57 protein-coding genes and 1 pseudogene (1 of these 58 cut by a window edge) are annotated in these 55613 nt (G+C 61.1%); 35 read left to right on the plus strand and 23 right to left on the minus strand.

Annotated elements, in window-relative coordinates; all coding sequences use genetic code 11:
• A partial coding sequence (gene antB, locus AACV02_RS04510) for an anthranilate 1,2-dioxygenase small subunit (RefSeq protein ID WP_119736678.1) occupies positions 1 to 479 on the minus strand: 479 nt, incomplete at its 3' end.
• Positions 479 to 1870 carry an anthranilate 1,2-dioxygenase large subunit gene (gene antA / locus AACV02_RS04515; RefSeq protein WP_119736681.1) on the minus strand — a complete coding sequence of 464 codons (1392 nt, stop codon included), beginning with the start codon at positions 1868 to 1870 and terminating at the stop codon, positions 479 to 481. The genes antB and antA, both read right to left, overlap by 1 nt.
• 352 nt (positions 1871 to 2222) lie before the next feature.
• On the opposite strand from antA, the gene AACV02_RS04520 reads away from it, so the two are divergent.
• Positions 2223 to 3215 carry an AraC family transcriptional regulator gene (locus AACV02_RS04520; RefSeq protein WP_106578182.1) on the plus strand — a complete coding sequence of 331 codons (993 nt, stop codon included), beginning with the start codon at positions 2223 to 2225 and terminating at the stop codon, positions 3213 to 3215.
• A 115-nt stretch (positions 3216 to 3330) separates the two neighbouring features.
• On the opposite strand, the gene AACV02_RS04525 is transcribed toward AACV02_RS04520, so the two are convergent.
• On the minus strand, positions 3331 to 4206 hold the full coding sequence (locus AACV02_RS04525) for a LysR family transcriptional regulator (protein WP_119736683.1): 876 nt from the start codon (positions 4204 to 4206) through the stop codon (positions 3331 to 3333).
• Between the two features lie 114 nt (positions 4207 to 4320).
• Between AACV02_RS04525 and AACV02_RS04530 the strand changes: the two genes are divergently transcribed.
• From AACV02_RS04530 to catA, 3 genes are read left to right on the plus strand one after another with little or no spacing between them, the layout of a single operon-like run.
• Positions 4321 to 5448: a muconate cycloisomerase family protein gene (locus AACV02_RS04530; protein WP_119736685.1), complete on the plus strand. Its 1128-nt coding sequence runs from the start codon at positions 4321 to 4323 to the stop codon at positions 5446 to 5448.
• A gap of 12 nt (positions 5449 to 5460) precedes the next feature.
• Complete coding sequence (gene catC / locus AACV02_RS04535; RefSeq protein ID WP_119736687.1) at positions 5461 to 5751, plus strand: muconolactone Delta-isomerase; 291 nt, start codon at positions 5461 to 5463, stop codon at positions 5749 to 5751.
• Between the two features lie 41 nt (positions 5752 to 5792).
• Positions 5793 to 6722 carry a catechol 1,2-dioxygenase gene (gene catA, locus AACV02_RS04540; protein WP_119736689.1) on the plus strand — a complete coding sequence of 310 codons (930 nt, stop codon included), beginning with the start codon at positions 5793 to 5795 and terminating at the stop codon, positions 6720 to 6722.
• 121 nt (positions 6723 to 6843) lie between these two features.
• On the opposite strand, the gene AACV02_RS04545 is transcribed toward catA, so the two are convergent.
• Positions 6844 to 7317 (minus strand): Lrp/AsnC family transcriptional regulator, encoded by a 474-nt coding sequence (locus AACV02_RS04545; protein ID WP_003194103.1) that lies wholly within the window; start codon positions 7315 to 7317, stop codon positions 6844 to 6846.
• A gap of 144 nt (positions 7318 to 7461) precedes the next feature.
• On the opposite strand from AACV02_RS04545, the gene kynU reads away from it, so the two are divergent.
• Together kynU and AACV02_RS04555 are read left to right on the plus strand one after the other, a co-directional pair.
• Complete coding sequence (kynU, locus tag AACV02_RS04550; RefSeq protein ID WP_119736691.1) at positions 7462 to 8712, plus strand: kynureninase; 1251 nt, start codon at positions 7462 to 7464, stop codon at positions 8710 to 8712.
• Between the two features lie 163 nt (positions 8713 to 8875).
• Entirely contained in the window at positions 8876 to 10282 is a 1407-nt protein-coding gene (locus AACV02_RS04555; RefSeq protein ID WP_119736693.1) for an amino acid permease, read from the plus strand.
• Here AACV02_RS04555 and AACV02_RS04560 read toward each other — a convergent pair.
• Complete coding sequence (locus tag AACV02_RS04560; protein ID WP_106578189.1) at positions 10228 to 11118, minus strand: LysR substrate-binding domain-containing protein; 891 nt, start codon at positions 11116 to 11118, stop codon at positions 10228 to 10230. The genes AACV02_RS04555 and AACV02_RS04560 overlap by 55 nt on opposite strands.
• 121 nt (positions 11119 to 11239) lie before the next feature.
• Here AACV02_RS04560 and AACV02_RS04565 point away from each other — a divergent pair, with 121 nt between their 5' ends.
• The 5 genes from AACV02_RS04565 to AACV02_RS04585 all read left to right on the plus strand — a co-directional run bounded on the left by AACV02_RS04565 (position 11240) and on the right by AACV02_RS04585 (position 16295).
• A complete protein-coding gene (locus AACV02_RS04565; protein WP_119736695.1) occupies positions 11240 to 12004 on the plus strand; it encodes a sulfite exporter TauE/SafE family protein in 765 nt (254 codons plus the stop codon).
• A gap of 123 nt (positions 12005 to 12127) precedes the next feature.
• Positions 12128 to 12718 (plus strand): NAD(P)H-dependent oxidoreductase, encoded by a 591-nt coding sequence (locus AACV02_RS04570; protein ID WP_106578191.1) that lies wholly within the window; start codon positions 12128 to 12130, stop codon positions 12716 to 12718.
• A 31-nt stretch (positions 12719 to 12749) separates the two neighbouring features.
• On the plus strand, positions 12750 to 13646 hold the full coding sequence (locus AACV02_RS04575) for a LysR family transcriptional regulator (RefSeq protein WP_119736697.1): 897 nt from the start codon (positions 12750 to 12752) through the stop codon (positions 13644 to 13646).
• 103 nt (positions 13647 to 13749) lie between these two features.
• Positions 13750 to 14643: an NAD-dependent epimerase/dehydratase family protein gene (locus AACV02_RS04580; RefSeq protein ID WP_119736699.1), complete on the plus strand. Its 894-nt coding sequence runs from the start codon at positions 13750 to 13752 to the stop codon at positions 14641 to 14643.
• A 206-nt stretch (positions 14644 to 14849) separates the two neighbouring features.
• On the plus strand, positions 14850 to 16295 hold the full coding sequence (locus AACV02_RS04585) for a SulP family inorganic anion transporter (protein ID WP_119736701.1): 1446 nt from the start codon (positions 14850 to 14852) through the stop codon (positions 16293 to 16295).
• 4 nt (positions 16296 to 16299) lie between these two features.
• Here the strand turns inward: AACV02_RS04585 and AACV02_RS04590 are convergent, their stop codons facing one another.
• A complete protein-coding gene (locus AACV02_RS04590; protein WP_106578196.1) occupies positions 16300 to 16692 on the minus strand; it encodes a lysozyme inhibitor LprI family protein in 393 nt (130 codons plus the stop codon).
• 247 nt (positions 16693 to 16939) lie between these two features.
• Here AACV02_RS04590 and AACV02_RS04595 point away from each other — a divergent pair, with 247 nt between their 5' ends.
• Genes AACV02_RS04595 through AACV02_RS04610 form a run of 4 tightly spaced genes read left to right on the plus strand, consistent with a single transcriptional unit; the run spans position 16940 to position 21039 of the window.
• Complete coding sequence (locus AACV02_RS04595) at positions 16940 to 18289, plus strand: GntT/GntP/DsdX family permease (RefSeq protein ID WP_242201127.1); 1350 nt, start codon at positions 16940 to 16942, stop codon at positions 18287 to 18289.
• Positions 18290 to 18315: 26 nt separating this feature from the next.
• On the plus strand, positions 18316 to 19176 hold the full coding sequence (locus tag AACV02_RS04600; protein ID WP_119736703.1) for a MurR/RpiR family transcriptional regulator: 861 nt from the start codon (positions 18316 to 18318) through the stop codon (positions 19174 to 19176).
• Position 19177: 1 nt separating this feature from the next.
• Complete coding sequence (locus AACV02_RS04605; RefSeq protein WP_119736705.1) at positions 19178 to 20641, plus strand: N-acyl-D-amino-acid deacylase family protein; 1464 nt, start codon at positions 19178 to 19180, stop codon at positions 20639 to 20641.
• A 29-nt stretch (positions 20642 to 20670) separates the two neighbouring features.
• Positions 20671 to 21039 (plus strand): glyoxalase superfamily protein, encoded by a 369-nt coding sequence (locus AACV02_RS04610; RefSeq protein WP_106578200.1) that lies wholly within the window; start codon positions 20671 to 20673, stop codon positions 21037 to 21039.
• A gap of 643 nt (positions 21040 to 21682) precedes the next feature.
• Here AACV02_RS04610 and AACV02_RS30850 read toward each other — a convergent pair.
• Positions 21683 to 22546 (minus strand): methyl-accepting chemotaxis protein, encoded by an 864-nt coding sequence (locus AACV02_RS30850; protein WP_371317720.1) that lies wholly within the window; start codon positions 22544 to 22546, stop codon positions 21683 to 21685.
• Positions 22547 to 22585: 39 nt separating this feature from the next.
• Positions 22586 to 23602, minus strand: a pseudogene (locus AACV02_RS30855) (methyl-accepting chemotaxis protein); the annotation flags it as partial.
• A gap of 291 nt (positions 23603 to 23893) precedes the next feature.
• Between AACV02_RS30855 and AACV02_RS04620 the strand changes: the two are divergent.
• Positions 23894 to 24511: an FKBP-type peptidyl-prolyl cis-trans isomerase gene (locus tag AACV02_RS04620; RefSeq protein ID WP_106578202.1), complete on the plus strand. Its 618-nt coding sequence runs from the start codon at positions 23894 to 23896 to the stop codon at positions 24509 to 24511.
• 135 nt (positions 24512 to 24646) lie between these two features.
• Here AACV02_RS04620 and AACV02_RS04625 read toward each other — a convergent pair whose 3' ends face one another.
• The 3 genes from AACV02_RS04625 to AACV02_RS04635 all read right to left on the minus strand — a co-directional run bounded on the left by AACV02_RS04625 (position 24647) and on the right by AACV02_RS04635 (position 26579).
• Positions 24647 to 24904, minus strand: coding sequence for a PA4570 family protein (locus AACV02_RS04625; RefSeq protein WP_003194088.1), 258 nt, complete (start codon positions 24902 to 24904; stop codon positions 24647 to 24649).
• Between the two features lie 160 nt (positions 24905 to 25064).
• Positions 25065 to 25406 (minus strand): zinc ribbon domain-containing protein YjdM, encoded by a 342-nt coding sequence (locus AACV02_RS04630; protein ID WP_017254008.1) that lies wholly within the window; start codon positions 25404 to 25406, stop codon positions 25065 to 25067.
• A 204-nt stretch (positions 25407 to 25610) separates the two neighbouring features.
• Complete coding sequence (locus AACV02_RS04635; RefSeq protein WP_119736712.1) at positions 25611 to 26579, minus strand: polyprenyl synthetase family protein; 969 nt, start codon at positions 26577 to 26579, stop codon at positions 25611 to 25613.
• A gap of 239 nt (positions 26580 to 26818) precedes the next feature.
• Here AACV02_RS04635 and rplU point away from each other — a divergent pair, with 239 nt between their 5' ends.
• From rplU to AACV02_RS04670, 7 genes are all read left to right on the plus strand, one after another.
• Positions 26819 to 27133: a 50S ribosomal protein L21 gene (gene rplU / locus AACV02_RS04640; RefSeq protein WP_007950961.1), complete on the plus strand. Its 315-nt coding sequence runs from the start codon at positions 26819 to 26821 to the stop codon at positions 27131 to 27133.
• Between the two features lie 34 nt (positions 27134 to 27167).
• Positions 27168 to 27425, plus strand: a complete 258-nt coding sequence (rpmA, locus tag AACV02_RS04645) for a 50S ribosomal protein L27 (protein ID WP_003176049.1) — start codon at positions 27168 to 27170, stop codon at positions 27423 to 27425.
• Between the two features lie 193 nt (positions 27426 to 27618).
• Complete coding sequence (gene cgtA / locus AACV02_RS04650) at positions 27619 to 28842, plus strand: Obg family GTPase CgtA (RefSeq protein ID WP_016976186.1); 1224 nt, start codon at positions 27619 to 27621, stop codon at positions 28840 to 28842.
• Positions 28843 to 28979: 137 nt separating this feature from the next.
• Positions 28980 to 30098, plus strand: a complete 1119-nt coding sequence (proB, locus tag AACV02_RS04655) for a glutamate 5-kinase (protein ID WP_026013771.1) — start codon at positions 28980 to 28982, stop codon at positions 30096 to 30098.
• Between the two features lie 16 nt (positions 30099 to 30114).
• Complete coding sequence (locus tag AACV02_RS04660) at positions 30115 to 30579, plus strand: CreA family protein (protein WP_106578204.1); 465 nt, start codon at positions 30115 to 30117, stop codon at positions 30577 to 30579.
• 101 nt (positions 30580 to 30680) lie between these two features.
• On the plus strand, positions 30681 to 31163 hold the full coding sequence (locus tag AACV02_RS04665; protein WP_106578205.1) for a glutathione peroxidase: 483 nt from the start codon (positions 30681 to 30683) through the stop codon (positions 31161 to 31163).
• A gap of 307 nt (positions 31164 to 31470) precedes the next feature.
• The gene (locus AACV02_RS04670) at positions 31471 to 32574 is read left to right on the plus strand and encodes an NADH:flavin oxidoreductase (protein ID WP_119736714.1); all 1104 of its coding nucleotides are present in this window, start codon (positions 31471 to 31473) and stop codon (positions 32572 to 32574) included.
• Here AACV02_RS04670 and AACV02_RS04675 read toward each other — a convergent pair.
• Both AACV02_RS04675 and cysZ read right to left on the minus strand, forming a co-directional pair.
• Positions 32543 to 33745, minus strand: coding sequence for a glycosyltransferase family 4 protein (locus AACV02_RS04675; protein ID WP_119736716.1), 1203 nt, complete (start codon positions 33743 to 33745; stop codon positions 32543 to 32545). The genes AACV02_RS04670 and AACV02_RS04675 overlap by 32 nt on opposite strands.
• A 54-nt stretch (positions 33746 to 33799) precedes the next feature.
• A complete protein-coding gene (gene cysZ / locus AACV02_RS04680; RefSeq protein ID WP_106578208.1) occupies positions 33800 to 34564 on the minus strand; it encodes a sulfate transporter CysZ in 765 nt (254 codons plus the stop codon).
• Between the two features lie 292 nt (positions 34565 to 34856).
• Between cysZ and trxB the strand changes: the two genes are divergently transcribed.
• The gene (gene trxB / locus AACV02_RS04685) at positions 34857 to 35819 is read left to right on the plus strand and encodes a thioredoxin-disulfide reductase (protein ID WP_010206474.1); all 963 of its coding nucleotides are present in this window, start codon (positions 34857 to 34859) and stop codon (positions 35817 to 35819) included.
• Between the two features lie 182 nt (positions 35820 to 36001).
• Here the strand turns inward: trxB and AACV02_RS04690 are convergent, their stop codons facing one another.
• The 6 genes from AACV02_RS04690 to AACV02_RS04715 form a co-directional block, all read right to left on the minus strand.
• Positions 36002 to 36343, minus strand: coding sequence for a HopJ type III effector protein (locus AACV02_RS04690; RefSeq protein WP_119736718.1), 342 nt, complete (start codon positions 36341 to 36343; stop codon positions 36002 to 36004).
• The gene (locus AACV02_RS04695) at positions 36336 to 36632 is read right to left on the minus strand and encodes a DUF1244 domain-containing protein (protein WP_119736721.1); all 297 of its coding nucleotides are present in this window, start codon (positions 36630 to 36632) and stop codon (positions 36336 to 36338) included. Before AACV02_RS04695 ends, AACV02_RS04690 begins: the two co-directional genes overlap by 8 nt.
• Positions 36633 to 36716: 84 nt before the next feature.
• On the minus strand, positions 36717 to 37088 hold the full coding sequence (gene folX, locus AACV02_RS04700) for a dihydroneopterin triphosphate 2'-epimerase (RefSeq protein WP_003194073.1): 372 nt from the start codon (positions 37086 to 37088) through the stop codon (positions 36717 to 36719).
• A 2-nt stretch (positions 37089 to 37090) separates the two neighbouring features.
• Positions 37091 to 37651, minus strand: coding sequence for a GTP cyclohydrolase I FolE (gene folE / locus AACV02_RS04705; RefSeq protein ID WP_053257937.1), 561 nt, complete (start codon positions 37649 to 37651; stop codon positions 37091 to 37093).
• Positions 37652 to 37671: 20 nt separating this feature from the next.
• The gene (gene folM / locus AACV02_RS04710) at positions 37672 to 38382 is read right to left on the minus strand and encodes a dihydromonapterin reductase (protein WP_119736723.1); all 711 of its coding nucleotides are present in this window, start codon (positions 38380 to 38382) and stop codon (positions 37672 to 37674) included.
• 57 nt (positions 38383 to 38439) lie between these two features.
• Positions 38440 to 39000 (minus strand): antibiotic biosynthesis monooxygenase, encoded by a 561-nt coding sequence (locus AACV02_RS04715; protein ID WP_106578212.1) that lies wholly within the window; start codon positions 38998 to 39000, stop codon positions 38440 to 38442.
• Positions 39001 to 39212: 212 nt separating this feature from the next.
• Between AACV02_RS04715 and AACV02_RS04720 the strand changes: the two genes are divergently transcribed.
• Positions 39213 to 40163 carry a MerR family transcriptional regulator gene (locus AACV02_RS04720; protein WP_119736725.1) on the plus strand — a complete coding sequence of 317 codons (951 nt, stop codon included), beginning with the start codon at positions 39213 to 39215 and terminating at the stop codon, positions 40161 to 40163.
• Between the two features lie 2 nt (positions 40164 to 40165).
• On the opposite strand, the gene AACV02_RS04725 is transcribed toward AACV02_RS04720, so the two are convergent.
• Both AACV02_RS04725 and AACV02_RS04730 read right to left on the minus strand, forming a co-directional pair.
• Positions 40166 to 40771 (minus strand): hypothetical protein, encoded by a 606-nt coding sequence (locus AACV02_RS04725; protein ID WP_106578214.1) that lies wholly within the window; start codon positions 40769 to 40771, stop codon positions 40166 to 40168.
• Between the two features lie 58 nt (positions 40772 to 40829).
• Positions 40830 to 41297: a PAS domain-containing protein gene (locus tag AACV02_RS04730; protein WP_106578215.1), complete on the minus strand. Its 468-nt coding sequence runs from the start codon at positions 41295 to 41297 to the stop codon at positions 40830 to 40832.
• Positions 41298 to 41426: 129 nt separating this feature from the next.
• Between AACV02_RS04730 and AACV02_RS04735 the strand changes: the two genes are divergently transcribed.
• Positions 41427 to 41882: a flavodoxin gene (locus tag AACV02_RS04735; RefSeq protein WP_119736727.1), complete on the plus strand. Its 456-nt coding sequence runs from the start codon at positions 41427 to 41429 to the stop codon at positions 41880 to 41882.
• Here the strand turns inward: AACV02_RS04735 and AACV02_RS04740 are convergent.
• Complete coding sequence (locus tag AACV02_RS04740; protein WP_119736729.1) at positions 41863 to 42759, minus strand: LysR family transcriptional regulator; 897 nt, start codon at positions 42757 to 42759, stop codon at positions 41863 to 41865. The genes AACV02_RS04735 and AACV02_RS04740 overlap by 20 nt on opposite strands.
• Positions 42760 to 42857: 98 nt before the next feature.
• On the opposite strand from AACV02_RS04740, the gene AACV02_RS04745 reads away from it, so the two are divergent.
• The 8 genes from AACV02_RS04745 (at position 42858) to AACV02_RS04780 (ending at position 53551) form a co-directional block, all read left to right on the plus strand.
• Complete coding sequence (locus AACV02_RS04745) at positions 42858 to 43244, plus strand: CidA/LrgA family protein (RefSeq protein WP_119736732.1); 387 nt, start codon at positions 42858 to 42860, stop codon at positions 43242 to 43244.
• Entirely contained in the window at positions 43234 to 43920 is a 687-nt protein-coding gene (locus AACV02_RS04750) for an LrgB family protein (protein ID WP_119736735.1), read from the plus strand. The genes AACV02_RS04745 and AACV02_RS04750 overlap by 11 nt, the downstream gene beginning before the upstream one ends.
• A 150-nt stretch (positions 43921 to 44070) precedes the next feature.
• Positions 44071 to 44853, plus strand: coding sequence for a class II aldolase/adducin family protein (locus tag AACV02_RS04755; RefSeq protein ID WP_119736737.1), 783 nt, complete (start codon positions 44071 to 44073; stop codon positions 44851 to 44853).
• Positions 44853 to 45755: an alpha/beta fold hydrolase gene (locus AACV02_RS04760; RefSeq protein ID WP_119736739.1), complete on the plus strand. Its 903-nt coding sequence runs from the start codon at positions 44853 to 44855 to the stop codon at positions 45753 to 45755. Before AACV02_RS04755 ends, AACV02_RS04760 begins: the two co-directional genes overlap by 1 nt.
• Positions 45756 to 46224: 469 nt before the next feature.
• A complete protein-coding gene (locus AACV02_RS04765) occupies positions 46225 to 47136 on the plus strand; it encodes an SDR family oxidoreductase (protein ID WP_119736741.1) in 912 nt (303 codons plus the stop codon).
• 483 nt (positions 47137 to 47619) lie between these two features.
• A complete protein-coding gene (locus AACV02_RS04770; protein WP_119736743.1) occupies positions 47620 to 49410 on the plus strand; it encodes a DUF1302 domain-containing protein in 1791 nt (596 codons plus the stop codon).
• A gap of 26 nt (positions 49411 to 49436) precedes the next feature.
• On the plus strand, positions 49437 to 50795 hold the full coding sequence (locus AACV02_RS04775; protein ID WP_119736745.1) for a DUF1329 domain-containing protein: 1359 nt from the start codon (positions 49437 to 49439) through the stop codon (positions 50793 to 50795).
• Positions 50796 to 51055: 260 nt separating this feature from the next.
• Complete coding sequence (locus tag AACV02_RS04780) at positions 51056 to 53551, plus strand: LuxR C-terminal-related transcriptional regulator (RefSeq protein ID WP_119736747.1); 2496 nt, start codon at positions 51056 to 51058, stop codon at positions 53549 to 53551.
• Positions 53552 to 53753: 202 nt separating this feature from the next.
• Here AACV02_RS04780 and AACV02_RS04785 read toward each other — a convergent pair whose 3' ends face one another.
• Positions 53754 to 54629: a helix-turn-helix domain-containing protein gene (locus AACV02_RS04785; RefSeq protein WP_119736750.1), complete on the minus strand. Its 876-nt coding sequence runs from the start codon at positions 54627 to 54629 to the stop codon at positions 53754 to 53756.
• A gap of 137 nt (positions 54630 to 54766) precedes the next feature.
• Here AACV02_RS04785 and AACV02_RS04790 point away from each other — a divergent pair, with 137 nt between their 5' ends.
• Positions 54767 to 55613 carry the 5' portion of a DMT family transporter gene (locus AACV02_RS04790; protein ID WP_119736752.1) on the plus strand. The gene runs 65 nt beyond the window's last position, so 847 of the gene's 912 nt are visible here — the first part of the coding sequence; the start codon lies at positions 54767 to 54769; the stop codon falls past the right edge of the window.

Here is a 55613-nt window from a genome sequence, read left to right on the forward strand (position 1 = left end):
AAATCCAGCACCGAATTGATGGTGTCGTTGAGCAGCAGGGCGTGCTTGCGGGTGATCAGCCAGCTGTCGCCGTGGGCTTTCAGGCTGTAGGTGGCGCTGCCATAGAACTGCTCCGACATGGCCAGCCGATAGAACAGCGTGTGCCAGTTCAACTTCACTTCCAACAGCCCGCCGGGTTGCTCGGCAATCCGCACGTTATTGATCAGGTGCAAGGTGCGCGGCATTGGCGTGGCCGACGCCGCCTTGCCGGTGCGCAGGCGGAACACGCGGTCTTCCAGGCCCGAACGGTTGGCGTAATAGATCAACGACATCTCGCGCTTGGGGTCGCGGGTGTAGATGTGTTCCGAGTCCCATTGCGGCAGGTGAAACTCACTCTGCGGGTCGAACAACTGCACATACGCGTCCCAGTCCTGGGCGTCGCACAGCTCGGATTTACGGTAGAAAAACTGCTCGATCTGGTACTGCAGTTGCGCATTCATCACTTCACCTCCCGCAGCTTCAGCGCGTGTTGGTCCAGGCCGTTGAGCAGGAAGTACTGCCAGTTGCGGTGCTGGTTGACGTACAGGCCTTCGTGGGTGAACTCGGTGCCGGTCATCGCCGGTTGGATGCCGATGGCTTCGCTGTTCGGCGTAGGCCCGGTCTCCCAGCGATGGCTGCCGCGTGAGATATCGCTCCAGCGTTCCAGGCGGCCCTGGAAACCGCGCTGGGCTTCGCGAAATTCCACCAGGTCATCGGGTGTGCCCATGCCCGACACGTTGAAGAAATCCTCGAACTGGCGGATGCGGTTTTCGCGGTCGGCGTCGGACTCGTTTTTCACCCCCAGGCACTGGCTGATGATTTCGGTCTTGTTCCACGCCACCGGGCGAATAATGCGCAGCTGCGAGCTGATCTGGTCGAGGAAGAACAGGCTCGGGTAGATGTTCAGGTTGCGCAGGCGGTGCATCATCCACTCGGCCTTTTGCTGGCCGTGTTCTTTTACCAGGCGCGGCATGATGGTGGCGTAGCCGGAGCGCACACTTGGGTTGGGCATGTCGCTGAACAACAGGCTGTGGCCATTGTTGAAGGCGAACCAACCGTCGTCGGTGTTGGCGTCGCCGGCGCCGAGTTTGCTGTAGTCCAGCGTGCTGGCAGAGCCGCTGCCGTTTTCGGTGTTCACCTGCTGGCGATGCTGCACCGTGGCCACATAGTTGTAGTGCACGGTGCTGACGTGATAACCGTCCAGGCCGTTTTCGTTCTGCAGTTTCCAGTTGCCGTCGTAGGTGTAGGCGGATTTGCCCGGCAGCACTTCCAGCTCACCGGTGGCGGACTGCGCGACCATCATGTCGAAGAACACTTTGGCGTCGCCGAGGAAGTCCTCCAGGCTGTCGCTGCCATTCACGTCCAGGCTGATAAACACAAAGCCCTTGTAGCTTTCGATGCGGGCTTTCTTCAGGCCGCGCGTGGCCTTGTCGAAGCCTTCCGGGTATTCCCCCGGCGCCTTGACCTTCACCAGCCGGCCATCGCTCTTGTAGCACCAGGCATGGAACGGGCAAGTAAAGGTGGATTGGTTGCCTTTGCCGACGCGCGTCAGCGTGGTGCCGCGGTGCTGGCAGGCGTTGATCAGCGCATTCAGTTGGCCCTCGCCATCGCGGGTGATGATCATCGGCTGGCGCCCGGCGCGCATCGTCACGAAGTCGTGGTTATGGGCCAGCTCGCTTTCGTGGCAGGCGTAGATCCAGTTTTTTTCGAAGATCAGTTCCATCTCCAGGTCGAACAGTTCCGGCTCGGTGAACATGTCCCGGGCGATGCGGAACACGGCGTCCGCCGGGCGAAAATCCAGGCAGCTTTCGATAAACGTTTTCCACTGCTCGACGCTTTTTGCACCACTCATGGGAGGCACCTTTTTTGATAGGGGCTAATCGGTGGTTCATTAGAGGCAGCGCGGCAGGGTGCGGGCTATCCGCTTAATGGGCAGAGATGGGCCGCATAGTTGAGCCGCATAGTTGGGCCATATAGTTGGCGCGCGTCATTGGGCAGCAAATACCCAGTTCGGTGCAGCGAGGTGACGCGATGCGCTACTGTCATACCAAGGGAAAGTCGCAAAAACCTGCGGCTTATCCACATAGTCGATCGTTGCTATCCACCCCGTTGCATTACGACGCGCGTGGCGTAGAACTTGCTGTCGATTGTCAACGACGCGCCGCCAGAGCGCGCAACCGCCTAACCGCCGTGGGTGCACCCTGATGAGTAGCCATACACGCGAAATCCATATTCAACGCTTCGACCTCGAAGGCGCCTGCAGCTGGATGTCCGGCATTTGTGGGCCGCACCGCCTGGCGACGTCGACGCCCGAGCGCCTGCGCTTTCACCACAGCGCCAATGTGTTCAAGTCCCGCGCTACCACCTTGGGCGTGATCGAGTACGGCACGGACGTGACCATCGGCATCGAAGACGCCGAGCACTTCAGCAGCTACAGCCTGAGCCTGCCATTGGTGGGCGAGCAGGAATTGAGCAAGAACGGCGAGCGGCTGAGTTCCAATCGCGACCAGGGCGTGATCCTGTCGCCCAACGAGCATCAGGTGCTGGCGATCTCCGGTGATTGCCGCAAGTTGCAGGTGGTGATCACCCGCGCGGCGATGAGTGAATCCCTGGAAGGCTTGCTGCAACGGCCGATTGAGGCGCCGCTGCGCTTTGAGTCGGTGATGGACGCGGTGGAGGGGGCTTCAGCGTCGTGGTGGCGCATGGCCCGGTATTTCATTGCCGAGCTTGAGCGCAGCAGCGAGTTGTATGAGCAGGCGGCCTTTACGCGTGACTTGGAAAGCTCGTTGATCAAAGGCTTGATCCTTGCCCAGCCGAATAACTATTCAGAAGAGCTGCGCGACGTGCTGGGCGTGAAGCTGCCGCATTACCTGATTCGTGCCCGGCAGTACATCCACGACAACGCCCGCGAAGCGGTGCATCTGGAAGACCTGGAAGCGGCTGCGGGCGTGTCGCGGTTCAAGCTGTTTGATGCATTTCGCAAGTACTTTGCGCTGTCGCCCATGGCGTACTTGAAGAAGTACCGGCTGGGCGCGGTGCGCCAGGAAATCCTTGAGCAGGGCTCTACTCGGACCATTTCCGAGATTGCCCTGGGTTGGGGCTTTACCCATTTAGGGCGGTTTTCGGCGGAGTACCGCAAGCTGTTTGATGAATCGCCTAGCCAGACCCTGCAGCGCAAGCGCCTGCGCAGTCTGTAAACCTGATGAAGATCAGAATGTGGGAGCTGGCTTGCCTGCGATAGCGGTGGTGAATGTTCCACCGCCATCGCAGGCAAGCCAGCTCCCACAGGGGATTTGTGGTGTGCGGGCGCTCTCAGATCAGTTCTTCTACCAGTTGCAAACAATGACTGAGCCCCGGCGACTGGTCATTCACCCGCCGGCTGAGAATGATCGGCGAGGTCGCGGTGGTTTCCACAATCGGCGTGTAGCCGATATCCGCGCGGTGCAGCACCTGCACCGAGGCCGGCACCAGCGTCACGCCCATGCCGGCACCGACCAGGCCGATGGCGGTCTGCAATTCGTTGGTCCACTGCGCCACCTTGAGGCTCAGGCCGTGGGCATCGAACAGTGCGATCACATGATCGGCATAGCTGGGGCGCGGGTTGCCGGGGTAAAGCACAAATGGCTCGGCGGCCAATTGGGCGAGGGTCGCGGGCGCACCCAGCAGCGGGTGGCCGGCGGGCAGTACGGCGACCAGTCGATCCTCCACCAGCACACGCTGGACGATGGCCGGGTCGTCGATGCGAATGCGCCCGAAGCCCACGTCAATGCGGCCGGCTTTCAGCGCTTCGACCTGCTGCAACGTGGTCATCTCCGACAAGCCCAATTCCAGCTCCAGCACCGCGTGGTTGCGCAGCCGCCGAATCAACTCAGGCAGCACGCCGTACAAGGTCGACGGCGCAAAGCCGATGCCCAGCCAGGTCTTTTCGCCCTGGCCAATGCGGCGCGTGGTGTCACACACCTTGCCCAGTTGCTCGAGCAGCACATTGGCGTGTTCATAGAAAAACCGCCCGGCTGCGGTCAGCCGCAGCGGTCGACCACGCTCGAGCAGAATTACCCCCAGTTCGTCTTCCAATTGCTGGATCTGCCGACTCAGCGGCGGCTGGGCGATGTGCAGGCGTTCGGCGGCGCGGGTGAAGTTCAGCGTTTCACCCAGCACCTGGAAATAGCGCAGATGACGCAGTTCCATGGCGGCTCCTTTCATACCTTGAGGGTATTGTGCGAGACCCATTCTATATTGGAAGCCACAAAAAATAGGGCACAGAATCGGCTCAAACCTATAAAGAACCCCACGGGTATAGCCATGCCGATTTGCGCCATCGAGTCGATTGAAACGGTCATCGTCGACCTCCCCACCCTGCGCCCGCACAAGCTGGCCATGCACACGATGCAAAACCAGACGCTGGTGATCATCCGCCTGCGCTGCGCCGACGGCATCGAGGGCATCGGTGAGGCCACCACCATCGGCGGCCTGAGCTACGGCAACGAAAGCCCTGACAGCATCAAGGTCAACATCGACCGCCATTTCGCGCCGCTGTTGATTGGCCAGGACGCGAGCAATATCAATGCGGCGATGTTGCGCCTGGAGCGCAGCATTCGTGGCAACACCTTTGCCAAGTCCGGCATCGAAAGCGCGTTGCTCGATGCGCTGGGCAAACGGCTTGACTTGCCCGTCAGCGAGCTGCTCGGTGGGCGGGTGCGGGATGCCTTGCCGGTGGCCTGGACCCTGGCCAGCGGCAACACCAAACAAGACATTGCCGAAGCGGAAAAGATGCTCGACCTGCGCCGTCACCGCATCTTCAAATTGAAGATCGGCGCCGGTGAGGTTGGCCGCGACCTGGCCCACGTGATCGCGATCAAAAAAGCCCTGGGCGAGCGCGCCAGTGTGCGCGTTGACGTCAACCAGGCGTGGGACGAAGCCGTGGCTTTGCGTGCGTGCAAGGTGCTCGGCGACAACGGCATCGACCTGATCGAACAACCGATTTCGCGCAACAACCGCAGCGGCATGGCTCGGCTGAATCTATCGAGCCCGGTGCCGATCATGGCCGACGAGTCCATCGAGTGCGTCGAGGATGCCTTCAACCTGGCCCGCGAAGGCGCAGCCTCGGTGTTCGCGCTGAAGATCGCCAAGAACGGCGGCCCGCGCGCCGTGTTGCGCACCGCCGCCATCGCCGAAGCCGCCGGTATTGGCCTGTACGGCGGCACCATGCTTGAAGGCGGCATCGGTACCCTGGCCTCGGCGCATGCCTTCCTGACCTTGAACAAACTGGCGTGGGACACCGAACTGTTCGGCCCGCTGCTGCTCACCGAAGACATCCTCACCGAGCCGCCGGTGTACCGCGATTTTGCGCTGCATGTTTCCACTGCACCGGGCCTTGGCCTGGCTATCGATGAAGAGCGTCTGGCGTTCTTCCGTCGTGACAACCACTAAGAGGCGCCTGCCATGTTGTTCCACGTAAAAATGACCGTGAACCTGCCCCTGGACATGAACTCTGAGCGCGCGGCTGGCCTGAAAGCCGAAGAAAAAGCCCTGGCGCAGCGCCTGCAGCAAGAGGGCAAATGGCGCCACCTGTGGCGCATCGCCGGGCATTACGCCAACTACAGCGTGTTCGACGTCGGCAGTGTGCAAGAGCTGCACGACCTGCTGATGCAGCTGCCGCTTTTTCCTTACATGGCCATCGAAGTGAATGCCTTGTGCCGCCACCCTTCGTCGATCCATGAGGACGACCGCTGAGCCTGTTTTGCACCCAATAATGACAAGATGAGGATTGCACCATGTCCATCCGACTTTCCCAGACTGCCCACGCCCAAGCGTTTCTCGAAGAAGCCAGCGGCAACCACAATGACGCTGGCAACCCGCGCGCCAAGGCGCTGATTTACCGGATCCTGCGCGACACGGTGAACATCATCGAAGACCTGGAAGTGACCCCGCAAGAGTTCTGGAAGGCGGTCAACTACCTCAACGAGCTGGGCAAACATCAGGAGGCCGGCTTACTCGCTGCCGGCTTGGGCCTGGAGCATTACCTGGATTTGCTGATGGACGCCGCCGACGAAGAAGCCGGCAAATCCGGCGGCACGCCGCGCACCATCGAAGGCCCGCTGTATGTGGCCGGGGCGCCGCTGAGCCAATACGAGGCGCGGCTGGACGATGGCAAGGACGACGCGGTGCCGCTGTTTATGCGCGGGCAAGTGCGCGGCACCGACGGCAAGCCATTGGCGGGTGCCATTGTGGATGTGTGGCAGGCCAATACCGGTGGCACCTATTCGTGGTTTGACCCGACGCAGTCGGAGTTCAACCTGCGCCGGCGCATCGAGACCGATGCCCAGGGCAACTACCGTTTTCGCAGCATCGTGCCATCCGGCTACGGCTGCCCGCCGACCGGGCCGACTCAACAGCTGCTTGACCAACTGGGTCGCCATGGGCAACGGCCGGCGCATATTCACTTCTTTATCTCGGCGCCGGGGCATCGGCATTTGACCACGCAGATCAACCTGTCGGACGACCCGTACCTGCACGATGACTTTGCCTATGCGACACGCGATGAATTGATTGCTGAGATTCGCTTCAGTGACGATCAACAACTGGCACGGGAGTTTGGGGTGGAAGGGCGCTTTGCGCAGATTGATTTTGACTTTGAGCTGCAACGGGCTGATGCGCCGGTAGAGCAAAAACGCATGCAACGCGTGCGCGCCCTCGAAGACTAAACACGGTTAAAAAATGTGGGAGCTGGCTTGCCTGCGATGGCATCAACTCGGTGTAACTGTTGCACCGAGGTGTTTGCATCGCAGGCAAGCCAGCTCCCACATTTGAATGGAGGCGTTGCGGCTATTTGCGCAGGACCAAGTCCAACACCTCATCCCGATCCTTGATCTTCTGCAACACAATCTCCGAGCGAATATCCATCACCCCCGCCGTGCGGTTCAGGTGGTTCACGATAAAGTCCGAAAAGTGCTTTAAATTTCGCGCCTGCACCCGCAGCACATAATTGCTCGCGCCGGTAATCACGTACGCGCTGGCCACCTCCGGCCAGCCTTGCACCTTTTTGATGAACGTCTCGTGCCAATCCTCCACGTCCTGGCGCAAGGACAGGTGCACGATGGCTTCCAGCTCGATTCCCAGCTGCTCGGCATTCAGCACCGCGCGGTAGCCGCTGATGATTCCCTCGCTCTCCAGCAGGCGCAAACGGCGCAGGCAGGCGGAGGGCGACAGGGCGACTTTTTCGGCCAGTTCCTGGTTGCTGATGCGGCCATCCTGTTGCAGAAAATGCAGGAGGCGCAGGTCGGTGGCGTCGAGAATCATGCTTAGAATAAATCCGCGTGTTTTGGGGTTAAATTCGAATTTCCTACAGCTTAATTAGCCTGTTACCCACCACTTTGCACGAAAATTCTCTAAAGCTTCGTTCATTATTTGCTGCATCTTCACTTATAAAAACCAGGACAGCCCATGACCACCCGAAGCCATTGCCAAGCCCTCGACGCTCAGGACCCGTTGGCGCCACTGCGTCGTCAGTTCGCCTTGCCTGAAGGCGTGATCTACCTCGACGGCAACTCCCTCGGTGCGCGCCCGGTGGCGGCGTTGGAGCGGGCGCAGCAGGTGATCGCCCAAGAGTGGGGCAATGGCTTGATTCGCAGCTGGAACAGCGCCGGCTGGGCAGATCTGTCCCAGCGCCTGGGCAACCGCCTGGCGCCCTTGATTGGCGCGCGCGACGGCGAAGTGGTGATCACCGATACCACCTCCATCAACCTGTTCAAGGTCCTCAGCGCCGCGTTGAGCGTGCAGCGCCAACGCCAGCCGGGCCGTAAGGTGATCGTCAGCGAGGCGAGCAACTTTCCCACCGACCTGTACATTGCCGAAGGCCTGGCCGAGTTGCTGCAGCAGGGTTATTCGTTGCGACTGGTGAACAGCCCCGATGAACTGCCGCAGGCTATCGACCAGGACGTGGCGGTGGTGATGCTCACCCACGTCAACTACAAAACCGGCTACATGTACGACATGCAGGCGCTCACCGCCTTGAGCCACGAATGTGGCGCGCTGAGCATTTGGGACCTGGCGCATTCGGCGGGCGCGGTGCCCATCGACCTGCACAAGGCGCGGGCCGATTATGCGATTGGCTGCACCTACAAATACCTCAATGGCGGGCCGGGTTCCCAGGCGTTTGTGTGGGTCAATCCGCTGCTGGTGGACGTGGTGCGCCAGCCGTTGTCGGGCTGGTTCGGGCATACCCGGCAGTTTGCGATGGAAGCTCAATACGCGCCGAGCGCCGGCATTGCGCGCTATCTGTGCGGCACGCAGCCGATCACTTCGCTGGCCATGGTCGAATGCGGCCTGGAGATTTTTGCCCAGACCGACATGGCCAGCCTGAGGACTAAATCCCTGGCGTTGACTGACCTGTTTATCGCGCTGGTCGAAGCCCGCTGCGCCGCCCACGGCCTGGTGTTGATTACCCCGCGCGAGCACGCCAGGCGCGGCAGCCATGTGAGCTTCGAGCACCCTGAAGGTTACGCGGTGATCCAGGCGCTGATCGCCCGAGGGGTGATTGGTGATTACCGCGAGCCGCGCATCATGCGTTTTGGTTTTACGCCGTTGTACACAAGCTTCACCGAGGTATGGGATGCCGTGGAGATACTCGGCGACATTCTCGACACCGGCACCTGGGACCAGCCGCAGTTCAAGGTCCGCAACAGCGTCACCTGATTCACGCCGATTAAGAATGTGGGAGCGGGCTTGCTCGCGAAGGCGGTGGATCAGCCAGCACGTGTAGTGACTGGCACTGCGCATTCGCGAGCAAGCCCGCTCCCACAGTGGATCTGCGTCTATATCCAAACTGTGCAATCACAATAATAAAGGGGCACACCACGTGACCACACCCGACAACGGTTTTGCAGAGATCACCCACCGCGAACTGGGCCTGCGGCGCCAGCTCACTTCCGGCCAGATGAGCATGATCGCCATCGGTGGCGCCATCGGCACCGGGCTGTTCATGGGCAGCGCCTATGCGATCGGCTATGCCGGGCCCAGCGTGCTGGTGAGCTACGCCATCGGCGCGCTGATCACCTTGCTGTTGATGGGCTGCCTGGCGGAAATGACGGTGGCGCATTCCACCTCGGGCTCATTCGGCGCGTACGCTGAGTTTTATATCAGCCCGCTGGCCGGTTTTTTGGTGCGGTACGCCTACTGGGCCGCGATTGTGCTGGCGGTGGGCGCCGAGGTCACGGCGGTGGCGATGTACATGAAGTACTGGTTCGCCAATGTGCCGGAGTGGGTGTGGATCGTGTCGTTTTCCAGTGTGCTGATCCTGCTCAATGCCATCAGCGTGAAGACCTTCGGCAATTTCGAATACTGGTTCTCGACGATCAAGATCAGCGCCATCGTCGGCTTCATCATCCTGGCGGTGTACGTGGTGTTCGGCTCCGGCAACCCGCAGTACGGCGTGCAGAACTACACCGCCCACGACGGCTTTTTCCCGCATGGCTTGAGCGGCATGTGGATCGCGGTGATCGTGTCGATCTTCAGTTACCTGAGCGTGGAGATGATCGCGGTGGCCGCCGGTGAAGCCGCCGACCCGGAACAGGCAGTGAAGAAAGCCTTTCGCGCGACCATCGTGCGGCTGGTGGTGTTCTACCTGCTGACCCTGGCGCTGATGCTGGCCATCGTGCCGTGGAACCAGGCCGGTCAGACCCAGAGCCCGTTCGTCACGGTGATGCAGACCATCGGCATTCCCGGCGCCACCGGGGTGATGAATTTTGTGATTCTGATCGCCGCGCTGTCGGCGATGAACAGCCAGCTCTACATCACCACGCGCATGATGTTCAGCTTGTCGCGGGCAGGCTTTGCGCCCAGGTCGATGGGCGCCTTGAGCAAGAGCGGCATTCCGCTGAACGCCTTGCTGCTGTCCAGTTCCGGCATTGCCCTGGCGACCTTGCTGAACGTGGTATACCCGCAAAGCTCGTTCACACTGATGATGGCGATCTCGATGTTTGGCGCGATCTTCACCTGGTTCATGATCTTCCTCACGCACCTGTTTTTCCGCCGCTACCGCAAGCGCCATGGCGGGGCGAAGCTGTCGTTTCAGCTGCGCCTGTTTCCCTACAGCACGCTGCTGGGCCTGGTGCTGATGGGCGCGGTGATGATCACCACGTATTTCACCGAGGCGTTCAAGATGACGCTGGTGTTTGGCGTGCCGTTCCTGCTGATTCTGTCGGCGGTGTATTACGGGTTTTTCCGCAAGGGCAGGGCGAGGGCATCGAACAAAGCCTTGGCGTAACCGGGCAATTGTTCGAAGGAGCGCGCGCATAACAGCAGCGTGCGGCGGGCCCACTCTTCGTGCAGCGGTTGGGCTTTGAAGCGGCGCTGCAGCGGCCAGCGCTCCAGTGCCGCTTGGGGCACGATGCCCAGGCCTGCGCCGCCCGCGACCATGCGAATCAACCCATCAAAACCATCGGCGCGGATACGGGTTTGCAGGCGAAAGCCGGCGTGCAGCGCCTGTTCCTCCAAATACACCGCCAGCGCGCTGTTGGCGGCCAGGCCGACGTAGTCGTATTGCAGGCTGTCGATGAAACTCGCCGTCGTCAGCGGATGGTCGAGGGGCATGATCAGTACCAGCGGGTCGTCGCGAAAGGGCAGGGTTTGCAGGCCGTGGGTGTCCACTGCGTCGGAAATGATGCCCAAATCCGCGGTGCCCTGACGCAAGGCTTGGGTGATGCGCAGGCTCGGCAGTTCTTGCAGGTCGATATCGAGATTGGGGTGTTCGCGCAGAAAATCGGCAAGCAATTCGGGCAGGTATTCACTCAGGGCGGTGGTGTTGCACAGCAGGCGCACCTGGCCTTTGACGCCGTTGGCGTATTCGGCGAGGTCTTGTTGCAGGTGTTCGGCTTGTTGCAGCAGCAAGCGCGCGTGGCGGGCCAGCGCTTTGCCCGCTGGCGTCGGTGTGACGCCACGGCGGCCGCGCTCAAGAAATTCGATGCCCAACGACGCTTCCATCGCACGGATGCGCGCACTGGCGGCAGCCAGGGATAAATGGCTGCGCGCCGCGCCGGCGGTGATGTTGCCGGTGTCGAGAATGTGCAGGTAGAGGCGCAGGTCGATCAGGTCAAAGTGCATGGCTGAAGCTCTTCGGTGACTGGGCTTGCTCGCGAAGAGGCCCTCAGCCTCACACAAAACAAGAGGCTGCCTCAGTATATGGCGAATTTTCGACCTCATCGAAATACACCACAATCCTGGCATGACTACCTTCCTGGCGTTCTACCAAAACCTCGGCCCCGCCCTGACCCTATTGGTCATCGGCACTTTCCTGCTGGCCGGCACCGTCAAGGGCGTGATTGGCCTGGGCCTGCCTACCGTGGCCATGGGCATGCTCGGCCTGGCTATGCTTCCGGCGCAGGCTGCGGCATTGCTGATTATTCCGTCGACGGTCACCAACCTGTGGCAACTGGCATTCGGCGGCCACTTGAGCGCGTTGCTCAAACGCCTGTGGCCGATGCTGCTGCTGATTTTCCTCGGCACCGGGCTCGGCACGCTGTGGCTGGGCATGGACGGCGGCCATTGGGTCGTTCGCGCGTTGGGTGGCGCGCTGCTGGTGTATGCGTTGAGTGGGTTGTTCCTGCCCACGTTCAAGGTGCAGCCTCACACCGAGCGCTGGCTGGGACCTCTGTGCGGGCTGATCACCGGCATCATCACCTCGGCCACCGGCGTGTTCGTGATTCCCGCGGTGCCGTATCTTCAAGCCTTGGGCTTGAACCGTGATCAATTGGTACAGGCGCTGGGGCTGTCGTTCACCGTTTCCACGTTGGCGCTGGCGGCGGGGCTGGCGTGGCGTGGCACCCTCGGCGGCGGCGAAATGAATGCCTCCATACTGGCGCTGGTGCCTGCGCTGTTGGGCATGTGGTTGGGCCAGGCACTGCGTCAGCGCATCAGTGCGGTGCTGTTCAAGCGGGTATTTTTTTTCGGCATGGCGCTGCTCGGTGGCCATTTGCTGATCAGCGGTTAAATCAAGAGTACGGCGTTATTCGTGCGTTTTGATCAAATGTATTTTGCCGCACCGCTGCTTATTCCGAGGGTTGAATGTCGATAGCCTGCCGGCAGACATTTCTAACCCTTTGGATTCGCTCCCATGAAAAAAGTACTCCTGCTCAACGGCGGCAAGAAATTCGCCCATTCCGACGGCCGCTATAACGCCACCCTGCATGAAGCCGCCGTGGCGGTGCTGGACCGCGGCGGTATCGACGTCAACGTCACCCACATCGACGAAGGCTACGACGTGGCCGAAGAAGTGGCCAAATTCCTCTGGGCCGATGTGATCATTTACCAGATGCCCGGCTGGTGGATGGGCGCGCCGTGGATCGTCAAAAAGTACATCGACGAAGTCTTCACTGAAGGCCACGGCAGCCTCTACGCCAGCGATGGCCGCACCCGTTCCGACTCGTCGCAAAAGTACGGCAGCGGCGGCCTGATCCAGGGCAAGCAGTACATGTTGTCGCTGACCTGGAACGCGCCGCAGCAAGCCTTCGACGACCCGACCGATTTTTTCGAAGCCAAGGGCGTGGACGCGGTGTACTTCCCGTTCCACAAAGCCAACGAGTTCCTCGGCATGACCGGCCTGCCGACCTTCCTGTGCGTGGACGTGATGAAACGCCCGGCCATCGAGGCGGACGTGGCGCGCTACGAGCAGCATCTGGCGCAGGTGTTTAACCTGTCGGTGTAAGCTGCCACCCACCGATCAAGAAGGACAGCCTGTGAAAGCCCGATCCGATGAGTTACAGATCTTCGTCAGCGTGATTGAGTGCGGTTCGATTTCCGCCGCGGCGGAGCAGGTTGGGCAGACGCCGTCGGCGGTCAGCCGCACCCTGTCGCGCCTGGAAGCCAAGCTCGACACCACGCTGATCAACCGCACCACGCGGCGCATGGACCTGACCGAAGAGGGTAAGTACTTCTTCGAGCAGGCCAAGGTGATCCTGGCGCAGATGGATGACCTGGAAGAGCGCCTGTCGTCGCGCCAGAAAAACCCGGCCGGGCGGCTGCGCATCAACGCCGCCGTGCCTTTCATGCTGCACGGGATCGTGCCTTACATCGCCGAGTTTCGCAGCCTCTACCCGGAAATCCAGCTGGAGCTGAACAGCGATGACTTGATCATCGACCTGCTGGAACAGAGCACCGACATTGCCATCCGTATCGGCGCCCTGGCCGACTCCACGCTGCATGCCCGTTCGTTGGGCTGTACGCCGCTGCATATCCTCGCCAGCCCCGACTACCTCAAGCAGTTCGGCACGCCGACCACGGTGGCCGAGTTGGGGGACCATACATTGCTGGGCTTCACCCAGACCGAAACCCTTAACCATTGGCCGTTGCGCCATGTGGAAGGCGACCGTTGGCTGATCCAGCCGAGCATCGCCGCCTCCAGTGGCGAAACCCTGCGCCAGTTGGCGCTGGAAGGGCAGGGCATTTGCTGCCTGTCGAACTTCATGACGGTCGAAGACATCAATGCCGGGCGGCTGGTGCCGGTGCTGGAGGCGTTTAACAGTGGTTATCGCCAACCGATCCACGCAGTGTTCTATCGCAACTCGCAATTGGCGTTGCGCATCCAGTGTTTTCTGGACTTCATTCAGACCAAGCTGGCGCGGTATGCCTGCTGATTCGTGACCTGTGCGCAAGATTGAATTGGGCAATAGGGTCTTATTCGACAGGGATGAGTCCTCGATACTGGACGCATCACTTACCCAGTCAGGAGCACACTCCATGAATGTATTCGTTACCGGCGCAGCAGGTTTTATCGGCGGCTCCATCGCCACTGGCCTGGTCAAGGCTGGCCACACCGTTACCGGCCTGGTGCGTAGCGCCGAGCAAGCCGCTGAAATGACCGCCCTGGGCATCACCCCCGTGATTGGCACCCTGGATGACGCTGGCATGCTGACCGAGCAGGCCTCGAAGGCCGATGCGGTCATCAACGCCGCCAGCAGCGACCATCGCGCTGCCGTGGAAACCTTGCTGGCCGCCTTGAAAGGTTCGAACAAGCCCTTCCTGCACACCAGCGGTTCGAGCATCGTTGGCGATGCGTCGGGCGGTAAGGCCAGTGATGTCATCTACTTTGAGAACACGCTGCCGGCGCCGACCGTCGACAAGGCTGCACGCGTGGCCATCGACAACCTGATTCTGGCGGCGGCCAAAGACGGCGTGAATTCGGCGGTGATCTGCAACACCCTGATTTACGGCCACAGCCTGGGCGTGAAGCGTGACAGCGTGCAGTTGCCGCGACTGCTCAAACAGGCGCGCAAAAGTGGCGTGGTGCGCCATGTTGGCACCGGGCAGAACATCTGGTCCAACGTGCACATCGAAGACGTGGTGGCGCTGTACCTGCTGGCGCTTGAGAAGAATGTGCCGGGCACCTTCTACTTTGTGGAAAGCGGTGAAGCGGCGTTTGTCGACATGACCACCGCCATCGCCGAAGCGCTGAAGCTGGGCAAGCCGCAGGATTGGCCGTTGGCCGAGGCTGAAGCCGAGTGGGGCTATGAAATGGCCAACTATGGCCTGGGCTCCAACAGCCGCGTACGTGGCAAGCATGCCCGTGAGTTGCTGGGCTGGGCGCCGAAGCGTACGTCGGTGGTGGAGTGGATTCGCAACGAAATGGTGTGATGTTCGCTTAGCACCGCGGTGCTGCCTTCGCGAGCAAGCCCGCTCCCACATTTGACTGCATTCCACTGTTGGAACGCGGTCAAGTGTGGGAGCTGGCTTGCCTGCGATAAAGGCGCCTCGGTCATTTGTTGTTACGCTTTACTGGCCCCACTCCCTGCAATTCCGTACCATTCCCCGCCTTATCCCCCGCAACGCCCTGGTAACTCATGAACCTCACCCGTCTGCGCGCCGATGCCCTGGCCGGCCTCACCACGTCCTTTGCGCTGCTGCCCGAATGCATCGCCTTCGCCCTGGTCGCCCACCTCAACCCGCTGATGGGGCTCTACGGTGCCTTCATCATTTGCACCCTCACCGCGTTATTCGGTGGCCGCCCCGGTATGGTTTCGGGCGCCGCGGGGTCGATGGCGGTGGTGATCGTCGCGCTGGTGGTACAGCACGGCGTGGAGTATTTGCTGGCGACGGTGTTGCTGGGCGGGCTGATCATGGTCGCATTCGGTCTGTTGCGCCTGGGCAAGCTGGTGCGCATGGTGCCGCACCCGGTGATGCTCGGTTTCGTCAACGGCCTGGCGATCATCATCGCGCTGGCGCAATTGGAGCATTTCAAAAGCGGTGAAAGCTGGCTCAGCGGCGAGCCGTTATACGTAATGATCGGCCTGGTGGCGGTGACCATGGCGATTGTCTACTTGCTGCCGCGCCTGACGCGCGCTGTGCCGCCCGCGCTGGTGGCGATCCTCGGCGTCGGTTTGGCGGTGTACCTGCTCGGCTTGCCGACGCGCACCCTCGGCGATATGGCCCACATCGCCGGTGGCCTGCCGACCTTCGCGCTGCCGCAAATCCCCTGGACCCTGGAAACCCTGGGCATCATCGCGCCCTATGCGTTCCTGATGGCGATGGTCGGCCTGCTGGAAACCCTGCTGACCTTGAACCTCACCGACGAAATCACCGAGACCCGTGGCTACCCTGACCGCGAAAGCGTGGCCCTGGGCGCGGCGAATATGGTCTCGGGCCTGTTCGGCGGCATGGGCGGTTGCGCGATGATCGGGCAAACCGTGATCAATTTGAGCTCCGGCGGGCGCGGGCGTTTCTCCGGGGTGTTTGCCGGGGTGATGATCCTGTTGTTCATTTTGTTTCTGTCGCCGCTGATCGAGCGGATTCCGCTGGCGGCGCTGGTGGGCGTGATGTTTGTGGTGTCGCAGCAGACCTTTGCCTGGGCGTCGTTGCGGGTGATCAACAAAGTGCCGGTCAATGATGTGCTGGTGATTCTGGCGGTGACGGTGATTACGGTGTTTACCGACCTGGCCACGGCCGTGCTGTGCGGCATTGTGATTGCGGCGCTGAACTTCGCCTGGCAACAGGCGCGCGAGCTGTATGCCGATGAACATCTGGAAGCCGACGGCAGCAAGCTGTACCGCCTGCATGGCACGTTGTTCTTTGCCTCGACCACGCCGTTTCTGAACCAGTTCGACCCGGCCAACGATCCGGCTCAGGTGACGCTGGATTGTCGTCACCTGAGCGTTGTCGACTACTCGGCGATTGCCGCGCTGATGACCTTGCGAGCACGCTACCGCAAGGCCGGCAAACATCTGCGGGTGCTGCATTTGTCCGAGCGCTGCAAGAAGCTGTTAAAGCGTGCGCGCGTTCATCATGAGTAACTGATCACGGCCCGACCAGGTCTTCGAGCTCCTGCGCGCGCGTCTGGGTCATGTCCAGCACGCAGCCGGAGCCGTTGACCTGGTCGATGGTGCCGCCCGTGGCACTGCCGGCGAAGGCGCAATTGGCGTCACGGTATTTGAGCCACAGGCGCTGCACGTCCTGGAGCTTCTGCTTGCGGTCGCCTTCCTGGGCGGCCAGGGCGGTTTTATAGGCTTTGTTCAGGCGATCGTCCTGAACCTTGGTTTCCTTGACGTTGCAATTGACCATGTCGACGGTGGTGTTGGCGCTGTCCATGCATTTTTTCAGCGCCGCATTCTCGGCGGCCGAGGCGCTGGTGCAGAACGCCAGCAACAGCGCGCTGGCGGCGAAAGGAACAAGCAGGGTCTTGCGATTCATTGTCGGGATTCCTGATCGACGGTAGGGCTGCCCTCTCAGACTCGGCCCTGATGGTTGAGTTTCGGCGCGGCAAAAACTTCATGTAAGAACACCCCTCGGATTTTCATCGGCTGGCGCTGGGCATGTCCCCAAGCGACAGCACTTATCCGTGGGCGAAAATTACTTTCATAAAAATTGAAAATTTAATCGAGGAATGATTTATGAGTTTCACAACCAATTCGACGTGACCCTTTCCAAGGAGTACCGCATGGCCGCACCACTGGGCTTGGGGCTGTTGGCATACGCTGCCATCGCCATCATTGCATTGATCGTGCTGATCGCACGTTACCGACTCAACCCGTTTATCGTCATCACCTTGGTGTCCATCGGCCTGGCGCTGATGGCCGGCATGCCGGCAGACACGATCATGGGCTCGTACGAGGCGGGCGTGGGTAAAACCCTGGGGCACATTGCCCTGGTGGTGGCGCTGGGCACCATGCTCGGCAAGATGATGGCCGAGTCCGGCGGCGCCGAGCAGGTGGCGCGCACGCTGATCAACCGCTTCGGCGAGCGCAATGCGCATTGGGCGATGGTGTGCATCGCGTTCCTGGTGGGGCTGCCGCTGTTTTTCGAGGTCGGTTTTGTGTTGCTGGTGCCGATCGCCTTTACCGTGGCGCGGCGCGTTGGGGTGTCGATCCTGATGGTCGGCTTGCCGATGGTCGCCGGTTTGTCGGTGGTGCATGCGCTGGTGCCGCCACACCCGGCGGCGATGATGGCGGTGCTGGCGTATAACGCCTCGGTTGGGCAGACCGTGCTGTACGCAATTTTGATCGGTATTCCCACGGCCATCATCGCCGGCCCGCTGTACGCGAAGTTCATCGTGCCGCGCATTCACTTGCCGGCGCAGAACCCACTGGAACGCCAGTTTATCGAGCGCGAGCCGCGCACCCGTCTGCCGAGCTTTACGTTGACCATGGGCACCATCCTGTTGCCGGTGGTGCTGATGATGATCGGCGGCTGGGCCAATGTGATTTCCACCCCCGGCACTGGCTTTAACCAATTCCTGCTGTTTATCGGCAACTCGGTGATTGCGCTGTTGGTAGCGACCTTGGTGAGCTTCTGGACCTTGGGCCTGGCCCAGGGTTTCAACCGCGAGGCGATCCTCAAGTTCACCAATGAATGCCTGGCACCGACCGCCAGCATCACCTTGCTGGTGGGCGCGGGCGGCGGCTTGAACCGCATTTTGGTGGACGCGGGCGTCACCAACGAAATTCTCGGCCTGGCCCACGCCTTCCATCTGTCGCCGCTGGTGATGGGCTGGTTGTTTGCTGCGCTGATGCGCATCGCCACCGGTTCGGCCACGGTGGCCATGACCACCGCCTCCGGTGTGGTCGCGCCCGTGGCAATGGGGCTGGGTTATCCACACCCTGAATTATTGGTGTTGGCCACCGGCGCGGGTTCGGTGATCTTTTCCCACGTCAACGACGGCGGCTTCTGGCTGATCAAGGAATACTTCAATATGACGGTGATCCAGACTTTCAAGACCTGGACCGTGCTGGAGACGTTGATCTCGGTGGTCGCGTTCGGTCTGACTTACGGCCTGTCTCTGGTTCTATGAGCCTTATTGTGTAACCCGGAGCCCCGATGGACATCCTCTACCAGATCCGCGCCCGCCAGGATTCCTTCAGTGCCGGCGAAGGCCGTATCGCCAAGCTGATGCTCGATGACGTGGGCTTTGCCGCGTCGGCCAGCCTGGAGGAGTTGTCCCAACGCGCCGAAGTCAGCACGGCGACCTTGTCGCGATTTGCCCGCAGCGTCGGCTGCCGCGACTTGCGCGATTTACGCTTGCAACTGGCCCAGGCCAGCGGGGTGGGCAGCCGCTTCCTGGACCCGGCGGGGTTGCCGGAGCAGTCGGCGTTCCATCGGCAGATTCTCGGCGATATCGAACTGACCTTGCGTCAGCATCTGTCGGGGTTCAACCAGGCGAGTTTTGTCGATGCCGTCAGCCTGTTGGGCAAGGCGCGGATGATTCACGCCTTTGGCATGGGCGGCCCGTCGAGCCTGTGCAGTGAAGAGTTGCAAGTACGACTGGTGCGCCTGGGTTACCCAATTGCCGCTTGCCGCGACCCGGTGATGATGCGCGTCACCGCCGCGACCTTGGGCCCTGAGCAGGCGCTGATCGTGTGCTCGCTCTCCGGCCTTACGCCCGAGTTGTTGGACGTGGTGAGGCTGGCGCGCAATTACGACGCGCCCATCGTCGCCATCACCCTGGCCGATTCACCGCTGGCGCAGCTGGCGGATGTGTTGTTGCCGCTGCAGCCGGCCGAAACCAGTTTTATCTACAAGCCCACCGCGGCGCGCTACGGAATGCTGTTGGCCATCGACCTGCTCGCCACTGAGCTGGCGCTGGTCATGCCGGACGAAAACCAGGAACGCCTGCGTCGGATCAAGCTGGCCCTGGACGATTATCGCGGCGGCCCCGATAGCCTGCCGCTTGGAGATTGATATGAAGTACGACACGCTGATACGCCAGGCGCTGATCATTGATGGCAGCAACACACCAGGTTATGTCGCCGATGTAGGGCTGCGTGACGGGCGTATCGAGACAATCGGCGATCTGTCGAACGCCCAGGCTGAGCATGAAATTGATGCAGATGGCCGCGTCTTGGCCCCCGGTTTTATCGACGTACACACTCACGATGACACGGTGGTGATCCGCCACCCCCAAATGCTGCCCAAACTCAGCCAGGGCGTGACCACGGTGATTGTCGGCAACTGCGGCATCAGCGCCTCGCCGGTGAGTCTGCGCAGTGATCCGCCGGACCCGATGAACCTGCTGGGCACGCGGGAGGCATTCGCTTACCCGCGGTTTGCCGATTACCGCGCTGCCGTGGAAAGTGCTCACCCTGCGGTCAATGTCGCGGCGTTGATCGGCCATACGGCGCTGCGCAGCAACCATATGGACGACCTGCAGCGCACGGCCACACAGGCTGAAATCGCCGCCATGCGTGTGCAGCTGCGAGCAAGTCTTGAGGCTGGCGCGCTGGGTTTATCCACAGGCCTGGCCTACGCCAGCGCGTTTAATGCCGAGACCGATGAAGTGCTGCAACTCAGTGAAGAACTGACGGCGTTTGGTGCGGTGTACACCACGCATTTGCGCAGCGAATTCGAGCCCGTGCTGGAGGCGATGGACGAAGCGTTTTTGATCGGCCGACACGCCAAGGCACCGGTGATTATTTCCCACCTCAAGTGCGCCGGTGCGGGCAACTGGGGGCGCAGTCCGCAGCTGTTGGCGTCGCTGGAACTGGCGGCGAAAACCCACCCGGTGGGCTGTGATTGTTATCCCTATGCGGCCAGCTCTTCGACGCTGGACCTCAAGCAGGTCACCGACGCATTTCGCATCACCATTACCTGGTCGACGCCACACCCGGAAGTCGGCGGGCGCGACTTGCAGGACATCGCCGCCGAGTGGGACGTTTCGTTGCTGGACGCGGCACGCCGCCTGCAACCGGCGGGTGCGGTGTACTACGGCATGGATGAAGCCGATGTGCGACGCATCCTCGCGCATCCGCTGTCGATGGTCGGGTCGGATGGCTTGCCGGAAGACCCGTTCCCGCATCCACGCTTGTGGGGCGCGTTTCCACGGGTGTTGGGGCATTTCAGCCGCGATGTGGGGTTGTTTCCGCTGCACACGGCGGTGCACAAGATGACCGGGCTGTCGGCGGCGCGCTTTGGCTTGGCCGAGCGTGGGGAAATTCGTCAAGGGTATTGGGCTGACCTGGTGTTGTTCGACCCATTGCGGGTGCGCGACGTGGCGGACTTCAAGGAGCCCCAACGCGCGGCGGAAGGCATTGATGGCGTGTGGATCAACGGCGTGTTGAGCTACAGCGACGGGCAGGCCAATGGTCAGCGGCCAGGGCGGTTTTTGGCGCGCAATGGGGATTTGCGTGGTGGGTTTTCGACTCTATAGTGGGCGCTTTCATACACGGAGCTGTGGTCATGCACTTAGGAAAAGTCACCCCCATTCTGCGGATATTCGACGAAGCCAAAGCATTGGAGTTCTACGTCGACTTCCTCGGGTTCAAGGTCGACTGGCAGCATCGCTTCGAGGCGAATTTCCCGTTGTATCTGCAGGTGTCGTTGGGTGAGTGCGTGCTGCATTTGTCCGAGCATCATGGCGATGCGTCGCCGGGGTCAGCGGTGCGGATTCAGGCGCAAGGCGTGGACGCGTATCAGCAGCAATTGCTGGCCAAGGATTATCGGTATGCCAAGCCTGGCGTTGAAGAAACGCCTTGGGGCTCGCGGGAGATGAGCATCGGCGATCCGTTTGGTAATCGGCTGGTGTTTGTCGAGGAAGGCGAGGGCTGATCGGTCAATTGCAGGCAATAAAAAACCGCCTTAGTAGGGCGGTTTTTTATTGCAAACCCAGTGAGTGGCTGGGGTTGCTGTCTCAAAGGACGCATCGACCCGCGGGTGGATACTACCTGCCAGTCACATCGTCACGCAAGACGGAAAGGATGGTCGGCAGGGAGCGCTTTTCGGACTTCATCCCTGGACAGATTTGATCGCAAAAGCTTGCAATGAATCTATCGATAAATGCTGGATGTTTGACCACTGTTGGCCACACCTCCGGCAGGAATGTTGGTTAGGCTCTTCCTCGTTCTGCGTTTGTCGCTTTTCAGGTGAGCCGGGTATGCGCGCGAATTCTGGACCGACCGCCACGGGCTAGTAATCCGTGCCGGATTGATGCGGAAGGACCACTAGCCCGGCCACCTCAAAGGACGCATTGACCCGCGTCCAAAGGCTCACGTGTTCCGGTAAATGCGCTGGAGGTAAGGCCCAACGCTTGGAGGGCCGAGTATGTCTAAGTTTGCACGACGTACGTGGAACCTCGTAGTGAGTGCCCTGCGTGTTTATCACGTGTGGACATTCCTGCGGGACAGCTTCGATGACCTGTAAGGTCTGAGAAGTGGAGCCGCCTCGGTTTCGGCCGAGGCGGTTTTTTGGTTTTTTAAACCCGGAAGTGACTGACCATCTGCTGCAATTGGCTGCCCAGACGCGCCAGTTCCACGCTCGACTTGGCTGTTTCGTCGCTCGCCGTTGCGGTCTGTTCGGACACATCACGCACGTTCACAATGCTGCGGCTGATCTCTTCGGCCACTGCACTTTGCTGCTCGGCCGCGGCTGCAATCTGCTGGTTCATCGATTGGATGTTCGACACGGTGCGGGTGATGTTTTCCAGCGACACGCCGGCCTTGCGCGTCAGCTCAACGCTGCTGTCGGTGAGGCTGCGGCTGTTGTTCATCACGGTGGCCACTTGCTGAGTGCCGTTCTGCAGGCCGGCGACCAGGCCTTCGATTTCCTCGGTGGATTTCTGCGTGCGCTGGGCCAGGCCACGCACTTCGTCGGCGACCACGGCGAACCCACGACCGGCTTCACCGGCACGCGCCGCTTCAATCGCGGCGTTGAGTGCCAGCAGGTTGGTTTGCTCGGCCACGGCCTTGATCACGTCCATCACGCTGCCGATCTTGTTGCTCTCTTGCTGCAGGTGCGTCATGGCGTCGGTGGAGCGCGCCACTTCAGCCGCCAGGCGTTCGATCTGGGCGATGGCCTCGGCCACCACTTTGTCGCCTGCGCGGGCTTGTCCATCGGCATCGGCGGCGGCCAGGGACGCTTGCTCGGCGTTGCGTGCGACTTCCTGCACGGTGGCCGTCATTTCGTGCATCGCCGTGGCGACTTGATCGGTCTCGATCTTCTGGCTGTTGACGCCGGCACTGGTCTGCTCGGTTACGGCCGACAGTTCTTCGGCGGCGCTGGCGATCTGGGTCACGCCATCGCGAATACCGCTGATCAATTCACGCAGGGTGGTGCCCATGCGCTGGATGCCTTGTTGCAACACGCCGAGCTCGTCACGACGGGTCACCTGGATGTTGTGGCTCAGGTCGCCGGAGGCGATACGCTCCACCACGGCCAGGGTGTCCTGGATCGGGCGAGTGATTTGGCGGGTGATCACCAGTGCAGCAATGATGCCGACCAGCAGGGCGAGCAACGTGCTGATCAGTTGCAGGCTGCGGGCCTGGGTACTTTCGACGTCACGACGGTCCAGTTGAATGTCATACAGTTTGTCGCTGATGGTGACGATATCGGCGCCTTGAGTGGTCATTTCGGCGCGGGCGCTGACGATGTTGGCGTTGGCCGCCTTGTAGCTCTGCACGGCGCTGCGATAGGCGCCCAGGGCGGCTTCCAGCGAGGTCAATGCGCTTTGCTGGCTGGTGCCGAACGCCGCGCTGAGGCCTTTCAAACCGCCGATGGCTTTCTCGATTTGCGCAGCGGCGCGAGCTTCGGTCTCGGCATTGACGGTGTTGGTGTAGCCGCGCACCTCGTAACGGGCCAACTGGAACTCTTCCTTGGCGTGAGTCACGGCCTGGTACTGAGTGAAGCGCTCCGGGCTGTCGGGCATCTGTTGCACGCTGGTATCCAGTGCATCGATCTGTGCGTTGGCGATGTCGGCTTTGTCGCCCATGACCTGGCGCGCGGTGTTGCCATTACGGTAGGCCTCACGCATTTTGTTCAGGGACTGCTGATACGCGGTGATGACGGCCTTCTGCTCGGTGAGCAGCTTGAGGTTTTCCGGGCTCTTGAAGCTGTCCAGCAGTTTCTGTTGCTGTGCGGCGAAGGCGTCGAGACTGGTCTGTACGTTCTGTGCCACGGCTTCGTCGCCGTTGGCCAGCATGTATTGCAGGCGCACGATGCGCAGCTTGGTCAACGAGGCATTGAGCTGGGTGATGTCGCTCATCCAGTTGCTGCGGTCGATCAGGCCGCCCAGGCTGGTCCAGCCGGTCAGTGCCAGGATCGACGTGAGGACCAGCACCAGGCCGAAGCCCAGGCCGAGTTTGAGGTTGACGCTGATGTTGCCGAACCAGCTATTCATCGAATGCTCCGCAAGAATGATGTGTGTCTGCTGGACGGTGTTTTTTGTTTGAGCCAGCCAAAGTGTGTAGGGCTGTATCGGCGAAGGCGGGGGATTCTGAAATGTTTTTAATCTGGGTGCGACGAAGTGTCGCCATCGCCGCGGAGCAATCCATTCCCTGCCGGCCCTCAGAGGCCGGGGATGGGGGGCTCATCATCGGCCGGTCTTGTGTGCTAGTCTGCTGGCCCTTTTAGTTCAGGGCCGCCACGCAAAAAAGCGTTTTTCGTAATGGCCCTACAGCGGAGCCTCTTCATGTCCGAAGTTAATCTGTCCACCGACGAAACCCGCGTCAGCTACGGTATCGGCCGTCAGTTGGGCGACCAACTGCGCGACAACCCGCCACCGGGCGTGAGCATCGACGCCATCCTGGCTGGCCTGACCGACGCGTTCGCAGGCAAACCAAGCCGTGTTGACCAAGAGCAAATGGCGGCCAGCTTCAAAGTTATCCGTGAAATCATGCAAGCCGAAGCGGCTGCCAAGGCCGAAGCCGCGGCTGGCGCTGGCCTGGCGTTCCTGGCTGAAAACGCCAAGCGTGATGGCATCACTACCCTGGCTTCCGGCCTGCAATTTGAAGTATTGACTGCCGGTACAGGCGCCAAGCCGACCCGTGAAGACCAAGTGCGTACTCACTACCACGGCACGCTGATCGACGGCACTGTGTTCGACAGCTCTTACGAGCGCGGCCAGCCTGCAGAATTCCCGGTTGGCGGCGTGATCGCCGGCTGGACCGAAGCCCTGCAATTGATGAATGCCGGCAGCAAATGGCGTCTGTACGTGCCGAGCGAACTGGCTTACGGCGCTCAAGGCGTTGGCAGCATCCCGCCGCACAGCGTTCTGGTGTTCGACGTCGAGCTGCTCGACGTTCTGTAAGACCTGATAGCACTGGCATTGGCTTTATGTGGGAGCCGGGCTTGCCCGCCATGCGACGACTCGGTCTGACGTCTTACCGAGTTGAGGCTATCGCAGGCAAGCCAGCTTCCACATGGGGCCTGTGTGTTGGCTCGCTCATGGATGGAACTTGCCATTGAGCTCCGTCGCCGGGCGCAACGCTCGGGCATAGCAGAACAGAAACAGATTACGCACCACTTCCTTCAGCACCCCAGGTTCACTGGAACTCAGGCCATTCACGTCCAGGTCGCCCTGGTCCTGCAGTTCATTCAGTGCTTCTTCTTCCAGCACTGCACAGACTTCTCCGGTTTCCCGATGCAGGATTCGCAGGTAGGGGTGTGGGCGGTCCAGCCAGGCATCTATCAAATAAGTCATGAGTCATTCTCCTTGATGGGTTTCAATGAGAATAATTCTTATTCGTAGAATAGCAAGTGCCTATTGGCGGTTTCCTGGTTTTTCTGTGTGGATATTGCGCGTGATCAACGCTGAGGGCGAAACGCCATCCCGCGGCGGGCGCGGGATGGATGCAGCAGATTCAGACTTTACGGACGAACTCAGACTTGAGTTTCATCGGGCCGATGCCGTCGATCTTGCAGTCGATATCGTGGTCGCCGTCGCACAGACGGATGTTCTTGACCTTGGTGCCGACCTTGACCACCAGCGACGTGCCCTTGACCTTGAGGTCTTTGATCACGGTAATGGTGTCGCCGTCTTGCAGGACGTTGCCTACAGAGTCTTTCTTCACGGTTTCATCACCGGCTGCTTCGGCCTCGCCATTGGCGGACCACTCATGGGCGCATTCCGGGCAGATCAGCTGGGCGCCATCTTCGTAGGTGTATTCGGAATTGCATTTTGGGCAGGGTGGCAACGTGCTCACTAAAGCTCCTTGAAAGTCAGGAATGGCTAAAGTCGCACATTATATAGGGATTTGAGGCGCGAGCGGGGGAGTGGGTTGGCAGTGGGATCTGGATGTGGGAGCGGGCTTACTCGCGAAGGCGGTGGATCAGCTGGATATTTCTCACCGATCCACGGTTTTCGCGAGCAAGCCCGCTCCCACACAAGCCCACTCCATCAATCGTCTTCAGTGCGTACGCGCGACCGCGAACTCACTCAGTTCGACCAGGGCATCCCGGTATTCACTGGCAGGCAGGGCTTCAAGGCACTTGATGGCGCGGGCGACGTAGTCACGCGCCAGTTGCGCGGTGTACTCCAGGGAGCCCGAAGCTTCAACGGCTTCGCGGATGGCCTCCAGGTTTTCGATCCCGCCTTTCTGGATCGCCTTGCGCACCAGGGCGGCCTGTTCTGGCGTACCTTCGCGCATGGTGTAGATCAGCGGCAAGGTCGGCTTGCCCTCGGCCAGGTCGTCACCGACGTTCTTGCCCAGGGTCTCGGCGTCGCCCTTGTAGTCGAGCAGGTCGTCCACCAACTGGAACGCCACGCCCAGGTGATCACCAAAGGTGCGCAGGGCTTCGGCCTGTTCGGCAGTGGCGCCGCACAGGGCGGCAGCACTGTGAGTGGAGGCTTCGAAGAGCATCGCGGTTTTGCCGCGGATCACTTCCATGTAGGTTTCTTCGGTGGTGCTGGCGTCGCGGACCTTCGACAGCTGCAACACTTCACCTTCGGCGATGATGCGCGTGGCTTGTGAAAGAATCTTCATCACCGGCATCGAGCCCAGTTCGACCATCATTTCGAACGAGCGCGAGTACAGAAAGTCGCCGACCAACACGCTGGGGGCGTTGCCCCACATGGCATTGGCGGTCTCACGGCCACGACGCATGCCGGACATGTCGACCACGTCGTCATGCAGCAGGGTGGCGGTGTGCAGGAATTCGATAGTGGCGGCCAGCAGGCGCAGGTCATCGCCTTCGCGGCCCAGGGCCTTGCCACACAGCAACACTAATAAAGGACGCAGGCGTTTGCCGCCCGCCGACGTAATGTAGTCGCCAATTTTGGAGACCAGCGGCACTTTAGAAGTCAGCTGCTGCTTGATGATGCCGTCGACGGCGCTAAAATCGTCCGCGACCGAGCGGTAGAAAGCTTGGGGTTGCATCAGCGACAGTCGCTCCAGAAGGGTTGCGCGGCATGCTAGGACCCTCACCCCCGGGTGTCAAGGCGCGATAGACGGCCTCTTGCAACGCTCCGTTGCCTTGCGTACAATCGCGCACCCTGAACTTCCTGGGCAGCACCTGCCTTACGCAATTGCATTCGGGACGTCCATCCCATGCAGCCATGCCAGCCAATACCTCTTCTTATAAAGCGCTGGGTGAGCAGGATTATCGGAGAAATACCATGTCGTACGCAGTAATTGTTACTGGTGGCAAGCAATACAAGGTCGCCCCAGGTGAATACCTGAAGATCGAAAAACTGGAAGTCGCCACTGGCGAATCCGTTACCTTTGATCGCGTTCTGTTGGTCGCCAATGGCGATGACGTGAACATCGGCGCTCCAGTTGTTGCTGGCGCTACCGTTGTGGCTGAAGTGATCTCCCAAGGTCGTCACGATAAAGTCCGCATCATCAAGTTCCGTCGTCGTAAGCACCACATGAAGCGTATGGGCCACCGCCAGTGGTACACCGAGATCAAAATCACCGGTATTCAGGCTTAATTTCAGCCTAATTCCTCACTAGGAGAATTGACTCATGGCACACAAAAAAGCTGGTGGTAGTACCCGTAACGGTCGCGACTCAGAAGCCAAACGCCTTGGCGTGAAGATGTATGGCGGCCAGAAAATCATTCCGGGCAACATCATCGTGCGTCAGCGCGGCACCCAATTCCACGCCGGTTACGGTGTTGGCATGGGTAAAGATCACACCCTCTTCGCTAAAATCGAAGGCGTGATCAAGTTTGAAGTAAAAGGCGCTTTCAACCGCCGTTACGTGAGCGTTGTCGCCGCTTAATTGCGCGATCGCTGGAAAAGCCCTGTCTCGCGACGGGGCTTTTTCGTTTGTGGAGTGAGTCTCTTGCAAAGCTGTTTGTAATGAGCTCAGGCGCTGGATAGGCGGTCATTGTTTGAGGTCGCTGCGCTCATTTTTGCAAGAGTCTTATGTCTTGGTTTCTTAAGCTCGTCCATGCGACGAGAGGCGTTTTGTTATGAAGTTCGTTGATGAAGTTTCCATCCGAGTAAAAGCAGGCGACGGCGGTAACGGTTGCATGAGTTTCCGTCGCGAAAAATTCATCGAAAACGGTGGCCCCAACGGTGGTGATGGCGGTGACGGCGGTTCCATCTACATGATGGCCGACGAAAACCTCAACACCCTGGTCGACTACCGTTACACCCGGCACTTCGATGCCGAGCGTGGCTCCAACGGCGGCAGCACCGACTGCACCGGTAAAAAAGGCGAAGACCTGGTGCTGCGCGTACCGGTCGGCACCACAATCATCGACTCGGCCACCCAGGAAGTGATTGGCGACCTGACCAAGGCCGGCCAGAAACTGATGGTTGTGCAGGGCGGCTGGCACGGTCTGGGTAACACCCGATTCAAGTCCAGTACCAACCGTGCACCACGCCAGACCACGCCGGGCAAGCCGGGCGAGCAGCGTGACCTCAAGCTGGAAATGAAAGTACTGGCAGACGTCGGCCTCTTGGGCCTGCCGAATGCCGGCAAAAGTACCTTCATCCGCTCGGTCTCGGCCGCCAAACCGAAAGTCGCCGACTACCCGTTCACCACCCTGGTGCCAAACCTGGGCGTGGTCAGCGTGGACCGCTGGAAAAGCTTCGTGATCGCCGACATTCCAGGCTTGATCGAAGGTGCTTCCGATGGCGCCGGCCTGGGGATTCGCTTCCTCAAGCACTTGTCGCGTACCCGTTTGCTGCTGCACCTCGTCGACATGGCGCCGCTGGATGACACCAGCGCACCGGACGCCGCCGAAGTGATCGTCAGCGAACTGACCAAGTTCAGCCCGGCCCTGGCCGAGCGCGATCGTTGGTTGGTGCTCAACAAGTGCGACCAGATCCTGGAAGAAGAGCACGAAGAGCGCGTCAAGGAAATCGTCGATCGCCTGGAGTGGGAAGGTCCGGTCTACGTGATCTCGGCCATCGCCAAAGAAGGCACCGAGCGCCTGACCCGCGACATCATGCGCTACCTGGAAGACCGCGCCGACCGCCTGGCGGCCGACCCTGTATTCAAGGCCGAACTCGCCGAGCTCGATCAACAGATCGAAGACGAAGCCCGTGCCCAGCTGCAAGCCCTGGATGACCAGCGTGCCCTGCGCCGCAGCGGCGTGAAGTCGGTCCATGACATCGGCGACGATGATTGGGACGAAGAAGACGTGGATGATGAAGACGGTCCGGAAATCATTTACGTGCGCGACTGATTCGTTGCAGTAAACTTAAGCGCCGCTCACTCGAGCGGCGTTTTGGTATCTGGGTATACGGGTAGTCACTAAAGTAGTCACGAATAACGTTATGGGCCGCGCTGGGTCGCGCAGCCCTCAATCTAAGGTTGAAGATGATGCGGAGCAAAGTGACAGGTGCGCAGCGCTGGGTCGTAAAGATCGGAAGTGCGCTGCTGACGGCGGATGGCAAAGGTCTGGATCGCGCAGCCATGAGCGTCTGGGTCGAGCAGATGGTGGCCTTGCATGAGGCCGGTGTCGAGTTGGTGCTGGTGTCGTCCGGGGCCGTTGCCGCCGGCATGAGCCGCCTCGGCTGGACCGCGCGACCCAGCGCGATGCACGAGCTGCAAGCCGCCGCTGCCATCGGCCAGATGGGCCTGGTGCAAGCCTGGGAATCCAGCTTTGCCGAACATGGCCGCCACACGGCGCAGATCCTGCTGACCCACGACGACCTGTCCGACCGCAAGCGTTACCTCAACGCCCGCAGCACACTGCGCGCGCTGGTCGAGCTCAAAGTGATCCCGGTGATCAACGAGAATGACACGGTGGTCACCGACGAAATCCGCTTCGGCGACAACGACACCCTGGCCGCGCTGGTGGCCAACCTGGTGGAAGCCGACCTGCTGGTGATCCTCACCGACCGCGACGGCATGTTCGACGCCGACCCGCGCAACAACCCCGATGCCCAACTGATCTACGAAGCCCGCGCCGATGACCCGGCGCTGGATGCCGTGGCCGGCAGCGTCGGCGGCGCGCTGGGCCGTGGCGGCATGCAGACCAAGCTGCGTGCTGCACGCCTGGCCGCGCGTTCCGGCGCGCACACCATCATCGTCGGCGGGCGCCTGGAGCGTGTGCTGGACCGTCTCAAGGCCGGTGAGCGTATTGGCACGTTGCTGTCGCCGGAACGCGGCATGCTGGCGGCGCGAAAACAGTGGCTGGCCGGGCACCTGCAAACCCGTGGCACGCTGGTGCTGGACGATGGCGCCGTGTCGGCGCTGTCCCAGGGCAACAAGAGCCTGCTGCCAGTGGGTGTCAAGCTGGTGCAGGGCAGCTTCCGCCGTGGCGAGATGGTGGTGTGCGTTGCGCCCGACGGTCGTGAGATCGCCCGTGGCCTGGCCAACTACAGCGCCCTTGAAGCGCAGAAAATCATTGGACAATCGTCTGACGCGATTGTCGGACTATTAGGGTACATGGCCGAACCAGAGCTGGTTCACCGCGATAACCTGATCCTGGTCTAAATAAAGGGAATACACGATGCGCGTCATGAACGGAGTACTCGGCCTGTTGCTGGCTCTGCCGCTGCTGGCCTCGGCTGAAGAAATTGGCCAGGTATCGACGGTGTTCAAGTTTGTCGGGCCCAACGACCGGATCGTGGTCGAGGCGTTTGATGATCCCAAGGTTGATGGCGTGACCTGCTACCTGTCGCGCGCCAAGACGGGCGGCGTCAAAGGCGGCCTGGGCCTGGCCGAGGACCGCGCCGAAGCCTCGATCGCCTGCCGCCAGGTTGGCCCGATTCACTTCAAGGGTGAACTCAAGGATGGCGACGAAGTGTTCAAGGAACGCACCTCGCTGGTGTTCAAGACCATGCAGGTGGTGCGCTTTCTCGACAAGAAGCGCAATACCCTGGTTTACCTGGTTTACAGCGACCGTTTGATCGAAGGCAGCCCGCAAAACGCAGTCACGGCGATTCCGATTTTGCCGTGGCCGACCGCTCAGTAGCCGACAGGCGAGTTTTGTAATCGGCGTCTATGATTGCAGGCTTGCAGTCTGTAATCTCGAACGGCCGCAATGCGAAGAACATGGGATATCTGGAGTTCGTCATGAGTGCTTTCCACGACCTGAAACTCAAAGCTTTGGACGGTCAAGAGCTACCGCTGGCGCCCTTCAAGGGGCAAGTTGTGCTGGTGGTGAATGTGGCCTCCAAATGTGGCTTGACCCCGCAATACGCGGCGTTGGAAAACCTCTATCAGCAGTACAAGGGCCAGGGGTTTACCGTATTGGGCCTGCCGTGCAACCAGTTTGCGGGCCAGGAACCGGGCACCGAGGAAGAAATCCAGGCGTTCTGCAACGTGAACTACGGTGTGACCTTCCCGTTGGGCAGCAAGCTCGACGTCAACGGCCACGATCGCCACCAGCTGTACCGTTTACTGGCGGGCGAGGGCGCTGAGTTTCCTGGGGATATCACCTGGAACTTCGAGAAGTTCCTGCTAGGCAAGGACGGGCGAGTGCTGGCTCGATTCTCGCCGCGTACCGCGCCGGATGATCCGACAATCGTGCAGGCCATCGAAAAAGCCCTGAGCTGAACGCCACCAAAGGTTTTTATCGGCGAGTGCGCTTCTGTGACAAGCGCGCTTGTTGTGGCGAGCGGGCTTGCCCCGCGTTGGGCTGCCAAGCAGCCCAAAACAGACACCGCCATTAAGCCGATAAACGCGCTGGCTTCAAATGGGGCTGCTGCGCCGCCCAACGCGGGGCAGCCCCGCTCGCCACGGGTTTTTTGGTGATTCACTTCCTGACTTTTACCCCTTAATCACCCAGATCAATAGTGCTTTCAGGCGCTGCACACTGCTCATATTATCCGCATCATAAATACCTCTTCCGCGGAGTGCTCCCATGCCTGTCCAAGCCTTGTTCAAACCTTTCCAGCTCGGTGCACTGCAACTGTCGACCCGCGTGGTCATGGCGCCCATGACGCGTTCGTTTTCGCCGGGTGGCGTGCCCAATGCCAAGGTCATCGAATACTACCGCCGCCGCGCCGCCGCCGGCGTGGGCCTGATCATCACCGAAGGTACCGTGGTCGGTCATCAGGCCTCCAACGGTTACCCGAACGTTCCGCATTTTTACGGTGAGGCCGCGCTGGCTGGCTGGAAGAAAGTGGTCGACGCCGTACACGCCGAAGGCGGCAAGATCGTGCCGCAACTGTGGCACGTGGGCAGCGTGCGCCGTATCGGCACCGAGCCTGACGCCAGCGTCCCGGCCTACGGCCCGATGGAAAAACTCAAGGACGGCAATCTGGTCGTCCACGGCATGACCACCCAGGACATCCAGGACGTGATCAATGCCTTCGCCCAAGCCGCCAAGGATGCCCAGCGCATCGGCATGGACGGCGTGGAGATCCACGGCGCCCACGGTTACCTGGTCGACCAGTTCTTCTGGGAAGGCAGCAACCAGCGCACCGACGAATATGGTGGCAGTCTGGCCAACCGTTCGCGTTTTGCCATCGAACTGATCCAGGCCACCCGCGCCGCCGTAGGCCCGGACTTCCCGATCATCCTGCGTTTCTCGCAGTGGAAGCAGCAGGACTACACTGCGCGCCTGGTGCAAACACCCGAGGCGCTGGGTGAGTTCCTCAAGCCATTGTCCGACGCGGGTGTGGATATTTTCCACTGCTCAACCCGTCGTTTCTGGGAGCCGGAATTCGAAGGTTCCGACCTCAACCTGGCCGGTTGGACGCGCCAGCTCACCGGCAAGCCGACCATCACCGTTGGCAGCGTCGGCCTGGACGGCGAGTTCCTGCAGTTCATGGTCAACACTGACAAGGTCGCGCAGCCGGCCAGCCTGGAAAAGCTGCTGGAGCGCCTCAATAACGACGAGTTCGACCTGGTCGCCGTGGGCCGTGCCTTGCTGGTGGATCCGGATTGGGCGGTGAAGGTGCGCGAGGGGCGTGAGGGCGACATCCTGCCGTTCAGTCGTGAGGCGTTGACGACCCTGGTGTAAGAGGCGAAAGGGCGGGCACCGGGTGTCCGTCCTTGCACACGCCGCGTAACTGACGTTCGAACTGTTCGATAATCGCCGGCCAGCCCTGGCGGCTCGCATGTTGGCGAGCGTTCAGGCGCATACGGCGCAGGCTCTCTGCATCTTCCAGCAACCAATTGGCGGCATCGCAAAACGCAGCCTCATCCCCCGGCATCGCCAGCACGCCGTTGTAGCCATGGCGGATATGCTGGGTTGCGGCCGCCTGATCGTAGGCCACCACCCCCAATCCCGAGGCCATGGCTTCCAGCACCACGTTGCCGAAGGTTTCGGTCAGGCTGGGGAACAGGAACACATCGCCGGAAGCGTAATGCCGGGCCAGTTCCTCACCGCGCAGGGTGCCGCAGAAAATCGCCTCTGGCAGTTCCTTTTCCAGCATCGTGCGTTGGGGGCCATCGCCGACGATGATCAGTTTCATCTGGCGCAACGGATAGGTGTCTTGCAAGGTTTCAAAGCAGCGCTTGAGCAACCCCAGGTTTTTCTCCTGCGCCAGTCGACCTACGTGCAGCACGGCGATCTGCTCAGCGTTCAATGCCCAACTTTCACGCAAGGCGTGGTCGCGTTTCGCCGGGTGGAACAACTGGCTGTCGACCCCGCGCGCCAACATTCCCAGACGCTCGAAATTGCGCCGCTCCAGCTCCAGGCGCTGACTGGTGCTGGGGACCAGCGTCAGCGTCGAACGGTTATGGAACCAGCGCAAATAGTGCGTGACCATGCGGCTGAGCAGGCTCAAACCGTACTGGTTCGAGTACTGCTGGAAGTTGGTGTGAAAACCACTGACCACGCTGATGCCCAGGCGCCGTGCCGCGCGCAACGCCGACAAGCCCAATGGCCCTTCGGTGGCGATGTAGAGCACGTCGGGGCGCTGACGGGTCCAGCGGCGCAGCAACTTATGCATCGACGACTGGCCCCATTGCAGGCCGGGGTAGCCTGGCAGCGGCCACCCGCGGCACAGCAGCAGCGCGTCATCGCTGGGGCGGCTCTGATCGCTGCCCTGGCGTGGACGCACTAACTCGACCTGATGGCCTCGCGCGCGCAAACCTTCACACAGGCGGCCAAGGGTATTGGCCACCCCGTTGATCTCTGGCGGGAAGGTTTCGGTGATCAGGGTGATGTGAAGCGAAGCTGTCGTCATGACCCACAGTGTCACCGTGGGCCATGTCGTCATTGTGTCATTGGCATGATGGATTTATGACCGGGTCACTTTCTGCATCGCCATGGCCTCGGCGCCTTGTTCGCGCACCCAGAACAGCGTGGCTCCGGCCACCGCCGCCGGCATCATCAGCAGGTTGACCACCGGCACCAGCAGCACCAGGTAGACGATGCCGCCGAAGCTCATGCTCTGCCAGCGCTTCTGGCGCAGCCAGGCGAGCATCTCGTTCCAGCCCAGCTTGTGGTTGTCCGCCGGGTAGTCAATGTACTGGATCGCCATCATCCACACGCCGAACAGCAGCCACAACGGCGCGGCGATCAGGTTGACCACCGGAATGAACGACAGGATAAACAGGCCGATGGCGCGTGGCAGGAAGTAGCCCAGCTTGCGCATTTCCCGCGCCAGCGTGCGGGGCACCATCGCCACCAGTTCGCCCCAGCTGAACGGCGGGAAGTCGTCGGTGCCGCGCACCACCACTTCAACTTTCTCGGCGAGAAAGCCGTTGAAGGGCGCCGCGATGATATTCGCCAGCATGGTGAAGGTGAAAAACACCATCAGCACCACCAGCACCACAAACAGCGGCCACAGGATGTAACTGAGGAAACTCAACCAGCCCGGCAGCGTCGGCATCAAGGTGTCGACCCACAGGCTGAACTGATGGCCGGCGAAGTAGATCAAACCGACGAACAGCACCAGGTTGATCGCCAGCGGCAGCACTACAAACAGGCGCAGGCCTGGGCTCAATACCAGTTTGAGGCCTTCGCGCAGGTACTGCGGGCCGGAAAGAGCAGGGGCGGGCATTGGAGAACTCCGAGCAGGATGACAAACGCGCCGACCTTACCGCCTTTGCATCCTGGGTGAAAGCAGCGACATCAGCGGTAACATCTAAGCACAATGGCGTCGATTAATCGGGTGGCAGGGATAGAGACCACCTATGAGCTGGATTGTTATTCCGTATTTCCTTAATCTTGCCCCCCTCTATACGCTGCACCCATTATTTTCAGGATCTGCGAGTTCAAGCCTTCCCCAAGTGCTTCGCGGTCCTTTTTTATTCCAGCCGTTCTGTAGTCCGGACGGTCGATAGGAGTGAGTCATGTCTGATACCCGTCATTCGCGAGTGATTATTCTCGGTTCCGGCCCTGCCGGTTACAGCGCTGCCGTTTACGCTGCCCGAGCCAACCTCAAGCCGCTGCTGATCACCGGCATGCAGGCGGGCGGTCAGTTGACCACCACCACTGAAGTCGACAACTGGCCGGGCGACGTCCACGGTTTGACCGGCCCGGTGCTGATGGAGCGGATGAAAGAACACGCCGAGCGCTTTGAAACCGAGATTGTTTTCGACCACATCAACCAAGTCGACTTCTCGAAAAAGCCTTACAGCCTGACTGGCGACAGCGGCGTGTACACCTGTGACGCGCTGATCATCGCCACTGGCGCCAGCGCCCGTTACCTGGGCCTGCCGTCGGAAGAAGCATTCATGGGCAAAGGCGTATCCGCCTGCGCGACCTGCGACGGTTTCTTCTACCGCAACAAGCCTGTTGCCGTGGTCGGTGGTGGCAACACCGCCGTGGAAGAAGCGCTGTACCTGGCCAACATCGCCAGCACCGTGACCCTGGTTCACCGCCGCGAGACCTTCCGCGCCGAGAAGATTCTGATCGACAAGCTGCACGCCCGTGTCGCTGAAGGCAAGATCATCCTCAAGCTCAACGCCACCCTCGACGAAGTCCTGGGCGACAACATGGGCGTGACTGGCGCTCGCCTGAAAAACAACGACGGCAGCTTCGACGAACTGAAAGTCGACGGCGTGTTCATCGCGATCGGCCACACCCCGAACACCTCGCTGTTCGAAGGCGTGCTGGAAGCCAAAGACGGCTACCTGGTGGTGCAAGGCGGCCGTGAAGGCAATGCCACCGCAACCAACATCGAAGGCATCTTTGCCGCCGGTGACGTGGCTGACCACGTCTATCGCCAGGCCATCACCTCGGCCGGCGCCGGCTGCATGGCGGCTCTGGACGCCGAGCGTTACCTCGACGGTTTGAAAGACGCTTCGTTCTAACCCGTTTAAATGAAAAAACCGGCTGCGAGGCCGGTTTTTTTATGTCTGCGATTTATGCAACACCGCCGTTCAAATGTGGGAGCGGGCTTGCTCGCGAATGCGGTGTATCAGTCACCAGATGTATTGACTGCCACTCTGCATTCGCGAGCAAGCCCGCTCCCCCATTTTGATCTATGCCTGACTCAGGATTTGCGGGTCAGTGGCTGTGCGGCGAACTTCACACCCGCCAACCCATGCTCGATCAGCGCACGAATGTTGCCGTGGTCGCTGCCTTCAGGCGTAGCCACCACCGAGCGGTAATGCTCGCCAAACGCCAGCAGCGCTTCCTGATCGCTCAAGCCTTCCAGCAACGCCAGGCCCAGGGTCTTGCACGACCCCTCGTTCTGCCCGGCGGCGTTTTCCACGTTGCCATTGGTGAAGGCTTGCGGCTGGTAGTCGTAACCCGCGGCTACAAAAGCCAAGGTGTCAGCAAAGGCATGTTCGCCGCTGTTGAGGCTGGCGCGCAGGGTGTTCAAATCAGTCATGGGTTTTTCCTTTGGCAAACGCCGCCTGTTGCTCGGCATTGGCTTCTTTCTGGTATTGGGCTTTCCATTTGGCGTACGGCATGCCGTACACCACTTCACGGGCGTCATCGAGGCTCAGCTCGATGTGGCGCTCATCGGCCTCGGCCTTGTACCACTTGGACAAGCAGTTACGGCAGAAGCCCGAGAGGTTCATCAGGTCGATGTTCTGTACATCCTTGCGGCTGTCCAGGTGTGCCACCAGCCGGCGGAAGGCGGCGGCTTCAAGTTCGAGGCGTTGTTGATCGTTCATGGTGGTCTCTTTGAGACAGCTTCAAGCGGGCAAGCTTCAAGCTGCAAGTTGGAGTGTGGTCGGCCTTTAGCTTATCGCTTGCAGCTAGCGGCTTGCAGCTAGCGTTATCGAGACCGACTCGGCAAAGCGCAGCGCGTGAGGCTTGTCCACTTCGACTTCGGCGTACAGCACCGACTCGTTGCTCATCACCAGGTCCAGCAGCTCCTGGGTCAGGCGCTCGAGCAGGGCGAAGCGGTTGCCTTCGACGTGGGCGATGATGGCCTTGGTGATGGTGCGGTAGTTCAGCGCGTGATCGATGTCGTTGTCGCGCACGGCTTCCTGGGCGGCGTACAGGATGGTCAGGTTGATCAGCACGTCCTGCTTGTTGAGGATCTCGTCCTCGTTGATGCCGATAAAGGTGCGCAGGCACAGGTCCTTGACCCGGATGCGCGCCATGCCTGGTTGAAGTTGTGGCATTGCTACTTGCTCCGTCCAATCAGTTGCAGGAACTCCATGCGGGTGGTGTTCGACTCGCGGAACGCGCCGAGCATCACCGAGGTGTTCATGGTTGAATTCTGTTTTTCCACGCCGCGCATCATCATGCACATGTGCTTGGCTTCGATCACCACTGCCACGCCGGCGGCCTGGGTGACCTGCTGAATTGCGTCGGCAATTTGCCGCGTGAGGTTTTCCTGGATCTGCAGGCGTCGCGCGTACATGTCGACAATGCGCGCCAGCTTCGACAGCCCGAGCACCTTGCCGGTCGGAATATAGGCCACATGGGCCTTGCCGATAAAGGGCAGCAAATGGTGCTCGCACAGCGAATACAGCTCGATGTCCTTAAGGATCACCATTTCGTCATTGTCGGACGCGAACAGCGCACCGTTGACGATTTCGTCCAGGTTCTGCTCGTAGCCGTGACACAGGTACTGCATGGCCTTGGCAGCGCGCTTGGGGGTGTCGAGCAAGCCTTCGCGTTCCGGGTCTTCGCCCAGGCCTTTGAGAATTTCGCGGTAGTGTTGGGGCAGGGACAAGGTCATACAACATCCTCACAAACGGCTTACTTGATATGCCGCCCGCCGTTGACGGTCAGGGTGGTACCGGTGACATAAGGGTTGTCCAGCAGGTAACGCACGCTCTGGTAGATCACCTCGGGCCCGGGTTCGATGCCCAGTGCCGATTTGGCCAGGACGTTGGCGCGGTAGGCCGCGTCGTCGCCCTCGTTGAACATCACCATCGCCGGCGCAATGCCATTGACCTTGATCAGCGGCGCCAACTGCGCAGCAAACGACAACGTGAGGCTGTCGAGCCCGGCCTTGGTGGCGCAATAGGCAATATGCTGGCGGCTGCCTTTGCGCACCACGTCGTCGCTGATATGCACGATATCGGCAGGTGAAGAGCGTTGCAGCAAGGGTGAACAATGCAGGTTGATCAGGTACGGCGCAAGCATGTGCACGCTGAACATGTCGGTAAACGCGCGGCTTTCGTCGCCGGGCGTTTCCGCGACCCACGCCGATGCGTTATGGATGATCGCGCGCAGGCTGTTGGTGTGGGTTTGCAGTTGGGCGATGAAGGCCAGAATCCCGGCTTCACTGGAGAAGTCGGCAAACACGCCGACCGCGCCACGCTCACGCAAGGCCTCAACGCCTGGACGCTCGCTGCGGTAGCTGAAAATAACCGGCTGGCCCTCGTCCAGCAGGCGCTCGGCGCAATGCAGGCCGACACGCTGGCCGGCACCGGTGATCAGGATCGGGGCGTTCGTTGCAGTCATGGGAGGCTCAAGTCGCTGGCAGGCTGAAACTATACCAGCGACCGGCCGCCCCTGTACTCAAGCGGCAGCTTCGGCGACCTTGCGCGTCGGCGGTGTGGGGTGCAGCCAGTTCGCCAGCAGGTGCGTCGACAGGGGAATGAACCAGAAAACCATCAAGGGCGTGAGCGCCAACGTGCTGACCAGCACGCGTGGGGCCAGGTCCAATTCGTTGAGCAGCGGCCCCAGGACGAAGTTGAACAGCAGCGACACCGGGAAAAACGCCAGCCAGATCGCCACAGCCTGTTTCCAGCGCGGCGGCCGTGCACCCACGGCGCCGAACCAGCCATCGATGCCACTGACGCGATGCTCGGACGGGTCGGCGAACAGCTCGCTGCCACGGCTCAACCAGGCACTGCGCGAGGCGGAAAACTCCCAGGCGTGCAGGGTTTTTTCGTCGGCAAAGCGGAAGATGATTTGAAACTCGTCGTCATGGGGCGGCGGAGCCAGTACACCGGAACCCAGGTAACCGGGGAAGTCAGTGGCCAATTGCTCGCCTTCACGCAGCCAGGCCATCAATTCTTCATAACGCCCTTTGGCCACGCGGCGCGCAACCATCAAGGTGACAGGGGAGGTAGACATTGTGTATCTCCAGATAATCAGGTGCGCTGAGCCGTGTAGACGGCGCACAAAGGTGGCGGCCGGGTAGGCCATCACCTGAAAAACAGGCAAGGATTATTCCTGTTTTGCAAAAATACGCCAGTGACATTGGTCAGAAGGGTGCGGGCCTTGAAAAGGACAAGTGGAAAGGCGTTAAATGGGATCCAAATCTACACGGATGTTTTTGATCCCCGATGCCCGAAATTACTGCTCCTGTTCACGAAATCGCCCACGGCAGCCTTGCCGATTCCAGCGAGCTTTTTCCGATTCGTGAAGTCTCGAGATTGACAGGTGTCAATCCGGTCACCTTGCGAGCCTGGGAGCGACGGTATGGTCTGATTCAGCCCGCGCGCACCGAAAGTGGGCATCGCCTCTACTCCAGGACCGATATTGAGACCGTCAACAGGATTCTCGATTGGATTGAGCGCGGCGTTGCGGTAAGCAAAGTCGGCAAAATCCTCGCCCGCGATGATCAGCAAGCCGATGTGGTTCGCGCCGAGCGAGACTCGATCGAGGACACGCAATGGCAAACGCGGTTGAGGCAGGCCATCAGTGCTTTCGATGATCGCGCCCTTGAACACCTCTACAGCCAGTTGTCAGCGACCTACCCGCCGAGTGTGGCGTTTCAAGACATCCTCATGCCCCTTTGGAGCGACTTGCTGCGTCATCAAGGCCGCTTCGGCCAAGCCAGCGAGTGGTTATTTTTCGATGCTTTCCTGCGTGAGCAAGCCTGGCTGCGCTTGCAACTGGGCAGCGGCTCGCCCGGGTCCCGGGTCTTGCTGGCGGCGTTGCCCGGCGAATGCCGTAGGTTGGAATTGCTGGTGGCGGCGCTATTGGTCGGTCGGCAGGATCTGCCCATGAAGGTGCTGGAAGTGGGTCAGCCCCTGGACGAACTGACATTGGTCTGTGAAAAAATCCGGCCCCAGGCGCTCGTCATCTTCTCCAACCATTCACACAACCACGAGCTGACCGAGCGCTTGAGTCGCTTGGCGATGACGCTCGATTGCCCACTGTTTCTGGCGGGCGCCGCGTCTGACTTCGCCGAAAAAGACCTGGCAGGTTCCTCGGTCGGCTGCCTGGGCAGCGATGGGCTTGTGATGCAGCGCCGCTTGCAACAGTTTCTGAGTGGGCAGCTGGATACCTGAAATCAGGCGTGTACGTGCGGATGAACCAGGCGATGCTGGTGCAGGATGAACTGGCGCAGCCGCTCGATTTCATCCGCATCGCTTTGGCTCAGACGGTATGCGAATAAGCCGCGGGCCGTTTCCCGCTCCAGCGCGCCGCGCAAGGCAATGCGTTCGTAGCCGGACGGGCTGAACCACAGAGAAAAGGTTTTCGGCGGTTTGACCCGGCCACGAATCTCAACCAGCACGCCTTTGAATGACACCTCGTGAACCCATAACGCGGCAGGGTTGCCCTTGACGTTTTCCAGTGCCACCGGTGCTTCAAGGGCCAGACGCCACGGCCGGATCATCGGCCCGTCTTCAAAAATGCTCGGCACGCCCAGGCGCAGATGAACTGCGTGAAACTCGTCTTCTACCAGGTGCAGCGGGAACGTGAGTTGCTGGTTGTCGAACTGCGCCTGGATGGTGACGTGGTCGTGAGCGGCCAAGCGCGTGAGCAAATCACGAATCTGTGCACCGCCGTTGACCGTCAGGCTCGACCACGCATCCCGCAGGTTGAGCTGCGGGTTGTGCTGCATGTCCTGGATAAAATCCAGTTCGTCCTGCGTCAAAAGCGCGTCGCGGTGCATTGATGGAGCTCAACGATGAGACATTAAAAAGCCATTATCGCTCTAAAGACCGTGTTTTTTACACTTTGTTAATTCCGCTCGTCGCTTTGAGCGCCGCCAACTCGCCTTTAAGCTCGGCCACCTGTGCTTCCAGCTGGGCCACGCGTAGTTGTGCTTTGACCTGCGCGCTGACGTCTTTTTGCACGCCCACAAAATAGGTCTGCTTGTCGGCTTCGTTGTAAACCGTCGACAGCGATAGCTCGTTCCAGAAAGGCGCGCCGTCCTTGCGGTAGTTGCGCAGGATCTCCCGGCACGAACCGCCGCTGTCGAGGGCTTCACGAATCGCCATCAGGGCTGGCTGGTCGCGGTCGCCCGCCTGCAGGAAGCGGCAATCCTGATACAGGATGTCGTCCAGTGCATAGCCGGTCATGCGCTCGAAGGCCGGGTTAACGTAGATCAGCGGCTTGTCTTTGCCTTCGCGTTCGGCGACGACGATGCCGTCGTTGGAGGCGTTGATGACCAGCTGCATCAGTTTGGCGTTAATCATTGAGCGGTCCATGGCTTGTTTTTAGAGACTGCAGTGTATGGCATGCCCTGAATGTTGCGCGGCATGCGCCGAAATATTTGCGCCAGCTGCTAACATCCCACGCTTTGGCTCAACTACAGGATCAGATTGATGAAAGTCGCCATCCTTTCCGGCTCGGTCTACGGCACCGCTGAAGAAGTCGCTCGCCACGCCGCCGGCATCCTCAACGCGGCCGGTTTTGAAGCCTGGCACAACCCGCGCGCCACCTGGGCCGATGTGCAGGCCTTTGCTCCTGAAGCCTTTCTGGCGGTAACGTCCACCACCGGCATGGGCGAGCTGCCTGACAACCTGCAACCGCTGTATTCGAGCATCCGTGACCAACTCCCCGCCGCCTGGCGCGGGCTGCCCGGTGCCGTCATCGGGCTGGGCGACGCCAGCTACGGCGACACCTTCTGCGGCGGCGGCGAGCAAATGCGCGAGCTGTTCGGCGAGTTGGGCGTGCGCGAAGTGCTGCCGATGCTGCGCCTGGACGCCAGCGAAAGCGTCACCCCGGAAGCCGATGCAGAACCGTGGCTGGCGGAGCTGGTCACTGCACTGCGCGGTTGACCGGGAATTCACGCAGCAGCGCCAGCCAGGCCTGGGCGGCTTTGGACAGATAAGCGCCCTCACGCCAGATAAAGGCGATGTCCCAGCGCAGGAAGTCGGGCGCCTTGAGTGTCAGGCGCACCACGCCCGGTCGCACCAACCCGCGGGCGACCACGCTGGGCAACAGCACCACGCCCTGACCGGCCGCGACCAGGGCGACGAGAAAGTCCGCCTGGCCGCTGCGGCCGATCTCCTTCGGCGTAAAGCCCAATTGCTGACAAGCCTGCATCAGTCGGTCATTGAGCACAAAACTGCGTTGGTACATCAGGAAGGGCGTGTCCGCCAGTTCCTCCAGGCGCACCTGGGCATTCTCAGCCAATGGGTGATCCATCGGCAGCAAGGCATCCAGCGGCTCGTCGCAAAAGGGTTGCCAGGCAAAGGCCGGATCACTGGGCATCAGCGTGCCACCCACGTCCAGCTCGCCACTGAGAATCGCCTGCTCGATCGTGCGGCTGCCGCCTTCGAGCAATTGGATGGTGACCTTGGGGTAGCGCCTGCGGTACTCGGCAAACAGCCCGGCAAACAGCGTGTCGCCCGCCAACAGCGGCAAGCCCAGGCGCAGCTCGCCACGGGCCAGTTGCTGCATATCATCGAGCTCACTGAGCAGTTCTGTTTGCAGGCGCAACATGGCTTCGGCGCGCTGCAACACCACCTCGCCGGCGGCCGTCAGGCGAATGTGCGAGCCCGTGCGTTCCAGCAGCGGCGTGCCGAGGCTCTGCTCCAACTGTGCCACTTGCTTGCTGACGGCCGATTGGCTGATGTGCAAGGTTTTAGCGGCCTGGGTAAAGCCGCCCCGACGGATCACTTCGACAAAACTGCGCAGCTGTTTGAATTCCATATGCCTGATTCCAGTTTGGAATAGTTGGCAGTCTAACAATTCGCTGTGGGGATGGGGGAGGCGTCTTTAAACTGAGCGCCTGTGAGGATCAAACGCTTATGAACCGTTTCAGCTTCAAACATATCGCCCGCCTGCTGATTGAGCTGGTTGTGCTGCTGGCTATCTATTTTCTGGGCACCCAGCTTGCCGTGTGGTTGGCTTGGCCCATACCCGGTGGCGTGGTGGGCTTGGGCCTGTTGCTGGCGACATTCGCCACCGGCCTGGTCAAGCCGGCCGCCCTGCAACTGGGCGCCGGGGTGTTGATGGCAGAGATGCTGCTGTTTTTTATTCCCGCACTGATGAGCCTGCTTGATTACGGCGGCCTGGTGCGCAACGACGGCTGGCGCATCCTGCTGGTGATCGGTTTCAGCACTCTGTCGGTGATGCTGGTGACGGCATTCACCGTAGAGATGGTCTGCCGCTGGAGCATGCGCCGTGAAGCTTGAGCTGATGCCGGTGTTCTGGCTCGCCCTGACCCTGGGCGCCTATGTCTTCAGCCGCTGGATCTATAGCCGCACCGGGCGCTACGTGCTGTCGCCCTTGATCCTCGTGCCGGCGCTGCTGTTGGCGGTGGCCGCGCCGATGCACACGGCGTACGCCGAATATGCCGCCGACACCCACTGGCTGATGCTGGTGCTGGGCCCGGTCACCGTGGCGTTTGCGGTACCGATCTGGCAACAACGCCGCTTGCTGGCGCGTCATTGGTCGGCGTTGCTGCTGGGCATGGTCGCCGGCAGCGCGGCCTCCATCGGCACCTCGTTCGGGCTGGCCAAGGCGCTGGCATTGAACAGCTCGGTGACGATGTCGCTGTTGCCGCGCTCGATCACCACGCCGTTTGCCATGCCGGTTTCCTCTGACCTGGGCGGTGTACCGGAACTGACCGCTGTGTTTGTGATGTTCACCGGCGTGTTCGGCGCCATGCTCGGCGGCGTGCTGCTCAAGTGGTTGCCGTTGCGCACGCCCCTGGCGCGTGGCGCGTTGTTTGGTGTGGGCGCTCATGGCGCGGGCGTCAGCCGGGCGCAGGAAGTGGGCGGTGAAGAGGGCTCGGTCGCGGGCCTGGTGATGGTGTTGACGGGCTTGCTCAACCTGTTCGCCGTGCCTTTATTGGCGGCGCTTCTCTGACGCGGCGCCCGCTGACTTCAACTATTCTTGTTGCTGACTCGTTCGGTCATCAAGCTGGCTGCGAAGGCGACTACTTGCGCGATAGCGTCTGACTAGACTGGCCCTTCACTCAAAAAAACAATAAGAAAATGTGCCAAGGAGGTCGTTGCCGTGAGCCTAGCCCCCGTTCTATCGCCACAGAATGTCAAAGACCAGGTCAGCGCTGCCGAATGGCAAGCCCGTGTCGACCTGGCCGCCTGTTATCGCCTGGTCGCGCTGCATGGCTGGGATGACCTGATCTTCACGCATATTTCGGCCAAGGTGCCGGGCACCGATGATTTTCTGATCAACCCCTACGGGCTGATGTTTCACGAGATCACGGCGTCGAGCCTGGTCAAGGTCGACCAGGCCGGCAACAAGCTGATGGACAGCCCCTACGAGATCAACCCCGCGGGCTATACCATCCACAGCGCCATCCATGACGTGCGCCACGACGTGGCCTGCGTGATACACACCCACACGGCCGCCGGTGTTGCTGTTTCGGCGCAGAAGCAGGGCGTGTTGCCGATCAGCCAGCAATCGTTGTTCGTGCTCGCAAGCCTGGCGTATCACGCCTACGAAGGTGTGGCGCTCAACCATGAAGAAAAGGCGCGCTTGCAGGCAGACCTGGGCGACAACAATTTCCTGATGCTGCACAACCATGGCCTGCTGACCTGCGGCGGCACCATCGCTGACACGTTCCTGATGATGTTTATCTTCCAGCGCGCCTGCGATATCCAGGTGCTGGCGCAAAACGGCGCGGCTGAGTTGATTGCCATCGAGCCGCAGATTCTTGCCGGGTCCAGGGCTATGGTGGCCGCGGTCACCAAGAGCGCTCAGGGTATGGGCGGCGCGCTGGCCTGGCCCGCGCTGCTGCGTAAATTGGACCTGCAAGATCCCGGGTATAAAAGCTGATGCCACTCGCCGAAATCCCGCTCAGAGCCTGGCGCAAACGCGCTCAGGAATTCGTCTTCCGTGGTCGTACGATCCGTTACTGGGTGGCCGGGCAGGGCGAGCCACTGCTGTTGATTCATGGTTTCCCCACGGCCAGTTGGGACTGGCACTACCTGTGGCAGCCGCTGGCCCAGCGCAACCTGGTGATTGCCTGCGACATGCTGGGGTTCGGCGACTCGGACAAGCCGGTGGATCACGAATATTGCCTGTTGGAGCAGGCCGACCTGCAGCAGGCGTTGCTCGACCACCTGCGCGTGGAGCAACCGGTGCATGTGTTGGCCCATGACTACGGCGACAGCGTCGCCCAGGAATTACTCGCCCGTCATTACGAAGGCCGTTTTCCGATGGCCAGTTGCGTATTCCTCAACGGCGGGCTGTTCCCGGAAACCCATCGCCCGGCGTTGGTGCAAAAACTGCTGCTCAGCCCGCTTGGCTGGATGATCGGCCGTGCCTTCGGGCGCAATGCCTTGTCGAACAGCTTCAGCCAGATTTTTGGCCCGAATACGCGGCCCAGTGAAAGCGCGCTGGATGATTTCTGGAGCCTGATCAGTTGCAATGACGGCACGCGCATCCTGCACAAACTGATTGCCTACATTCCCCAGCGCCGCCGCTTGCGGGAGCGCTGGGTGGACGCGTTGCAGCGCGGCGAGGTGCCGTTGCGCGTGATCGACGGCGAAGTCGACCCGATCTCCGGTGTGCATATGGTGGAGCGTTATCACCAGTTGGTGCCGCACGCCGACACGGTGTTGCTGGCCAATATCGGTCACTACCCGCAGATAGAAGCGCCGGTACTGGTGCTCAAGCATTACCTGGCGTTTCGCGAGCGCGTCGGCCAGCCCGCGCCACGGGTGGCCTATTCCTGAGCCACCCGTTGTGGCGAATGAGCTTGTTGTGTTTGCGCCAGGCTCACATTAGCGAGCGGGCTTGTTGTGGCTGCGCCAGGTTTACATTAGCGAGCAGGCTTGTTGTGGCGAGCGGGCTTGCCCCGCGTTGGGGCGCGAAGCGGCCCTGAAACCTGCCACCGCGGTACACCAGACACTGTGCAGTAACCTTATCGGGGCGGCTTCGCCACCCAACGCGGGGCAAGCCCGCTCGCCACAACAGCCCGCTCGCCACAACAGCCCGCTCGCCACAAGAGGCCTGCTGCTCAGCAAGCCTGCTTGCCACAGCACGCGCGCTCGCCACTGAGAAGGCGACGCCCTGCGAAAACCTGGAACGCACAATCATCCCGCTGCCTTATCGAGCACCATTCAGCCTCGGCCGACTTTATTGTGACCGGAGGCTGTGTGCCTGACACTCACGCCATTGCCATTGTCGCCAGCGGAGTTCGGTATGAGTGAGTCAGTGCAGTTCCAGGATAAGGTCGTGATCGTTACCGGTGCCGGCGGCGGGTTGGGCCGGGCGCATGCGCTGCTGTTCGCCCGACACGGGGCCAAGGTGCTGGTCAATGACCTCGGCGGTTCCACTCAAGGCGAGGGCGCCAACGCCTCGGCCGCCGATCGCGTGGTCGCCGAAATCCGCGAAGCGGGCGGCATTGCCGAAGCCAACCATGACTCCGTCACCGACGGTGACAAAATCGTGCAGAACGCGCTCGATGCATTCGGTCGCATCGATGTGGTGGTCAACAACGCCGGCATCCTACGCGACAAGACCTTCCACAAAATGGACGACGGCGACTGGGATCTGGTGTATCGGGTGCATGTCGAGGGTGCCTACAAAGTGACCCGCGCTGCCTGGCCGCATTTGCGTGAGCAAGGTTATGGCCGGGTGATCTTCACCGCGTCCACTTCGGGCATCTATGGCAACTTCGGCCAATCCAACTACGGCATGGCCAAGCTGGGCTTGTACGGCTTGACCCGCACCCTGGCGCTGGAAGGGCGCAAGAACAATATTCTGGTCAATGCCATCGCCCCCACCGGCGGCACGCGCATGACCGAAGGCCTGATCCCGCCGCAAGTGTTCGACCGCCTCAAGCCGGAGCTGGTCAGCCCGTTGGTGGTGTACCTGGGCAGCGAGGCGTGCCAGGAAACCTCCGGCCTGTTTGAAGTGGGCGGCGGCTGGATCGGCAAGACCCGCTGGGAGCGCAGCCTGGGTGTGGGGTTTGACCCCGAAGCCGGGTTTTCACCCGATGATGTGGCTGCGCATTGGGCGCAGATCTGCGACTTCGAAGTCGCCGCGCACCCCAAGGACAATATCGAGGCATTGAAGGAGATGATGGCCAACTTGCAGAAATTCAGCCTCTGATCGTTGCTCGAACACTATCGAATACCGCGGGGCGCTGATGGCGCCCCGTTTTCGTTCAGGCATAAAAAAGGCCGCTGCATAGGCAGCGGCCGAAGTAAGACGTTGGATCAAGGAGCGACAAATCAACGTCAGTGAACACGGGTAACAGATTGAATAAATTAGCCAATCCGTCGAAATTCAGCTGTTCTCCCCAGGTTGGGAGCGGGCCGTTTGCCCTGAGAGCGAGGTAAGAATAGTCGGTTGTAACAAATTGAGTAATAGCGGTTCAAGACAAGGACTGTTACCAAATTGGCAACAGTCGCGCCGCAGGCCATCCATTCCCCTGATAACGCGCTATCTACCCCAGTCATGGGCCGGTCAAAACCCCGGCCAGAGCGGCTGCTAATCCTTTCGAGCGACACTGCGAATACCCCTTTGGTGCGCTTATCGCTCCTCGCGGGCGGCAGTAGGGTGGGGCCTTCTGTCACTCACCGGGGAAGACGCATGACAAAAACAACAATGCGCGCCATCTTCACGCCACAGGCGCTCGCCGCGGCGGTTGCACTGGGCTGCTGCGCCCAGGCACAGGCTGTTTCGTTCAACATTGGCGAGATCGAAGGGCAATTCGATTCTTCGCTGTCGGTCGGCGCCAGCTGGGGCATGCGCGATGCCGACAAAAAGCTGGTGGGCATTCCCAATGGCGGCACGGGTCAGGCGTCCACCGGGGATGACGGGCGGCTGAACTTCAAGAAGGGCGAAACCTTCTCCAAGATCTTCAAAGGCATTCACGACCTGGAGCTCAAGTACGGCGACAGCGGCGTGTTTGTGCGCGGCAAGTACTGGTACGACTTCGAACTGCAGGACGAAGACCGCGAGTTCAAGCAGATCAGCAATCACCATCGCGACGAAGGCGCGCGGTCGTCCGGCTATGAGCTGCTGGATGCCTTCGTCTATCACAACTATTCGATTGGCGACCTGCCCGGCAACGTGCGCGTCGGCAAGCAGGTCGTCAGCTGGGGCGAAAGTACGTTCATCGGTAACTCGATCAACAGCATCAACCCCATCGACGTGTCGGCCTTTCGTCGACCCGGTGCCGAAATCAAGGAAGGCCTGATCCCGGTGAACATGCTGTTCGCGTCCCAGAGCCTCACCAACCAGCTGTCGGTGGAAGGTTTCTACCAGTTGAACTGGGAAAACACCGTGGTGGACAACTGCGGCACCTTCTTCGGCAACGACGTGGTTGCTCACGGCTGCAACAACAACTACACCGTCGGCAGCCCGGCGATTGCGCCGCTGCAGCCGGTGGCGGCCGCGTTCGGCCAGGGCTTTCAAGTCACGCGCGAAGGCGTGGTGGTGCAGCGTGCCAAAGACCGCGAAGCCCGCGATGGCGGGCAGTTCGGGGCGGCCTTGCGCTGGCTTGGCGATGACACCGAGTACGGCCTGTACTTCATGAATTACCACAGCCGCACACCCACCGTGGGCACGATCACCGCCAACACCAACCTGGCCACCATCGGGCGTATCGCGGCCACCGCCAACGCCATCGCGCCCGGCAGCGGCTCGGGCCTGGCCCAGAGCACCATGCTCGGTCGTGGTCAGTACTACCTCGACTACCCGGAAGACATCCGTCTGTACGGCGCCAGTTTCTCCACCACCTTGCCCACCGGCACGGCGTGGACCGGCGAGATCAGCTACCGCCCGAATGCACCGGTGCAGCTCAACACCACCGACTTGACGCTGGCGTTGGTCAACCCGATTGCCGGCCAAACCGCCTCGCCGATCCGCAGCTCGTTCGGCTCGGATAACTCAGGCTACCGCCGCAAGGAAATCACCCAGATCCAAAGCACCATGACCCAGTTCTTCGATCAGGTGCTGGGCGCCGAACGTCTGACATTGGTGGGCGAGGCGGCCTATGTGCACGTCGGCGGCCTGGAGGCCAAAACCAAACTGCGCTACGGCCGCGACTCGGTGTATGGCGCCTATGGTTTCGGCGGCGATACCGACGGCTTCGTCACCGCCAATTCCTGGGGTTATCGCGCCCGCGCAATCCTGGATTACAACAACGTGTTTGCCGGGGTGAACCTCAAGCCCAACCTGTCCTGGTCCCATGACGTCAGCGGCTATGGGCCGAACGGGATATTCAACGAAGGCGCCAAGGCGATCAGCGTCGGTGTGGACGCGGATTACCGCAACACCTACACCGCCAGCCTGAGCTACACCGACTTTTTTGGCGGCGACTACAACACCCTCACCGACCGCGACTTTATCGCCCTCAGCTTCGGCGTGAACTTCTGATCTGCTTTAAGGAAGGACAACAACCTATGCGTAAGATATTTGCAGTGATGGCCCTGAGTCTGCTGGCCGCCCACGTGATGGCGGCGGTATCGCCCGAAGAGGCCGCCAAGCTTGGCACCACCCTGACGCCGGTCGGCGCTGAAAAAGCCGGCAACGCCGACGGCTCGATCCCGGCCTGGACCGGCGGCATCCCCAAAAACGCCGGCGCGGTGGACAGCAAGGGTTTTCTGGCCGACCCATTTGCCAATGAAAAGCCGCTGTTCGTGATCACCGCCGCCACGGTCGACAAGTACAAAGACAAGCTCTCCGACGGCCAGGTGGCGATGTTCAAGCGCTACCCCGAAACCTACAAGATCCCGGTGTACCCAACCCACCGTACGGTCAACCTGCCGCCGGACATCTACGAGTCGATCAAGCGCAGCGCGCTCAACGTGCATGCGATCAACGACGGCAATGGCCTGGAGAATTTCACCGGCAACCGCTACTACGCGTTCCCTATTCCGAAAAATGGCGTGGAAGTGCTGTGGAACCACATCACCCGCTACCACGGCGGCAACCTCAAACGCATCATCACCCAGGCGACTCCGCAAACGAATGGCAGCTACACGCCGATCCGTTTCGAGGAAGAAGTGGCAGTGCCGCAAGCCATCCCGGACATCGACCAGGCCAAGGCGGCCAACGTGCTGAGCTTCTTCAAGCAATCGGTCACCGCCCCGGCACGTCTGGCGGGCAACGTGCTGTTGGTGCACGAAACCCTCGACCAAGTGAAGGAACCACGCCTGGCCTGGATCTACAACGCCGGCCAGCGCCGGGTTCGCCGCGCGCCGCAAGTCTCCTACGACGGCCCGGGCACCGCCTCCGACGGCCTGCGCACCACCGACAACTTCGACATGTTCTCTGGCGCGCCCGACCGCTACGACTGGAAGCTGGTCGGCAAAAAAGAGGTCTACATCCCCTACAACAGCTACAAGCTCGATTCGCCGACCCTCAAGTACGACGACATCATCAAGGCCGGGCACATCAACCAGGACCTGACCCGCTACGAGCTGCACCGCGTGTGGGAAGTGATCGGCACCGTCAAGCCGAGCGAACGGCACATCTACGCCAAGCGCCACATGTACATCGACGAAGACAGCTGGCAGGTCGCGCTGGTTGATCACTACGACGGCCGTGGCCAACTGTGGCGGGTTGCCGAGGGCCACGCGCAGTTTTACTACGACCATCAGGTGCCGGCCTACACCGTGGAAACGCTGTACGACATCATCGCCGGGCGCTACATCGCGCTGGGGATGAAAAACGAGGAGAAGAGCAGCTTCGTGTTCGGCTTTGCGGCCAAGGCGGCGGATTACACACCGGCAGCGTTGAGGTCTGAGGGCGTGCGCTGATCTTCAATTGCAATGCAATCACTCTGTGGGAGCTGGCTTGCCTGCGATGGCGGTACACCTGCCACAGCTGGGCCAACTGACCCAACGCTATCGCTGGCAAGCCAGCTCCCACATTGACCGGGTTCCACTTTAGGGTGGGGTGGAATCCCGGGTTTTGTGCATGGCTATAAATCACCCCGCTGAATACTTCTTCAACAACCGCCGACCACAGGACTAGGGTAGGCGCCAGGTTGCATAACAATAAAAAGCAGGATGCAGCAATGACCGCCATGACACGCTGCCTGAACCGTCCTGGATTCATGCCACGGCTGTCCGCCCACCATCTGTTGCGCCCGCGCCTGGCCGGGCCTTTGCTGGCGGCGCCGGTCAGGGTGAAGCTGCTCTGCGCGCCGGGTGGCAGTGGCAAGAGCGCGTTGCTCGCCGAGTGTGCGTTGCAGGCGCCGGCGGAGTGTCAGGTGTATTGGCTGGCGCTCAATGGCGCCGTGCTCAGCCCCGATGATTTTGGCGCGCGGCTGGCGCAACACCTCGGTTTGTCGTTCGTCGACGAAGCCACCTTGTTGCTCGACCTCAGCCGCTGGCACAGCCCGGCGTGGATATTTCTCGACGATTTCTGCCGCCTGTCGGCCCCCGAACTGGACGCCTTGCTTGACCGTTTGCTGAGCGCCGCCAGCCCGGCGCTGACCTGGTGGCTGGGCGCCCGGCGGCGCCCGCTGTGCAACTGGCCGCGTCTGCTGCTCGACGATGAGCTGCTGGAATGCAGTGAGTTGATGTTCAGCCCTGCGGAAATCCAGCAACTGCTCGGGCCCACGCACACCGTCGACAGCGTGATGCAGTTCAGCGGCGGCTGGTGCGCCGGCGTGCGCATCGCTTTGCTCGGTGACGGGCACCCGGACAGAACCTTGCTCGACTACCTGCAACACGAACTTTTCGGCACCTTGCCCGCCGAGCTGGCGGAGGCCTGGCGTGTGTTGGCGCATATGCCGCGCTTCAACCCGGGCTTGTGTGAGCACTTGTTCGGCTTTGGTGACGGCGATCACTATCTGCGCGACCTGCAAGCGCTGGGCGCATTTATCCAGCCGTGGGAGGACACCACTGATTGGCTGCAAATTTTTGCGCCATTGGCGCAACTGATCCGCGATGAGCCCTGGCCGGCCAAGCGTTCCTGGCACCGTCGCGCCTGCCAATGGTTCACCGCACAGCAGGACTGGCAGGCCGCCTTTGAACAGGCGCTGCTGGCCGAAGCCTACGAAGTGGCGGTGAGCCTGTTGCAGCACTTCAGTTTTGAAGACTTGTTCCGTCAGCAGAACGCAGTGCTGCTGTTGCGCCTGCATGAGCAGCATGGCGATGAATTGATGCTCGGCTCGGCGCAACTGGTGGGGCTGGTCACGGCGGCGTTGCTGTTTGCCGGACGCTTCGACCAGGCAGCCTTGTGTATCGATCAATTGGCGCGGTTCGCCCCGCAACCGACGGCGGCGCGACAGCGTTATCTGTTGGCCCGCTGGCAGGCGCAATGGGGCTGGCTGTTGCACTTGAGCGGCGATGCCCAGCGCTCCCGCGAGCATTTTCTCGAGGCGCTGCAAGCCTTGCCCGACAGCGCCTGGACCTCGCGCCTGATGTGCCTTTCGGGCCTGACCCAGCAAGCTTTGTTGCGCGGTGAACTGGACGTGGGCCAGGCCTTGAACCGCGAAGCCCTGTGCCTGGCGCGTGCACAGGGTTCGTTGGTGCTGGAGGCATTGCTGGAGCTGGATCACGCGCAACTGCTGGAACAACGCGGCGCACCCTACCGGGCGCAGAGCCTGTTGGAGCATGTGCAGGCAATGCTGGTGGGGCAGCGGCTCAAGGCCGGCCCGTTGGTGGGGCGGATTGCCTTGCGACGCGGGCATCTTGCGCTGCGACAAGGCCAGGATGTGCTGGCCACTGAGTGTTTCGAGGCCGGTTTGACGATGTGCCTGCACAGCCAGGACAAGCGCGTGCTGTACGGTTTTCTCGGCCTGGCGCTGCTGGCAGCGAACCGAGGCGATTACGCCCAGGCGTTTATCCAGCTGCGTGAGGCCGAGCGCTTGATGCAGCAGCGCCAGGTACCGGACACGGTGTATCGCGCGGTGCTGCTGTTGGTCAGCGGGCATTTCTGGTTGCAGCAGGGCCGCGCCGAATTGACGCTGGAAGCGGTGCGCCGGGTGCTGCGCCACTTTCGTGGGCCCGATGCCAAGCAGGCGCCGCCGGCCACGCTAGAACTGATCCCGCGCCTGGAGTATTTGCTGGTGCTGGCCGAAGTGAAGCTGGGCTGTGCCGAGCAGCCGATTGCACGGCTCAACGATTTGCTCGACACCACTCGGCAGCGCGGCATGCTGTGCCTGGAAACCGAGTTGCAACTGGTGCTGGGCGAGGTGGCCTGGCAACTCGGTGATCCGCTGATGGCTCGTCGGGCCCTGGAGGCTGGGCTGGCGCTGGCCGGGCGCTGCCAGGTGCAGCAGGCGATTCGCGAACTGCGGTTGCGCTCGCCAGGGTTACTGAGTGAACTGGGCCTGGAGGCGCAGGCGGCGCCCAGCGGCGTGGCGGAAAACCCCCTGAGCCAGCGCGAGCTGCAAGTGCTGCAATTGATCGCCCTGGGCAACTCCAACCTGGAAATCGCCGACCGGCTGTTTATCTCGTTGCACACCGTCAAGACCCACGCGCGGCGTATCCACAGCAAGCTCGGCGTGGAGCGGCGCACGCAGGCGGTGGCGAAAGCCAAGACATTGGGGTTGATGGTGTAGGCGGTGGGATCATCCATAGGGGTTGAATGCCGTCTCATGCTTTCGTGGCGAGCGGGCTTGCCCCGCGTTGGGCTGCGCAGCGGCCCTATGAGGATATTGAGATTTTCCTCGTGGAGCGCGGCGCCTGTTTTTGGGGCTGCTGCGCAGCCCGACGCGGGGCAAGCCCGCTCGCCACGGGTGCGGGTGTGCTGGAGGGTTGTGTTTAGGCGTGGAAGGCTTGGCGGTAGTCGCCGGGTGTGGCGCCCATGGCTTGGCGAAAGCGGTGGGTGAAGTGGCTGGCGCTGGAGAAGCCGCACATCCAGGCAATGTCGCCCAGGGGGAGCGTGCCGGCACGCAGCAGGCTTTGCGCGCGGGCCAAGCGTCGTGCCAACAGGTATTGATGGGGCGGCAGGCCGAAGCTTTGGCGGAACATCCGCGCGAAATGGTATTCCGACAGCGCACACATCCCGGCCAATTGCCCCAGGCTGATCGGGTCGTCGAGGTGATGGTCGATGTAGTCCACCAACCGCCGGCGCTGATGCGCGGCCAATCCGCCTTTCAAACGCAGACCGTCGCGCGCGCCAACCTGGCTGAGCAAAGTGTGGCTGAGCATTTCATGGGCCAGGCTGCTGGTCAGCAGGCGTTCGGCGGGCTCGTGCCAGTTGAGCGCGATCAACTGGTGAAAGCGCCGGGCCTGGCTGGCGTCTTCAAGAAAGGTGCTTTCGCGCAATTGCAATGCGCGCGGTTCGCGGTCCAGCAGGGTGACGCAGCCGAGGGCAAATTGCTCGGGGCTGAAGTACACATGGGCCAGGCGGATTTCACCATTGATCACCCAGGCTGACTGATGCTCGGCCGGCAGGATGCAGAGTTTGTCAGGGCCACCTTTGGTGCCGGGCTGATCACGGCGAAAAGTCCCGGTGCCGCCGCCGATGTAGCAGGACAAAGTGTGGTGGGTGGGCGCCTGGTAGTCCTGAGCATCGTGATGGTTGCTCCACAACGCCGCAGACAGGCCGTCACCGAGCTCGGCGCAGGCTTCGAGACGTGCGTTGGGCGAGCGGTTAAGGGCTTGAAAGACTTGCAGCGATTCCAGCTCTGGCATGGTTGTTCTCTCCGACGCCTTGCATCCTACTCCGCAGCGCGGGCGCTGTGATCTCGCCGCCCGACAAAAGCGCAAGAATGTGCAAGAGCGCGGGCCGGTCTGCGGGCAACACTGTGGCTCAATCGACGGAGCCCGCTATGAACCTTTTCCTGTACTTACTTACCGTGCTGATCTGGGGCACTACCTGGATTGCCCTCAAGTGGCAATTGGGTGTCGTGGCGATTCCTGTGTCGATCGTCTATCGCTTTGGCCTGGCGGCGCTGGTGCTGTTTGCGCTGTTGCTGCTCAGCCGCAAATTGCAGGTGATGAACCGGCGCGGGCACCTGATTTGCCTCGCCCAGGGCGTGTGCCTGTTTTGCGTCAACTTCATGTGCTTTCTGACAGCCAGCCAATGGATTCCCAGCGGCCTGGTGGCGGTTGTGTTTTCCACGGCCACGCTATGGAATGCCCTCAATGCGCGGGTGTTTTTCGGTCAGCGGGTGGCGCGCAACGTATTGATGGGCGGCGCGCTTGGATTAATGGGGTTGGGTTTTCTGTTCTGGCCGGAGCTGGTCGGGCACACCGCCAGCCCCCAGACGTTGCTGGGCTTGGGCTTGGCGTTGTTGGGGACGATGTGTTTTTCGGCCGGCAACCTGCTGTCGAGCCTGCAGCAGAAGGCCGGGCTCAAGCCGTTGACCACCAATGCCTGGGGCATGGCCTATGGTTCGGTGATGCTCGCGACCTATTGCGCGGTGCGCGGGATACCGTTCGACATGGATTGGAGTGCGCGTTATGTCGGAGCGCTGTGGTACCTGGTGATTCCGGGCTCGGTGATTGGTTTTACCGCCTACCTCACGTTGGTGGGCCGTATGGGCCCGGAGCGCGCGGCGTATTGCACGGTGCTGTTTCCGGTGGTGGCGCTGAATGTGTCGGCGTTTGCCGAGGGGTATCAGTGGACGGCGCCGGCGTTGATGGGGTTGGTGCTGGTGATGCTGGGGAATGTGT

Origin of the sequence: Pseudomonas sp. Larv2_ips, from assembly GCF_963879675.1 — a bacterium.
Classification (GTDB): Bacteria; Pseudomonadota; Gammaproteobacteria; order Pseudomonadales; family Pseudomonadaceae; genus Aquipseudomonas.

Bases quoted from the DNA above. Each gene is read 5' to 3' on its own strand.
- antA (WP_119736681.1), bottom strand. From the start codon at position 1,870: ATGAGTGGTGCAAAAAGCGTCGAGCAGTGGAAAACGTTTATCGAAAGC.
- AACV02_RS04520 (WP_106578182.1), top strand. From the start codon at position 2,223: ATGAGTAGCCATACACGCGAAATCCATATTCAACGCTTCGACCTCGAA.
- AACV02_RS04525 (WP_119736683.1), bottom strand. From the start codon at position 4,206: ATGGAACTGCGTCATCTGCGCTATTTCCAGGTGCTGGGTGAAACGCTG.
- AACV02_RS04530 (WP_119736685.1), top strand. From the start codon at position 4,321: ATGCCGATTTGCGCCATCGAGTCGATTGAAACGGTCATCGTCGACCTC.
- catC (WP_119736687.1), top strand. From the start codon at position 5,461: ATGTTGTTCCACGTAAAAATGACCGTGAACCTGCCCCTGGACATGAAC.
- catA (WP_119736689.1), top strand. From the start codon at position 5,793: ATGTCCATCCGACTTTCCCAGACTGCCCACGCCCAAGCGTTTCTCGAA.
- AACV02_RS04545 (WP_003194103.1), bottom strand. From the start codon at position 7,317: ATGATTCTCGACGCCACCGACCTGCGCCTCCTGCATTTTCTGCAACAG.
- kynU (WP_119736691.1), top strand. From the start codon at position 7,462: ATGACCACCCGAAGCCATTGCCAAGCCCTCGACGCTCAGGACCCGTTG.
- AACV02_RS04560 (WP_106578189.1), bottom strand. From the start codon at position 11,118: ATGCACTTTGACCTGATCGACCTGCGCCTCTACCTGCACATTCTCGAC.
- AACV02_RS04565 (WP_119736695.1), top strand. From the start codon at position 11,240: ATGACTACCTTCCTGGCGTTCTACCAAAACCTCGGCCCCGCCCTGACC.
- AACV02_RS04570 (WP_106578191.1), top strand. From the start codon at position 12,128: ATGAAAAAAGTACTCCTGCTCAACGGCGGCAAGAAATTCGCCCATTCC.
- AACV02_RS04580 (WP_119736699.1), top strand. From the start codon at position 13,750: ATGAATGTATTCGTTACCGGCGCAGCAGGTTTTATCGGCGGCTCCATC.
- AACV02_RS04585 (WP_119736701.1), top strand. From the start codon at position 14,850: ATGAACCTCACCCGTCTGCGCGCCGATGCCCTGGCCGGCCTCACCACG.
- AACV02_RS04590 (WP_106578196.1), bottom strand. From the start codon at position 16,692: ATGAATCGCAAGACCCTGCTTGTTCCTTTCGCCGCCAGCGCGCTGTTG.
- AACV02_RS04595 (WP_242201127.1), top strand. From the start codon at position 16,940: ATGGCCGCACCACTGGGCTTGGGGCTGTTGGCATACGCTGCCATCGCC.
- AACV02_RS04600 (WP_119736703.1), top strand. From the start codon at position 18,316: ATGGACATCCTCTACCAGATCCGCGCCCGCCAGGATTCCTTCAGTGCC.
- AACV02_RS04605 (WP_119736705.1), top strand. From the start codon at position 19,178: ATGAAGTACGACACGCTGATACGCCAGGCGCTGATCATTGATGGCAGC.
- AACV02_RS04610 (WP_106578200.1), top strand. From the start codon at position 20,671: ATGCACTTAGGAAAAGTCACCCCCATTCTGCGGATATTCGACGAAGCC.
- AACV02_RS30850 (WP_371317720.1), bottom strand. From the start codon at position 22,546: ATGGGCACCACCCTGCGTGAATTGATCAGCGGTATTCGCGATGGCGTG.
- AACV02_RS04620 (WP_106578202.1), top strand. From the start codon at position 23,894: ATGTCCGAAGTTAATCTGTCCACCGACGAAACCCGCGTCAGCTACGGT.
- AACV02_RS04625 (WP_003194088.1), bottom strand. From the start codon at position 24,904: ATGACTTATTTGATAGATGCCTGGCTGGACCGCCCACACCCCTACCTG.
- AACV02_RS04635 (WP_119736712.1), bottom strand. From the start codon at position 26,579: ATGCAACCCCAAGCTTTCTACCGCTCGGTCGCGGACGATTTTAGCGCC.
- rplU (WP_007950961.1), top strand. From the start codon at position 26,819: ATGTCGTACGCAGTAATTGTTACTGGTGGCAAGCAATACAAGGTCGCC.
- rpmA (WP_003176049.1), top strand. From the start codon at position 27,168: ATGGCACACAAAAAAGCTGGTGGTAGTACCCGTAACGGTCGCGACTCA.
- cgtA (WP_016976186.1), top strand. From the start codon at position 27,619: ATGAAGTTCGTTGATGAAGTTTCCATCCGAGTAAAAGCAGGCGACGGC.
- proB (WP_026013771.1), top strand. From the start codon at position 28,980: ATGCGGAGCAAAGTGACAGGTGCGCAGCGCTGGGTCGTAAAGATCGGA.
- AACV02_RS04660 (WP_106578204.1), top strand. From the start codon at position 30,115: ATGCGCGTCATGAACGGAGTACTCGGCCTGTTGCTGGCTCTGCCGCTG.
- AACV02_RS04665 (WP_106578205.1), top strand. From the start codon at position 30,681: ATGAGTGCTTTCCACGACCTGAAACTCAAAGCTTTGGACGGTCAAGAG.
- AACV02_RS04670 (WP_119736714.1), top strand. From the start codon at position 31,471: ATGCCTGTCCAAGCCTTGTTCAAACCTTTCCAGCTCGGTGCACTGCAA.
- AACV02_RS04675 (WP_119736716.1), bottom strand. From the start codon at position 33,745: ATGACGACAGCTTCGCTTCACATCACCCTGATCACCGAAACCTTCCCG.
- cysZ (WP_106578208.1), bottom strand. From the start codon at position 34,564: ATGCCCGCCCCTGCTCTTTCCGGCCCGCAGTACCTGCGCGAAGGCCTC.
- trxB (WP_010206474.1), top strand. From the start codon at position 34,857: ATGTCTGATACCCGTCATTCGCGAGTGATTATTCTCGGTTCCGGCCCT.
- AACV02_RS04690 (WP_119736718.1), bottom strand. From the start codon at position 36,343: ATGACTGATTTGAACACCCTGCGCGCCAGCCTCAACAGCGGCGAACAT.
- AACV02_RS04695 (WP_119736721.1), bottom strand. From the start codon at position 36,632: ATGAACGATCAACAACGCCTCGAACTTGAAGCCGCCGCCTTCCGCCGG.
- folX (WP_003194073.1), bottom strand. From the start codon at position 37,088: ATGCCACAACTTCAACCAGGCATGGCGCGCATCCGGGTCAAGGACCTG.
- folE (WP_053257937.1), bottom strand. From the start codon at position 37,651: ATGACCTTGTCCCTGCCCCAACACTACCGCGAAATTCTCAAAGGCCTG.
- folM (WP_119736723.1), bottom strand. From the start codon at position 38,382: ATGACTGCAACGAACGCCCCGATCCTGATCACCGGTGCCGGCCAGCGT.
- AACV02_RS04715 (WP_106578212.1), bottom strand. From the start codon at position 39,000: ATGTCTACCTCCCCTGTCACCTTGATGGTTGCGCGCCGCGTGGCCAAA.
- AACV02_RS04720 (WP_119736725.1), top strand. From the start codon at position 39,213: ATGCCCGAAATTACTGCTCCTGTTCACGAAATCGCCCACGGCAGCCTT.
- AACV02_RS04725 (WP_106578214.1), bottom strand. From the start codon at position 40,771: ATGCACCGCGACGCGCTTTTGACGCAGGACGAACTGGATTTTATCCAG.
- AACV02_RS04730 (WP_106578215.1), bottom strand. From the start codon at position 41,297: ATGATTAACGCCAAACTGATGCAGCTGGTCATCAACGCCTCCAACGAC.
- AACV02_RS04735 (WP_119736727.1), top strand. From the start codon at position 41,427: ATGAAAGTCGCCATCCTTTCCGGCTCGGTCTACGGCACCGCTGAAGAA.
- AACV02_RS04740 (WP_119736729.1), bottom strand. From the start codon at position 42,759: ATGGAATTCAAACAGCTGCGCAGTTTTGTCGAAGTGATCCGTCGGGGC.
- AACV02_RS04745 (WP_119736732.1), top strand. From the start codon at position 42,858: ATGAACCGTTTCAGCTTCAAACATATCGCCCGCCTGCTGATTGAGCTG.
- AACV02_RS04760 (WP_119736739.1), top strand. From the start codon at position 44,853: ATGCCACTCGCCGAAATCCCGCTCAGAGCCTGGCGCAAACGCGCTCAG.
- AACV02_RS04765 (WP_119736741.1), top strand. From the start codon at position 46,225: ATGAGTGAGTCAGTGCAGTTCCAGGATAAGGTCGTGATCGTTACCGGT.
- AACV02_RS04770 (WP_119736743.1), top strand. From the start codon at position 47,620: ATGACAAAAACAACAATGCGCGCCATCTTCACGCCACAGGCGCTCGCC.
- AACV02_RS04775 (WP_119736745.1), top strand. From the start codon at position 49,437: ATGCGTAAGATATTTGCAGTGATGGCCCTGAGTCTGCTGGCCGCCCAC.
- AACV02_RS04780 (WP_119736747.1), top strand. From the start codon at position 51,056: ATGACCGCCATGACACGCTGCCTGAACCGTCCTGGATTCATGCCACGG.
- AACV02_RS04785 (WP_119736750.1), bottom strand. From the start codon at position 54,629: ATGCCAGAGCTGGAATCGCTGCAAGTCTTTCAAGCCCTTAACCGCTCG.